The 57,671-nt window shown below is 70.6% G+C and carries 36 protein-coding genes (2 of these 36 running past the window's edge); 10 read left to right on the top strand and 26 right to left on the bottom strand.

Translation table 11 applies throughout. The features are described from left to right. The 9 genes from AB0F17_RS22540 to AB0F17_RS22500 form a co-directional block, all read right to left on the bottom strand. Positions 1 to 26: the start of an SDR family NAD(P)-dependent oxidoreductase gene (locus AB0F17_RS22540; RefSeq protein WP_358025864.1), read on the bottom strand. Its footprint begins 6,421 nt before the window's first position; only the first 26 of its 6,447 coding nucleotides appear in the window; its start codon is at positions 24 to 26; its stop codon lies beyond the left edge, outside the window. Beyond that, entirely contained in the window at positions 13 to 6,417 is a 6,405-nt protein-coding gene (locus tag AB0F17_RS22535; RefSeq protein WP_358025862.1) for a type I polyketide synthase, read from the bottom strand. Before AB0F17_RS22535 ends, AB0F17_RS22540 begins: the two co-directional genes overlap by 14 nt. Before the next feature lie 3 nt (positions 6,418 to 6,420). Beyond that, a complete protein-coding gene (locus tag AB0F17_RS22530; protein ID WP_358025860.1) occupies positions 6,421 to 7,713 on the bottom strand; it encodes an activator-dependent family glycosyltransferase in 1,293 nt (430 codons plus the stop codon). A 42-nt stretch (positions 7,714 to 7,755) separates the two neighbouring features. Beyond that, positions 7,756 to 10,329, bottom strand: a complete 2,574-nt coding sequence (locus tag AB0F17_RS22525) for an ABC transporter permease (protein WP_358025858.1) — start codon at positions 10,327 to 10,329, stop codon at positions 7,756 to 7,758. After that, positions 10,329 to 11,048 (bottom strand): ABC transporter ATP-binding protein, encoded by a 720-nt coding sequence (locus AB0F17_RS22520; protein ID WP_358025856.1) that lies wholly within the window; start codon positions 11,046 to 11,048, stop codon positions 10,329 to 10,331. The genes AB0F17_RS22525 and AB0F17_RS22520 overlap by 1 nt, the downstream gene beginning before the upstream one ends. 202 nt (positions 11,049 to 11,250) lie before the next feature. Then, entirely contained in the window at positions 11,251 to 24,147 is a 12,897-nt protein-coding gene (locus tag AB0F17_RS22515; RefSeq protein WP_358025854.1) for an SDR family NAD(P)-dependent oxidoreductase, read from the bottom strand. A 12-nt stretch (positions 24,148 to 24,159) separates the two neighbouring features. Then, positions 24,160 to 25,377 carry a type III PLP-dependent enzyme gene (locus tag AB0F17_RS22510; RefSeq protein ID WP_358025852.1) on the bottom strand — a complete coding sequence of 406 codons (1,218 nt, stop codon included), beginning with the start codon at positions 25,375 to 25,377 and terminating at the stop codon, positions 24,160 to 24,162. Next, entirely contained in the window at positions 25,374 to 26,882 is a 1,509-nt protein-coding gene (locus AB0F17_RS22505) for an AMP-binding protein (protein ID WP_358025850.1), read from the bottom strand. The genes AB0F17_RS22510 and AB0F17_RS22505 overlap by 4 nt, the downstream gene beginning before the upstream one ends. Before the next feature lie 100 nt (positions 26,883 to 26,982). Further along, a complete protein-coding gene (locus AB0F17_RS22500) occupies positions 26,983 to 28,533 on the bottom strand; it encodes an AMP-binding protein (protein ID WP_358025848.1) in 1,551 nt (516 codons plus the stop codon). 93 nt (positions 28,534 to 28,626) lie between these two features. On the opposite strand from AB0F17_RS22500, the gene AB0F17_RS22495 reads away from it, so the two are divergent. Then, entirely contained in the window at positions 28,627 to 28,869 is a 243-nt protein-coding gene (locus tag AB0F17_RS22495; protein WP_214638897.1) for a phosphopantetheine-binding protein, read from the top strand. Between the two features lie 33 nt (positions 28,870 to 28,902). On the opposite strand, the gene AB0F17_RS22490 is transcribed toward AB0F17_RS22495, so the two are convergent. Genes AB0F17_RS22490 through rfbC form a run of 4 tightly spaced genes read right to left on the bottom strand, consistent with a single transcriptional unit; the run spans position 28,903 to position 32,477 of the window. After that, positions 28,903 to 29,847, bottom strand: a complete 945-nt coding sequence (locus tag AB0F17_RS22490; protein ID WP_358025846.1) for an ACP S-malonyltransferase — start codon at positions 29,845 to 29,847, stop codon at positions 28,903 to 28,905. Next, a complete protein-coding gene (locus AB0F17_RS22485) occupies positions 29,840 to 30,748 on the bottom strand; it encodes a proline iminopeptidase-family hydrolase (RefSeq protein WP_358025844.1) in 909 nt (302 codons plus the stop codon). The genes AB0F17_RS22490 and AB0F17_RS22485 overlap by 8 nt, the downstream gene beginning before the upstream one ends. After that, positions 30,745 to 31,860, bottom strand: coding sequence for a DegT/DnrJ/EryC1/StrS family aminotransferase (locus tag AB0F17_RS22480; RefSeq protein WP_358025842.1), 1,116 nt, complete (start codon positions 31,858 to 31,860; stop codon positions 30,745 to 30,747). The genes AB0F17_RS22485 and AB0F17_RS22480 overlap by 4 nt, the downstream gene beginning before the upstream one ends. Before the next feature lie 5 nt (positions 31,861 to 31,865). Continuing rightward, positions 31,866 to 32,477, bottom strand: coding sequence for a dTDP-4-dehydrorhamnose 3,5-epimerase (gene rfbC / locus AB0F17_RS22475; RefSeq protein WP_358025840.1), 612 nt, complete (start codon positions 32,475 to 32,477; stop codon positions 31,866 to 31,868). Positions 32,478 to 32,976: 499 nt separating this feature from the next. On the opposite strand from rfbC, the gene AB0F17_RS22470 reads away from it, so the two are divergent. Genes AB0F17_RS22470 through AB0F17_RS22455 form a run of 4 tightly spaced genes read left to right on the top strand, consistent with a single transcriptional unit; the run spans position 32,977 to position 37,682 of the window. Then, positions 32,977 to 34,380, top strand: coding sequence for a carboxyl transferase domain-containing protein (locus tag AB0F17_RS22470; protein ID WP_358026204.1), 1,404 nt, complete (start codon positions 32,977 to 32,979; stop codon positions 34,378 to 34,380). Between the two features lie 23 nt (positions 34,381 to 34,403). After that, positions 34,404 to 35,768, top strand: coding sequence for a crotonyl-CoA carboxylase/reductase (ccrA, locus tag AB0F17_RS22465; protein ID WP_358025838.1), 1,365 nt, complete (start codon positions 34,404 to 34,406; stop codon positions 35,766 to 35,768). Positions 35,769 to 35,799: 31 nt separating this feature from the next. Next, the gene (locus AB0F17_RS22460; RefSeq protein WP_358025836.1) at positions 35,800 to 36,825 is read left to right on the top strand and encodes a ketoacyl-ACP synthase III; all 1,026 of its coding nucleotides are present in this window, start codon (positions 35,800 to 35,802) and stop codon (positions 36,823 to 36,825) included. Then, positions 36,822 to 37,682, top strand: a complete 861-nt coding sequence (locus tag AB0F17_RS22455) for a 3-hydroxybutyryl-CoA dehydrogenase (protein ID WP_358025834.1) — start codon at positions 36,822 to 36,824, stop codon at positions 37,680 to 37,682. Before AB0F17_RS22460 ends, AB0F17_RS22455 begins: the two co-directional genes overlap by 4 nt. Here the strand turns inward: AB0F17_RS22455 and AB0F17_RS22450 are convergent. Beyond that, positions 37,679 to 38,455: an alpha/beta fold hydrolase gene (locus AB0F17_RS22450; protein WP_358025832.1), complete on the bottom strand. Its 777-nt coding sequence runs from the start codon at positions 38,453 to 38,455 to the stop codon at positions 37,679 to 37,681. The genes AB0F17_RS22455 and AB0F17_RS22450 overlap by 4 nt on opposite strands. 448 nt (positions 38,456 to 38,903) lie before the next feature. Here AB0F17_RS22450 and AB0F17_RS22445 point away from each other — a divergent pair, with 448 nt between their 5' ends. Then, positions 38,904 to 41,654, top strand: a complete 2,751-nt coding sequence (locus AB0F17_RS22445; protein ID WP_358025830.1) for an AAA family ATPase — start codon at positions 38,904 to 38,906, stop codon at positions 41,652 to 41,654. 18 nt (positions 41,655 to 41,672) lie between these two features. On the opposite strand, the gene AB0F17_RS22440 is transcribed toward AB0F17_RS22445, so the two are convergent. Further along, complete coding sequence (locus AB0F17_RS22440) at positions 41,673 to 43,202, bottom strand: MFS transporter (protein WP_358025828.1); 1,530 nt, start codon at positions 43,200 to 43,202, stop codon at positions 41,673 to 41,675. A 483-nt stretch (positions 43,203 to 43,685) separates the two neighbouring features. Between AB0F17_RS22440 and AB0F17_RS22435 the strand changes: the two genes are divergently transcribed. After that, complete coding sequence (locus AB0F17_RS22435) at positions 43,686 to 44,411, top strand: TetR/AcrR family transcriptional regulator (RefSeq protein ID WP_358025826.1); 726 nt, start codon at positions 43,686 to 43,688, stop codon at positions 44,409 to 44,411. Between the two features lie 14 nt (positions 44,412 to 44,425). Here the strand turns inward: AB0F17_RS22435 and AB0F17_RS22430 are convergent, their stop codons facing one another. Beyond that, on the bottom strand, positions 44,426 to 44,683 hold the full coding sequence (locus tag AB0F17_RS22430; protein WP_358025824.1) for a DUF5988 family protein: 258 nt from the start codon (positions 44,681 to 44,683) through the stop codon (positions 44,426 to 44,428). 81 nt (positions 44,684 to 44,764) lie between these two features. Continuing rightward, positions 44,765 to 45,667, bottom strand: coding sequence for a glucose-1-phosphate thymidylyltransferase RfbA (gene rfbA / locus AB0F17_RS22425; RefSeq protein ID WP_358026202.1), 903 nt, complete (start codon positions 45,665 to 45,667; stop codon positions 44,765 to 44,767). Between the two features lie 249 nt (positions 45,668 to 45,916). Here rfbA and rfbB point away from each other — a divergent pair, with 249 nt between their 5' ends. Next, on the top strand, positions 45,917 to 46,891 hold the full coding sequence (rfbB, locus tag AB0F17_RS22420) for a dTDP-glucose 4,6-dehydratase (protein WP_358025822.1): 975 nt from the start codon (positions 45,917 to 45,919) through the stop codon (positions 46,889 to 46,891). A gap of 96 nt (positions 46,892 to 46,987) precedes the next feature. Here the strand turns inward: rfbB and AB0F17_RS22415 are convergent, their stop codons facing one another. From AB0F17_RS22415 to AB0F17_RS22395, 5 genes are read right to left on the bottom strand one after another with little or no spacing between them, the layout of a single operon-like run. Next, on the bottom strand, positions 46,988 to 47,182 hold the full coding sequence (locus AB0F17_RS22415; RefSeq protein WP_358025820.1) for a ferredoxin: 195 nt from the start codon (positions 47,180 to 47,182) through the stop codon (positions 46,988 to 46,990). Between the two features lie 31 nt (positions 47,183 to 47,213). Beyond that, positions 47,214 to 48,416: a cytochrome P450 gene (locus AB0F17_RS22410; RefSeq protein WP_358025818.1), complete on the bottom strand. Its 1,203-nt coding sequence runs from the start codon at positions 48,414 to 48,416 to the stop codon at positions 47,214 to 47,216. Positions 48,417 to 48,429: 13 nt separating this feature from the next. Further along, positions 48,430 to 49,617 carry an FAD-dependent oxidoreductase gene (locus AB0F17_RS22405; protein WP_358025816.1) on the bottom strand — a complete coding sequence of 396 codons (1,188 nt, stop codon included), beginning with the start codon at positions 49,615 to 49,617 and terminating at the stop codon, positions 48,430 to 48,432. Positions 49,618 to 49,668: 51 nt separating this feature from the next. After that, complete coding sequence (locus AB0F17_RS22400) at positions 49,669 to 50,322, bottom strand: TetR family transcriptional regulator (RefSeq protein WP_358025814.1); 654 nt, start codon at positions 50,320 to 50,322, stop codon at positions 49,669 to 49,671. Then, positions 50,316 to 51,536, bottom strand: coding sequence for a cytochrome P450 (locus tag AB0F17_RS22395; protein WP_358025812.1), 1,221 nt, complete (start codon positions 51,534 to 51,536; stop codon positions 50,316 to 50,318). The genes AB0F17_RS22400 and AB0F17_RS22395 overlap by 7 nt, the downstream gene beginning before the upstream one ends. 122 nt (positions 51,537 to 51,658) lie before the next feature. Here AB0F17_RS22395 and AB0F17_RS22390 point away from each other — a divergent pair, with 122 nt between their 5' ends. After that, on the top strand, positions 51,659 to 53,110 hold the full coding sequence (locus AB0F17_RS22390; protein WP_358025810.1) for an MFS transporter: 1,452 nt from the start codon (positions 51,659 to 51,661) through the stop codon (positions 53,108 to 53,110). A 1-nt stretch (position 53,111) separates the two neighbouring features. On the opposite strand, the gene AB0F17_RS22385 is transcribed toward AB0F17_RS22390, so the two are convergent. The 4 genes from AB0F17_RS22385 to AB0F17_RS22370 are packed head-to-tail and all read right to left on the bottom strand — an operon-like array spanning position 53,112 to position 57,528. Continuing rightward, on the bottom strand, positions 53,112 to 53,927 hold the full coding sequence (locus AB0F17_RS22385; protein ID WP_358026200.1) for a carbohydrate ABC transporter permease: 816 nt from the start codon (positions 53,925 to 53,927) through the stop codon (positions 53,112 to 53,114). 2 nt (positions 53,928 to 53,929) lie between these two features. Next, complete coding sequence (locus AB0F17_RS22380; protein ID WP_358025808.1) at positions 53,930 to 54,886, bottom strand: sugar ABC transporter permease; 957 nt, start codon at positions 54,884 to 54,886, stop codon at positions 53,930 to 53,932. Next, positions 54,876 to 56,204, bottom strand: a complete 1,329-nt coding sequence (locus AB0F17_RS22375; protein ID WP_358025806.1) for an extracellular solute-binding protein — start codon at positions 56,202 to 56,204, stop codon at positions 54,876 to 54,878. The genes AB0F17_RS22380 and AB0F17_RS22375 overlap by 11 nt, the downstream gene beginning before the upstream one ends. Positions 56,205 to 56,259: 55 nt before the next feature. Beyond that, positions 56,260 to 57,528 (bottom strand): ROK family transcriptional regulator, encoded by a 1,269-nt coding sequence (locus AB0F17_RS22370; RefSeq protein WP_358025804.1) that lies wholly within the window; start codon positions 57,526 to 57,528, stop codon positions 56,260 to 56,262. Between the two features lie 88 nt (positions 57,529 to 57,616). Between AB0F17_RS22370 and AB0F17_RS22365 the strand changes: the two genes are divergently transcribed. Next, positions 57,617 to 57,671, top strand: partial view of an alpha-N-acetylglucosaminidase TIM-barrel domain-containing protein gene (locus AB0F17_RS22365; protein WP_358025802.1) — the start only. Its footprint extends 2,117 nt past the window's final position; the window shows 55 of its 2,172 coding nt (coding positions 1-55); its start codon is at positions 57,617 to 57,619; its stop codon lies beyond the right edge, outside the window.

Genomic DNA, 57,671 nt, shown 5'->3' with positions numbered 1-57,671 from the left:
TCGCGGAGCTTGTCATCGTTCGCCATCAGTCTCAGACCTCCGTCGCGAGGAGCCGAGCTCGTTGTCGAGCATCGTGAAGAGCTCGTCGTCCGTGGCCGCCTCGTACTGCTCGGCCTCGGTCGCCTCGCCCTGCGGGTCGTTCCATTTGCGGACCAGTGACCGCAGCCGGGCGGTGATCCCGGCCCGGTCGCCGGTCACCGTGGCGAGTGCCGCCTCCAGCCGGTCGACCTCCGCGTACACGGCGGCGGAGGCGTCCTGGGCGGCCGGGAGGAAGGCGGCTCGCACCCGGTCGGCGAGGGCGTTCGGCGTGGGGTGGTCGAAGACGAGCGTGCTGGGCAGGCGCAGACCGGTGGCGGCGCTGAGCCGGTTGCGCAGCTCGACCCCGGTCAACGAGTCGAAGCCCAGCTCCTTGAAGGCCCGGTCCGGTGGTACCGAGTCGGGGCTGGGGTGCCCGAGGACGCCTGCCGCCTCGGCGCGGACGAGCTGTACGAGCAGGGCCTTCCGTTCGTCGTCCGGCAGGCCGTCGAGACGGTCTTTCAGCGTGGTGACGCCGGGCTGGGCGGCCCGCCGTACGTGGGTGCGGGCCTGATCGCGGACCAGGCCGCGGAGCAGCGCCGGAAGCGGGGTGGCGCTCGACCGCAGGGCGGCGAGGTTCAGCCGGATCGGCAGCAGGACGGGTTCGTCCACGGTCTGGGCGGCGTCGAACAACGCCAGCCCGTCGGCGGAGGAGATCGCGGCCAGACCGGAGCGCGCCATGCCGGCCAGGGCGGTGTCGTCCAGGTGCGCGGTCATGCTGCTGCGTTGTTCCCAGAAGCCCCAGGCCAGCGACACCGCGGCGAGGCCGTGCGCGCGCCGGTGCGTCGCCAGGGCGTCTAGGAACGCGTTCGCCGCCGCGTAGTTACCCTGTCCCGCCTCTCCCAGGACGCCCGCCGCCGAGGAGAACAGCACGAACGCCGACAGATCCAGGCCCTCGGTCAGCTCGTGCAGGTGCCAGGCCGCCTCCGCCTTGGCCCCCATCACCGCGTCGACCTGCTCAGTCGTAAGCGACTCCACCATGCCGTCGTCCAGTGCCCCCGCCGCGTGCACCACCGCGGACAGCCGGCGATCGGCACGTACGCGGTCCAGCAGCCCGGCCAGCGCCACGCGGTCGGCGACGTCACACGCCACGATCTCGGCCCGCGCCCCCGCTGCCGCGAGCTCGGCGCGCAGTTCTTCCGCGCCGGGGGCCTCGGCGCCTCTGCGCCCCACCAGCACCAGATCCCGGACGCCGTACGCGGCCACCAGATGCCGGGCCACCAACCCGCCCAGCATCCCCGTCCCGCCTGTCACCAGTACGGTGCCGTCCCCGTCGAACGCGACCGGCATCGTCAGGACGACCTTCCCGACATGCCGCGCCTGCGACATGAACCGGAACGCCTCCCGCGCCCGCCGCACGTCCCACGCGCGCACGGGCAGCGCCTCGAACACGCCCTCCTCGAACAGCGCCAGAACCTCGGCCAGCAGCTCGCCCAGCCGGTCCGGACCCACGTCGATCAGGTCGAAGGCGGTGTAGTGGACCCCGGGAGCGATCGTGTCCGCGGAACGAATGTCCGTCTTGCCCATCTCCACGAACCGGCCACCCGCCGACAACATCCCCAGCGAGGCGTCCACGAACTCCCCGGCCAGCGAGTTGAGCACCACATCGACCGAGCCGAACTTCTCCGCGAACTCCAGCGTCCGCGACGAGGCCACATGCTCCTCGTCCAGCGCCAGCGCTCCCCACTTGCCCGCGCTAGCCGTCCCGAACACTTCGGCACCTAGCCAGCGAGCCACCTGCACCGCCGCCATCCCCACCCCACCGGCAGCCGCGTGGATGAGCACCCGGTCTCCCGACTGGACTCCAGCCACATCCACCAGGCCGTAATAAGCGGTCAGGAACACGCCCGGAACCGAAGCCGCCTCCGCGAACGACCACCCGGCAGGCATACGAGCCAGCAACCGCCGATCCGTCACCCCCACCGGACCGAACGCGCCATCCAGCAACCCCAGCACCCGATCACCGGGCCCCAGATCGGCAACCTCCGCCCCCACCTCCAGCACCACACCAGCGACCTCGCCGCCGATCGGGACATCGCGCTCCGGGACCATCCCCAGCGCCACCACGACGTCGCGGAAGTTCATCCCCGCCGCCCGTATCGACACCCGCACCTCGCCCGGTCCCAGCGGGCGGCTCGCCTCGGGACACGGCACCAGCGCCAGCCCGTCCAACGTGCCGTCGCCGGTGGAGTCGAGCCGCCACGTCTCGCCGCCCCAGGGCGGCAGCAGCGCCTCGCCGGTCGTCGCCCGCGCCAGCCTGGGCACCCATACCGCTCCCGCGCGCACGGCCAGTTGCGGCTCGGTGAGCGCCGCGAGCACGGCGGGCACCGGCACCTCGGAGTCGTCGAGATCCAGCAGCACGAAGCGGCCGGGGTGCTCCGACTGCGCGGACCGCATGAGGCCGAGCACCGCGGCGGCGGCCAGGTCGGTCACGTCCTCGCCGGCCACGGCGACCGCTCCCCTGGTGACCAGGGCGAACGTGGAATCGTCGAACCGGTCGTCGGCCAGCCAGGACCGTACCGCCGCCAGGGCCCGATGGATCGCCCCCCGCACATTGCCGCCGCCCGCGAAGGTCACGAACACGAGCTCGGGAGCCGACGGCACGGAGGCCAGGTCGGGACAGGCGGTGGCGCCCAGGGCGGCGGCGAGCCCGGTCTCGTCCGCACCCACCACGGCGCAGCGGCTCGGCGGAGCCGCGTCGGCGGCGTACGGCGAGGGGATCCAGCCGATCCGGAACATCGACTCGCGGCGCGGGTCCGGCGCCGACGTCGAGAGCGGCCGGGACAGGAGCGACTCCACCGCGGCCACCGGGGCTCCGGAGGGGTCCGCCAGCCGCAGCGACAGCTCGTCGGAGCCGGACCGGGTCAGGCGGACCCGCAAGGTGGACGCGCCTTCGGCGTACAGCGAGAGGCCGGACCAGGTGAAGGGCAGGCTCACTTCCTGGGCGGTGGGGTCCAGCAGGGACTCCGCGTGCAGCGCCGCGTCCAGGAGGGCCGGATGCAGACCGAAGCTCCCCGCGTCCCGGTGCGGCACGGCGACCTCGGCGAACACCTCGTCGGCCAGCCGCCAGGCGGCCTTGAGCCCGCGGAACGGCCCGTCGTAGGCGAGACCACGCTCGCCGAGGCGGTCGTAGAGATCGGTCACGTCGACGGGCTCGGCGCCGGGTGGTGGCCAGGCGGACAGGTCGAAGTCCGCGGCGGGACGCGCGGCGGCCAGCGCACCGGTCGCGTGCCGTGTCCAGTCCGGTTCGCCCTCGGGGCACGCGTGCATGGTGAGCGACCGCCGCCCGCTCTCGTCCGGCGCGTCGATCCGCACCTGCACCAGCACGCCGCCCTGCTCGGGCAGCGCCAGCGGCGCCTCAAGGATCAGCTCCTCGAGCTGGGCGCAGCCGACCTGGCGGCCCGCGCTGACGGCCAGCTCGGCGAACGCCGCACCGGGGAACAGCACCGTGCCGGACACGACGTGACCGGCGAGCCATGGGTGCGACCGCAGCGACAACCGGCCGGTGAAGACGATCTCGTCGGAGTCCGCCAGCGGCAGCGCGCCGCCGAGGAAGGGGTGGTCGGCTGCGGTCAGGCCCGCGTGGGCGACGTCGGTCGAGTCGGTGGCCTCCAGCCAGTAGCGTTCGCGCTGGAAGGCGTACGTGGGGAGGTCCACCTTCCGGGCCTGGGTCGGCGCGAAGATCGGAGTCCAGTCGACCGGCGCGCCGTGCGCGTGGGCCTCCGCGAGTGAGGTGACGAATCTGGCCGTCTCCTCCTCGTCGCGGCGCAGCGAGCCGACGGCCACCACCGCGCCGCCCGCGGCCTCGGCCGTGTCCTGAACCGCGCCGGTCAGCGTCGGATGCGGGCTGACCTCGACGAACATTCCGTAGCCCTGCTGGATCAAGGTCCGGACCGCCTGGTCGAAGCGCACCGGCCGGCGCAGGTTGGTGTACCAGTAACCGGCGTCGAGCTCCGCGGTGTCGATCAGCTCGCCGGTCACCGTGGAGCAGAACCCCACCTCGGCCGTCCAGGGGTCGATCCCGGCCAGGTCGGCCAGCAGCCGGTCACGCAGCGGCTCGGCGTAGGCCGTGTGCGAGGGATAGTCGACCGGGACCATCTTGGCCCGGACGCCCTCGGCCTTCAGTTGGTCGAACAGTTCGTTCAGGGCTGCCGAGGCGCCGGCGACGACCACCGCGTTCGGGCTGTTCACCGCCGCTATCGACAAGTGGTCCGCCCAGGGGGCGAGCCGGTCGAGCGCCTGGTCGGCCGGGAGCGAAACGGCCAGCATGCCGCCGTGGCCGGACAGGTCCTCGGTGATGGCCTGGCTGCGCAGGGCGACGACCTTGGCCGCGTCTTCGAGCGACAGCCCCCCGGCCACGCAGGCGGCGGCGATCTCGCCCTGCGAATGCCCCACGACGGCCTCGGGCTCCACGCCGTGGGAGCGCCACAGCCGCGCCAGCGAGACCATGACCGCCCACGCCACGGGCTGGCTGACGTCCATCCGATCGAGTGACCACGCGCCCGACTCGCCGCGCAGCACGTCCATCAGCTTCCAGTCCACGAACTTCTCCAGCGCGTCCGCGCACTCCGCCAGGCGGGCGGCGAACGCCGGCGAGGTGTCGAGCAGTCCGAGGGTCATGTCCTTGGACAGGACGGCCTGGCCGGGGAAGACGAAGGCCACTCGGGGGTCGCCGGTCGCCGTGCCGTGCACGACGTTCGGCGCGGGGACCGCGTCCGCGACGGCGCGCAGGCCCCCGAGGAGGGCGGCACGATCGTCGCCGATCACCACCGCGCGATGGGGGAAGGCGGTCCGCGAGCTGATCAGGGAATGGCCGACGTCGACCGGCGACAGCCGGGGGTCCTGCTCCACGCGGGCGACCAGTCGCCCGGCCTGGGCCCGCAGTGCCTGCTCGCTCTTGGCCGAGACCACCCACGGCACGACGGGCCGGGCCGTCTCCACGTCGGTGGGGTCGGGTCGCGGATGTTCCTCGAGGATGACGTGCGCGTTGGTGCCGCTGACTCCGAACGAGGAGATGCCCGCCCGTCGCGGCGTGTCCGCCGCCGTGTCCCAGGCCACGTTCTCGGTGAGCAGGGCGATGCTGCCCGACGACCAGTCCACGTTCGGCGAGGGCTCGTCGGCGTACAGGGTCTTCGGCAGCGTGCCGTGCCGCATCGCGAGCACCATCTTGATCACCCCGGCCACGCCGGCGGCGGCCTGGGTGTGCCCGATGTTCGACTTGATCGACCCCAGGTAGAGGGGCCTGCCCTCTGGACGCCCCGGCCCGTACGCGGCGAACAGGGCCCGCGCCTCGATCGGGTCGCCCAGCGTCGTGCCGGTGCCGTGCGCCTCCACCACATCGACCTCGGCGGGCGTCAGGCCCGCCGCCGCCAGCGCCTGGCCGATCACCCGCTGCTGGGACGGGCCGTTGGGCACGGTCAGTCCGCTGCTGGCGCCGTCCTGGTTGATCGCGCTGCCGCGGACGACGGCCAGCACCGGGTGACCGTGGCGTTCGGCGTCCGAGAGGCGCTCCAGGAGCAGCATGCCCGCGCCCTCACCCCAGCCCGTCCCGTCGGCGTCCGCCGAGAACGCCTTGCACCGGCCGTCCGGGGACAGCCCGCGCTGTCTGCTGAACTCCACGAACGTGCTCGGCGTGGACATCACCGTGACCCCGCCGGCCAGCGCCATGGCGCACTCGTCCTGGCGCAGCGCCTGGACCGCGAGGTGCAGCGCCACCAGGGAGGACGAGCACGCCGTGTCCACCGTGATGGCGGGGCCCTCCAGCCCCAGCAGGTAGGAGACCCGGCCGGACGCGATGGCGCCGTCGCTGCCGTTGCCGATGTAGCCGCCGAGGTCCGGCGGCACGGTGCGGACCCTGGATCCGTAGTCGTGGTAGATGACGCCGGCGAAGACGCCGGTGGCGCTACCCCGGGCGGAGGCCGGATCGAGGCCCGCGCCTTCGAACGCCTCCCACGCGGTCTCCAGCAGCAGGCGCTGCTGCGGATCCATCGCCAGGGCCTCCCGCGGACTGATCCCGAAGAAGTGCGGGTCGAACTGCGCGGCGTCGTGCAGGAATCCCCCGGACCGCGTAGAGCTCTTGCCGGGACTGTCCGGGTTCGGGTCATAGAGGTCGACGTCCCAGCCCCTGTCGGAGGGGAACGGCGAGATCGCGTCGGTGCCGACGGCCAGCAGCCGCCACAGCTCCTCCGGTGTGCCGACCTCGCCGGGGAACCGGCAGCTCATCCCGATGATCGCGATGGGCTCGGCGTTCCGGTCCTCGGCCTGCCGCAACCGGCGGCGGGTCTCCCGCAGGTCGGCGGTCGCCCTCCTGAGGTATTCGAGCAGCCTGGTCTCGTTGTCCACGGCTTACCTCCGGGTCGGGGAAGCCGCCCGCGCCGCCTTGTGGCGGGCGACCAGCTCTTCGAGATCACGTACGCCGTCGTGCGGGGTCGGCGTCTCCGCCATGTCCCGCTGAATCCGAGCCGCGTTCTCCCGGAATGTCCCGTCTTCCAGCAGCCGCAGCAGCCCGGCGCGCAGTGTCGCCGCCGAGAGCTCATCGGGCTCGATGAGCAGACCCACGCCCTGCAGGGCCAGTTGCCGGGCCATGCCCCCCTCGTCGTAGAGCTGGGCGGGGATGATGAGCTGCGGCACACCGTGGACGAGGGCCGTGCCGGTGGTCCCGGTGCCGCCGTGGTGGACGACGGCCGAGCAGCCGGGCAGCAGGGAGTTCAGCGGGACGAAGTCCACGATCCGCACGTTGTCCGGAACCTTCGTATCGTCGAGCTGGTTCGCGTTCAGGGTGGCGACCACCTCGATGTCCAGGTCGGCCACGGCCTCGAACAGCTCGCTGGGCGTGACGCTGCCACGTCCACCCCAGACCTCCCTTCCGGACACCCCTAGGGTGAAGCAGATCCGTCGCCGCGCCGGCGCGTCCTTGAGCCACGCCGGGAAGGTCGCGGGACCGTTGTGGGGGACGAATCGGATGGGCAGGTAGTCGTGCTCGACGGGGAAGCGCAGCCAGGCCGGCATGGAGTCGATCGTGGCCTGGCCGAGGAGCAGCTCCTCGTCGAAGTCGCAGCCGTACTTCGCCAGCTTCGGTGTGATCCAGTCGGCCACCGGGTCCTCGCGCGGATCGCCCGGCCGCTGTGCGCGCAGCCTCAGGAACAGCGAGCGCATCCGCGCCCAGTGATCTCTGCCGAAGGTCGTCCGGACCTGCGCCGCGCCGCAGGCCCGGGCGGCCACGGGGCCCGGGAAGGTGATGGCGTCCCAGACCACCAGGTCGGGCTGCCAACTGCGGCAGAACGCGACCAGGTCGTCGTACATGGCGTCGTCGGTGATGAAGTCCAGTGCGAGCGGCGAGCAGAAGGCGGCCAGGCAGTCTCTGACGTACTCATACGTGAGCACCTCGGGCCGTTCCTCCGCGATGTCGAATCCGGAGCCGTAGATCTGCCGATCCATCGGCGTTTCCGCCAGCCGCTCGGCCATATCGGCCGTTCTGCCGACCGATAAAGCGGTCAAGCCGGTCTGGGTAATCGCGTCGACGATGTCCGGCTGGCCGGCGACGATTACTTCATGGCCGGCCGCTTTCATCGCCCAGGCGATGGGGACCATGAGAAAAAGGTGCGCGTTTGCCGCGTGTTGAGTGAACAGAACACGCATGACAATTCCTCCAAATGATTTATCGTGTCAATTGGACGCTACCTATGCGCGCATGACCGCCCGACCCCTAGGGGACCCCTCACGCTCCCCTGTGCGGGGCCGGATCATCGCCCACACCGGAGAGAGGGTCGCCACGAGGGCGGAGAGCGTCGTGGAGCAGATCACGGCGAGATAGACCCAGGCCGGCCCGTAAGGCATCGGCGAGCCGTTCACCGCTATGGCGAACGGAATCAGGATGGGAGCGACCGCCGCCGTGCCGAGGACGACGCCGACCGCGGCGACCACCATGGCCTCGATCCCCACCATCCGCAGGATCTGTCCGCGGGTGAAGCCGATCAGGCGTTGAAGGCGGAACTCCCGGCGCCGCGAGGCGGCCCCCATCGCCTGGGCGCTGATCACCGAGATGCCGGCGAAGATGATGACCACTCCGGTGAACAGGTAGTTGATCCAGGCCCGGGTCCGCTGCTGCTCGGCCGAGGTCGTGGACAGCCCGCCGGCGTCGCTCACCCGCACCGTGGGCAGGCGGCCCACCGCTTCGGCCAGGTCGGATCTCAGCCTCCACTGGTCGCCGCCCGGGGCGGCACGGACGAGGATCTGGGTCGGCAGCCCGGCGGTCGTGTGGGCGGCGAGCAGCGTGGCGGGCAGCAGGATCACCTCGCCGCCGGGTCTGTCCGCGAGCAGTGCGACGACCCTGAGCTCCGCCTCGGCGCCGTCGCCCAGCCGCATGGTGATCGCGTCGCCGAGCCCCCGGCCGAGGTGCCGGGCGTGCTCCCGGGTGAGTGCGACCGAGTCGCCCCGCAGGGCGGTGAGCGTGCCCGCGGTGAGGGGGAGGTCCGTGACCCCGGCCGCGCCGTCGGCCGTGAGGCCCAGGAGCGGCCAGCCGTGCTCGCCCTGCCAGCCGTCGTACGGGCTCTCGACGAACCCGCTGCTGCTCGCCAGCTCCGAAGCGGCCATGACCCCCGGGACGGAGCGGACCCGGCCGAGCAGGCCGGGGACGAGCCCGCCCGGCCCGGCGGTGATCACGGCATCGGCCCGCAGGTCGTCCATGCGGACCTGCCGCGCCTGGTCGGCCTGCGTCATCTGGAGATAGATGTTCGCCGTGCTGATCCCGGTCGCGAGCATGATGGGCAGGACCGCGGCGGCCATGCCGAACGGCCGTGCGCAGCTGTTGAGCAGGGCCAGGCGGCCGATCGTCCTGGGCCGCGCCCGCACGGCCCTGCCGACCAGCCCGGTCATCGCCTTCGTCATCCTGGAGGCCACCACGGCCACGCCGAGGATCACCACGATCGCGGCGAGGCAGGTGATGCTCACGGCGGACGACCGGATCAGCAGCATGCCCGAACAGATCGTCGTGCCCACCACGCCGAGGCAGATCAGGGCGAGCGCCGAACGCGCCCGGTCGAGCCCGTGGTCCTGCGGCGGGGAGCTGAGAACCGTGGCGGGCCGGGGCCGCGCGGCCCGCCAGACCGGGAAGAACGCGGCCGCCAGCCCGGCGCACAGGCACACCGCGGCCGCGCCCACGGCGGGGAGCCAACCTGGGTCGAAACGCATGGCCGCGGGCACGACCCCGTCGCGCACCAGGTGCCAGAACAACCAGCCGCCGAGATGGAAGCCGAGCACGGAGCCCGCCGCCGTCGCGGCCACCGAGACCGTCGTCACCTCGCCGAACATCATCAGGCGGATGCGCCGTGCGGACGTGCCCATCGCGTGCAGCAGCGTCATCTCCGGCGCCCGGTGCTCGACCAGGAGCCTCATGGTGCTGACCAGGACGAGCATGCCGACCAGGAGCGTCGTGCCACCGATCAGGCCGGCGACGGTGACCAGGTTGTCCCGGCCGGCGCGCGCCTGCGGGAACTCGGCGAGTCCGCGGTCGTCCCCGGTGAGCGTCACCGCGGACTGGCCGCGCAGGGCGGCGCGTACCCGGTCCGCGAGCGTCTTCTCGCCCGTCCCGGCGACGGGGATCACCGCTATCGCGTCCACCGAGTCGGGATGGCCGGACAGCCGCCGCGCGTCGGCCGGCGCGAAGAACAGCGCGGCCGCCGTGGCCGTACGTCCCGCCGCCGGGGCGACGACGCCGGTCACCCGGAAGACCACGACGGTGCCGTGGACCACGAGCTGGACCTGCCGGCCCACCTGGCTGCCCGACCGCGCGGCGAATGCCGCGTCCAGCACGACGTCTCCGTCCGCCACCGGCGCGGTGCCGGCCTGGAGCTCGTACGGCAGCAGCCCCGCGGACGTCCATTCGTGCCCCGCGCCCCGGGGCGCGTCCCCGCCGAGCAGGGTGACGGGGAAGGAGACGTCACCGATGGTGTCGGCGACGCCGGGCACCGTCCGCAGGGTCGCGACAAGGGAGCGTTTCAGCCGTACCGTCTCGGACAGGCTCGCCCATTCGGCGTCGTCGCCGCCGGGCTCGGCGTCCGGCAGCCGGTACGACGGGTCGCCCGCGACCACCACCGTGGCGCCGGCCAGCCGCTCGGGCGGGAACGCGGCCCGGATCCCCGCCGCCATCAGTCCCGCGCACGCCGCCACGATGGTGGCGGCGGCGAAGACCGTGGCGAGCACGGCCGAGTACGCGCCCCTGCGACGGGTCAGGGTGCGCAGGGTCAGGCGCCACATCAGGACGGCTCTCCCCTGTCCCACATCGCCAGGTGGGCCATCCGCTCGGCCACCGCCTTGCTGGGCGGGAGCGTCAGCTCGTCCACGACCCGGCCGCGGGAGACGAAGTAGACGTGGTCGGCGTAGGCCGCGATCCGCGGATCGTGTGTGGCCACCACCACGGTCTGTCCCGCCGCCCGCACCGACTCGCGCAGCAGGCCGAGCACCCGGTCGATGTCGTGGGAGTCCTGCGCGCCGGTCGGTTCGTCGGCGAAGATCACGGGCGCCCGGCCGACCACGGCGCGGGCGACCGCCACCCGCTGCTGCTCGCCGAAGGACAGCTTGTCCGGCAGGTCGTGCAGGCGGTCCGCCAGACCGATGTGCGCGATCACGCTGTCGAACAGCGCGGTGTCCATGCTCCGGCCCGACAGGTGGAGGGGCAGCGCGATGTTCTCCGCCACGTCCAGGGCGGGCAGCAGATTGGGCCCTTGGAAGACGAAGCCGAGCCGGTCTCGCCGCAGCCTGGTCAGCGACGCGTCGTCGAGGTCCGTGAGCTCCTCGCCGTCGAGGAACACCGATCCCGAGGTCGGCCGTTCCAGCCCCGACGCGCATCGCAGCAGCGTGCTCTTACCGGATCTCGACGGCCCGATGATCGCGGTGAGCGCGCTTTTTCCGCAGCCGATGGTGACGCCTTCCAGCGCCGCGAGACTACCCGTCCGGGTGTTGTAGGTTTTTCGCACGGAGGTTAACCGTACGATGTCGTCTTGGCCGCTCCTCTGATTGTCTCCCGGTCTGCTCATGGAACGGATGGTAATCTCCAGTCCATATTCGGCGCATCGGCCTGAAGGGCCATTCAGGCCCTCCTCTTCAGGGATGGTTCGGTGGCATGAACGGTACTCGGGACGGAAAATCTCGCGTTTTGTCGGTGCCCGTGACATGTCCTCAGAATTCTTTGTCGAGAATGTTGAAAAGTTCTTCCGCGCTGGCCGATTCAAGTCTCGGCTCCGCCGGGTCAGCCAGCGTCCGGCCGTGCGCCTCGGTCCATTTCGCCGTGAGGGCCTTGAGCCGGGCGGTGATCCTCGCGTGCCCGTCGGGGTCCGGTACGAGGTTGTCCAGCGCGTGCTCGAGCTCCGCCAGTTCGGCCTCCAAGGGTTCGGCCGCCGCCTCGTCGTCGCCGAGCAGTTCGGTCTTGATGTAGTCGGCCACCGCGGCCGGTGTCGGGTAGTCGAAGACGAGCGTGGCGGGCAGGCGCACGTCCGCCGCCGCGCTCAGCCGGTTGCGCAGCTCGACGGCGGTCAGCGAGTCGAAGCCCAGCTCCTTGAACCCCCGCACCGGATCGACGGGGTCCCCGGTGGCGTGGCCGAGCACCGCGGCGACGTGGGTCCGTACCAGGGTCAGCAGCAGACGGTCACGGGCCGCCCTGGACAGCGGGGTCAGCTGATCCGCCAGCGAAGCCGGGGCACTGACCTGGGCGGTGGCGGGCGCCCGGCTGATCGGCGCGGTGACCAGGCCACGGAGCATCGCCGGCGGCCCCTCCTCCCGCGACCGCGTGGCCGCGAGATCCAGCCGGATCGGCACCAGCGTGGCCTCGTCGCGCGCGAGCGACTCATCGAACAGGGCCAGCCCCGCCTCGGCCGACAGCGGCAGCAGGCCCGAGCGGCGCAACCGCCGCAGATCGGCCTCGCCGAGCTGGGCGGTCATGCCGCCGACCTCCGGCGCCCACATGCCCCAGGCCAGCGAGACCGCCGGCAGACCGGCCGCCCTGCGGTGCGCGGCCAGCGCGTCGAGGAAGGCGTTGGCCGCCGCGTAGTTGCCCTGCCCGGCGGCGTCGAGCGTGCCGGCCGAGGAGGAGAAGAGCACGAAGGCCGACAGATCGCCATCTTTGGTGAGCTCGTGCAGGTGCCAGGCGGCCTCGGCTTTGGGCTGCCAGACCGTGTCCACCTGCGCGGGCGTGAGCGAGTCGATGACGCCGTCGGCCACGACGCCCGCCGTGTGCACGACCGCGGTCAGCGGCCGGTCCGGCGCCATCCGGCCGAGCAGTGCGGCCAGAGCGTCCCGGTCGGCGACATCGCAGGCCGCGACCTCGACACGGGCGCCCTGCTCGGTGAGCTCCGCGCGCAGCCGATCGGCGCCCGGGGCGTCCAGACCTCTGCGGCCGACGAGCAGCAGGTCGCGCACGCCGTGCTCGGCGACCAGATGCCGGGCCACCAGCGCGCCGAGTCCGCCCGTGCCGCCGGTGACGAGCACGGTGCCGGGCCGGTCGAGCGGCGTCGGGACGGTCAGCACGATCTTGCCGATGTGCCGGGCCTGCGCCATGTACCGGAACGCCTCCGGCGCGCGGCGCAGGTCCCAGACCCGGGTCGGCAGCGGTTCGAGCACGCCGTCCTCGAACAGCGTCACCAGCTCGGTCAGAATCTCCCTGGTCCGGTCAGGTCCGGCGTCCGAGAGGTCGAAGGGCGTGTAACGGACCCCGGGCGTGATCGTGTCCGGGGAGCGGAGGTCGGTCTTGCCCATCTCCACGAACCGGCCGCCCTCAGCCAGCAGTCCCAGCGAGGCGTCGATGAACTCCCCGGCCAGCGAGTTGAGCACCACATCCACCCGGCCGAACTTCTCCGCGAAGTCCAATGTCCGCGAGGAGGCCACATGCTCCTCATCCAGGGTCAACGCTCCCCACTTGCCCGCACTCGCCGTACCGAACACCTCCGCGCCCAGCCAGCGAGCGAGCTGCACCGCCGCCATCCCCACCCCACCGGCAGCTGCGTGAATCAGCACCCGATCCCCCGACCGCACTCCGCCCAGATCGACCAGGCCGTAGTAGGCGGTCGCGAACACGGCCGGCATCGCGGCCGCGGTCACGAAGGACCAGCCGGCCGGCATGTGCGCGATCATCCGGTGGTCGGTCGTCGTGTAGGGCCCGAAGCCCTCCTCGAACAGCCCGAGCACCCTGTCGCCCGGGGCGAACCCGGTCACACCGGAGCCGACCTCGACGATCACGCCGGCGCCCTCGGTCCCGAGGGACGCCGGGCCGGGGTACATGCCGAGGGCCATCAGGACGTCGCGGAAGTTCAGTCCACCGGCCCGCACCGACACCCGTACCTCGAACTCGCCCAGGGGCCGTCGGGCCGCGTCGCAGACGGCCGCTTCCAGGCCGTCGATCGTGCCCGGCCTGGTGATCTCCAGACGCCAGGACTCCGCACCGGCCGGCGGCTTCAGCAGGCCGTCGTCGTCGGTCCTGGTCAGCCGCGGCGCGCGGGCCTCGCCCTCGCGCAGGGCCAGCTCAGGTTCCTGACCGGCCAGTACGGTGGGCAACGCCCGGTAGGAGGCCTCCGTGCCGTCCACGTCGATGAGCAGGAACCGGCCGGGGTTCTCGGCCTGCGCGGCGCGTACCAGACCCCAGACGGGCGCGTGGACGAGATCGGGGGCGTCGTCATCGGCGGTGGCGCGCACCGAGCCGCCGGTCACGATCGCCAGCCTGGCGCCGGCGAAGCGCTCGTCGGCCAGCCAGTCCTGCAGCAGGGCGAGCGTACGGCCGGTCACGTCGCGGGCGGCCGCCGAGAGGTCGGCCGACGCGGACTCGAACCCGGCGGAGACCAGCACCACCGCCGGCGTGACGCCCAGCGCGGCCAGCCCCACGGCGGTGCGCACGGGCAGTCCCGCGGAACGCAGGGCCTCGGGCAGCTCGTCATCCTCGGCGCCGAGGACCGCCCAGTCGTCCCAGGGGGCGCCGGTGGGCACCGGTGTCCACGTCACCTGGTACGGCGAGGCGCCGGCCCCGTTCCGGCCGGCGCGGAGCCCGGCGCCGGAGACCGGCCGCATGGCCAGCGAGCCCACCGTGGCCAGTGGCGCGCCTGTGGCGTCCGCCACGCTCAGCAGGGGGGAGCCATCGGCGGACACCCGTACGCGGGCGGCAGCGGCGCCGGTCGCGTACAGGCTGACCTCGCTCCAGGTGAAGGGCAGCTCCACCTGCTGGTCCCCGGCCACCTCGGCCAGCCCGATGGCGTGCAGCACGGCGTCGAACAGCGCCGGATGCAGACCGAAGCGGCCGGCGTCCGCGGCCACGGCGTCGGGCAGCTCGACGTCGGCGAACACCTCGCCGTCGCGCTGCCAGGCCGCGCGCAGTCCCCGGAAGGCGGGTCCGTATGCCACGCCTTCGCCGGCCAGCCGCTCGTAGAGTCCGCCGACGTCGATGGGCTCGGCGCCGGGTGGCGGCCATTCGGCCAGGTCGAAGGCGGGCTGTTGCGCCCCGGCGGAGAGCGTCCCGGTCGCGTGCCGGATCCAGGGCCGCTCGCCCGCGGCGGCCCGCGAGTACACGGTCAGCGTACGGCGGCCCGAGTCATCCGCGCCGGAGACGATCACTTCGATCGTGACGGCGTCCCGCTCCCCCAGCACGAGGGGGGTCTCCAGGGTCAGCTCTTCCACGAGATCGCAACCCGCCTGGTGGCCGGCCGCGACGGCGAGCTCGACGAAGGCCGTGCCCGGCACCAACACGGTGTCGAGGATCCGGTGATCGGCCAGCCAGGGGTGAGTGCCGAGCGAGAGCCTGCCGGTGAACAGCGATCCACCGGTGTCGGGCAGCTCGACGGCGGCGCCCAGCAGCGGGTGATCCGCGGCCTCCAGCCCGAGCGAGGCGGGATCGCCGCCGTGGTGGGCAGACCGCAGCCAGTAATGGCGGCGCTGGAAGGCATAGGTGGGAAGGTCCACCGCCCGCCCGGCGCCGTCGAAGAACGCGTCCCAATCCACGTCCGCCCCCCGCGCGTACGCCCGGCCGAGTGCGGCCACCAGTTGCCCGGCCTCGTCCCGATCGCGCCGCAGCACCGGCACCGCCACCGGCGCGGGCCCCTGCTCCTGCACCAGCCCCGACAGCACGCCGTCGGGACCCAGCTCCAGAAGGGTCCGCACGCCCCGCTCGCGCAGGAAGGCGACACTGTCGGCGAACCGCACCGGCTCTCGCAGGTGCCGCACCCAGTACTCGGCCGAGAACTCCCGTACCGGCTCGCCGGTCAGATTCGACACCACCGGAATCTGCGGGACACCGTACGCCAGCCCGGCGGCCACCTCACCGAAGGCGCTGAGGATCGGCTCCATGCGATGGGAGTGGAACCCGTCGCTGACCCGCAGCCGCCGGCACCGCACCCCGCGCCGGGCGAACTCCGCCGCCACCCGCTCCACGGCGGGCTCGTCGCCCGAGACCACGACCGAGGCCGGCCCGTTCACCGAGGCGATCGCCACCTCGGACGGTTCGAACATTTCAGACAGCACGTCGGACACGGTCCGTTCTCCCGCCCCGACCGCGACCATCGCCCCACCCGCGGGCAGGCTCCCCATCAACCGGCCCCGGGCCGCCACCAGCGCGCACGCGTCCTCCAGGGACAGCACCCCGGCCACGTGCGCCGCCGTCAGCTCACCCACCGAGTGACCCAGCAGGTAGTCGGGGACCACGCCCCATGACTCCAGCAGCCGGTAGAGGGCCACCTCTACCGCGAACAGCCCCGTCTGGGCGTACAGCGTCCGATCCAGGAGCTCCGGCCGCCCCCACATCACCTCGGTCAGCGGCACGTCCAGGTAGCGGTCCAAGCCCGCGGCCACCGCCTCCAGGTGCCCCTTGAACGCGGGGAACGCCCTGGTCAGCTCCAGGCCCATCTCCGTCCGCTGACTTCCCTGGCCGGTGAACATGAACCCCAGCCCACCGAGTCCTTCAGGACCGGTCACGACGTCGACCGGCTCAGCCCCCGCGGCCACCCGCGCCAGGCCCGCCACCAGTTGCTCCCGATCGGCCGCCACGACCACGGCGCGATGGCTCAGCAGGGGACGCGTTCTCACCAGCGAATGACCCACCTCCGCCGGCCCGGCCACCGTGGACCCCGCGACGAAGTCCCGCAGTCGCTCCGCCTGCGCCCGTACGCCGTCCGCACCGCGACCGGAGACCACCACGGGCACCGGCACGTCAGCAGGAGCCGGCGCGTCATCCGGAACCGGCTCCTCGGCGGGAACGCCCTCGACCACCACATGCGCGTTGGTCCCGCTGATCCCGAACGACGACACTCCCGCCCGGCGCGGACGGTCGCCGCCGGGCCAGGGGGTCGGCTCGGTCACCAGCGACACCGCGCCCGCCGACCAGTCCACGTGCGAGGACGGGGAGTCGACGTGCAGCGTCTTCGGCAGGACGCCGTGCCGCATCGCCATGACCATCTTGATCACCCCGGCGACACCCGCCGCGCACTGGGTGTGGCCGATGTTGGATTTGACCGTGCCCAGCCACAGCGGCCGATCGTGTGGACGGTCCTGTCCGTAGGTGGCCAGCAGCGCCTGCGCCTCGATCGGGTCCCCGAGCGTCGTGCCCGTGCCGTGGCCCTCGACCGCGTCGATGTCGGACAGGCCGAGACCGGCGTTGGCCACCGCCTGGCGGATCACCCGCTGCTGGGAGGGCCCGTTCGGCGCGGTCAGCCCGTTGCTGGCCCCGTCCTGATTGATCGCACTGCCCCGTACCACCGCCAGCACCCGATGACCAAGGCGCCGCGCATCCGACAACCGCTCAAGCAGCAGCAGACCCACACCCTCGGCGAACGCCGTGCCATCCGCCGCATCGGCGAACGCCTTACAGCGCCCATCCCGCGCCAACCCCCGCTGCCTGCTGAACTCCACGAAGATCTCGGGCGTGGACAGCACGGTCACACCGCCGGCGAGCGCGAGCGTGCTTTCGCCGCGACGCAGCGACTCGCAGGCCAGGTGCATGGCGACCAGGGACGACGAGCACGCCGTGTCCAAGGTCATGGCGGGCCCCTCAAGGCCGAGCGCGTAGGCGACGCGGCCGGACATCACCGAGCTGGAGTTGCCGGTGATCAGGTATCCCTCCACCTCCTCGGGCAGGGGCCCGGTGCCGTAGCCGGTGGCGGAAGCACCGATGAACACGCCCGTCTGACTGCCCCGGAGGTCGCCGGGGTCGATACCCGCGCGTTCGAGGGTCTCCCAGGAGGCTTCGAGCAGCAGCCGCTGCTGCGGATCCGTGGCCAGGGCCTCGCGGGGCGAGATCCCGAAGAAGGCCGCGTCGAACTCTCCCGCCTCGTACACGAACCCGCCCACCCGCACATAACTGCTGCCGGCACTCTCGGTGTCAGGGTCGTAGAGCCGCTCCAGGTCCCAGCCCCGGTCGGCGGGGAAGTCCGACATCGCGTCCCGGCCCTCGACCAGCATGCGCCACAGGGCCTCCGGCGAGTCGACGCCACCGGGATACCGGCAGCTCATCCCGACGATGGCGATCGGATCGTCGTCGAGCGGCGCGGCGGGCGCGGCGACCGGCGCGGCCGGCGACTCCGCGCCGAGCAGCTTGCCCTTGATGTGCTGGGCGAGTACGGCGGGCGTCGGATAGTCGAAGACCAGCGTGGCCGACAACCGCAACCCGGTGGCGGCGTTGAGCCGGTTGCGCAGCTCGATGGCGGTCAGCGAGTCGAAGCCCAACTCCTTGAACGCCCGGCCGGCGTCCACCGAGGCGGCGTCGGCGTGGCCGAGCACGGTGGCGGCCTGCGCGCGGATCAGGGAGACGAGCACCTGGTCGCGGTCGGTCTCGGGCAGCCCGGCCAGTTGCCGCTCCAGAGCGGAGCCGGCACCGCCGGGTACGGCGCTCGCGGCGACGTTCCGCTGCGCGGGCGTGTGGACCAGGCCGCGCAGCAACGGCTGCACCGGGGCGGACTCGCGGCGCATCGCGGTGAGGTCGAGGCGGATCGGCGCCAGCAGGGCCTCGTCCACCGTCAGGGCAGCGTCGAAGAGCGCCAGCCCCTCCTCGGACGAGAGGCCACGGGCGCCCGACCGCTCCATCCGCGCTATGTCAGCGTCGCGCAGGTGGGCGCTCATGTTGCTGCGTTGTTCCCAGAAGCCCCAGGCCAGCGACACCGCGGCGAGGCCGTGCGCGCGCCGGTGCGCCGCCAGGGCGTCCAGGAACACGTTCGCCGCCGCGTAATTGCCCTGCCCGGCGTCGCCCAGGACACCGGCCGCCGAGGAGAACAGCACGAACGCCGACACATCCAGGTCCCGGGTCAGCTCGTGCAGGTTCCACGCTCCGGCGACCTTCGGCCGCAGCACGGCGTCCACGCGCTCCGGCGTCAGCGAGTCCAGTACCCCGTCGTCGAGCGCTCCGGCGGCATGCACCACCCCGCGCAGCGGCGCCTGCGCCGAGACCTCCGCCAGCACCTCGGCCAGCGCGCCCCGGTCCGCCACGTCGCAGGCCGCGACGCGTACCCGCGCGCCCAGTCCGGACAGCTCCTCCATCAGGTCCGCCGCACCCGTGGCCGACATCCCCGACCGGCTCACCAGCAGCAGGTCCCGCACCCCGTGCACCGTCACCAGATGGCGCGCCACCAGCGCGCCCAGGCCGCCCGTGCCGCCGGTGACGAGCACCGTCCCGCCGCCGCCGAACGTGGGCGGCATCGACAGCACGATCTTCCCGGTGTGCCGGGCGAGCGACATGAACCGTAGCGCCTCCCCGGCCCGCCGCACATCCCAGACCCGGACGGGCGGCAACTCCAGCACGCCCCTCTCGAACAGCGCCAGCACCTCGGCGAGCTGGTCGCGCAGGCGGTCGGGGCCGGCCTCCATCAGGGAGTAAGGGAGGTACCGCACGCCCCCGGCGACCTGTCCGGGTTCGCGAACGTCGGTCTTGCCGATCTCCAGGAACCGGCCGCCCTCGGACAGCAGTCCCAGTGAGGCGTCCAAGAACTCGCCGACCAGTGAGTTGAGCACCACATCCACGGAGCCGAACTTCTCCGCGAAGTCCACTGTCCGGGAGGAGGCCACGTGGTCCTCGTCCAGGGTCAGCGCTCCCCACTTGCTCGGGCTCGCTGTGCCGAACACCTCGGCGCCCAGCCAGCGGGCGAGCTGCACCGCCGCCATGCCGACCCCGCCGGTGGCAGCGTGGATGAGTACCCGGTCCCCCTCGCGGACTTCGGCGAGATCGACCAGGCCGTAGTAGGCGGTCAGGAACGCCACTGGGACCGACGCCGCCTCCGCGAACGACCACCCAGCGGGCATGGGAGCCAGCAACCGCCGATCCGTCACCCCCACCGGACCGAACGCGCCGTCCAGCAACCCCAGCACCAGATCACCGGGCACCAGATCGGCTACCCCGGCTCCCACCTCCAGCACCACACCAGCTATCTCGCCGCCGATGGGCTCGCCGTGTTCGGGCACCATGCCGAGGGTGACGACCAGGTCCCGGAAGTTGAGACCGGCCGCGCGTACCGACACCCGCACCTCATCCGGCCCGAGCGGGCGGCCCGCCTCCGGGCACGGGACGAGTGACAGGCCGTCCAGGCTGCCCTTGATCGCCGCGTCCAGGCGCCATTCCGGGGCGCCCGCAGGGGGTGCCAGCGTGTCGTTGGTGGCCGCGCGGGCCAGCCTGGGCACCAGCAGTTCGCCGGCTCGCAGGGCGAGCTGCGGCTCGGTGAGCGCCGCGAGCATGGCGGGCACGGGCACGTCGGAGTCGTCGAGATCCAGCAGCATGAAGCGGCCGGGGTGCTCCGACTGCGCGGACCGCAGCAGGCCCCACACCGGCGCGTTCGCCAGATCCCGTACCTCCGCGTCGGTCCCCGCCGCCACCGCGCCGCAGGTCACCACGACGAGCCGCACCGAGGCCAGCCGCTCGTCGGCCAGCCAGGCCTGTACGAGCCCCAGCGCCCTGTGCGTCGCCGCCCGCGCGCCGCCCGGAACGTCGCCGCCCATGAAGCCGCCCGCCCCGGAGCCCTGCGACCCGAAGCTTATGAACACCGTGTCGGGGAGCCGATCCGATGAGATCAGCGCGGTCAGGTCCGCGAACTCGGCGCTCGCGACGCCGGCCCGGCGCAAACTGTGCGGGTCCGGCCCGAGTACCGCAGCACCCCCGGCCGCCGTCACCGACGGCAACGCGGGCACCGCAGAGGAGGCGGGCGCCACGGAAGACGCGGGCACCACCGAAGACGCGGGCACCACCAAAGACGCGGGCACCGCGGTCCACGTGACGCGGAACAGCGAGTCGCCATGGGCGACCGAAGCGGCGGAGAGCTGCTGTGCCGAGGCCGGACGTGAGACCAGCGAGCGCACGGTGGCGACGGGCACGCCCGAGGTGTCGGCCAGCCACAGCGACAGGGCGTCGGGCCCCGCCGGAGACAGCCGGACCCGCACGGCCGAGGCGCCCGTGGCCCGGAGGGACACGCCGGTCCAGGCGAAGGGCAGGCTCAGGCGCTCATCGGCGGCGTCCAGCAGCGACCCCGCGTGCAGCGCCGCGTCGAGCAGCGCCGGATGCAGGCCGAACAGCTCGGCGTCACGCCGCGCCTGCTCGGGCAGCGCGACCTCGGCGAAAAGCTCCTCACCACGCCGCCACGCCGCCTTCAGCCCCTGGAACAACGGACCGTAGCCGTAACCGGCCTTGGCGAGCCGTTCGTACAGGCCGTCGAGGTTCACGGAGGTGGCTCCGTCCGGCGGCCACTGGGCGAGGTCGAAGACCTCGGGCGCGTCGTCGGCGGCCACGTACCCGCTCGCGTGACGGGTCCACGGCGCGTCGGCCGGCGCGTCCTCCATCCGCGAGTGCACGCCGATCCGGCGGCGCCCCGCGTCCTCCGGCGCTCCGACGGACACCTGCAGCCATACGCCGCCCCGCTCGGGGACGACGAGCGGGGCCTCCAGCGTCAGCTCCTCCAGCAGGCCGCAGCCGACCTGGTCGCCCGCCCGGATGGCGAGCTCGACGAAGGCGGTGCCGGGCAGGAGCAGCGTGCCGGCGGCGGCGTGGTCGGCCAGCCAGGGGTGGAGCTGGACCGAGAGCCGTCCGGTGAGGAGCGCCCCACCGGACTCGGCGAGTGTCACGGCCGCACCCAGCAGCGGATGGCCGGGGGCGGTCAGTCCCGCCGAGGCGACGTCCCCGGCCGAGGTCCGGTTCTCCAGCCAGTAGTGCCGGCGCTGGAAGGCGTACGTCGGCAGATCGACCTGGTTCGCGCCGGTGAGCAGGCTGTCCCAGTCGACGGGCACGCCGCGTACGTGCGCCGCCGCGACCGAGGCCAGCACCCGCCGCAGATCGCCTTCGCCACGGCGCAGGGTGCCGGAGGCGAACGCGTCGGCCCCGGCCTCGTCGATCGTGTCCTGCACGCTCATCACGAGCACCGGATGCGCGCTCATCTCCAGGAACGCGTCGTGTCCCCGCGCGAGCAGCCCCTCGATCACGGCCTGGAACTCGATCGGCTGACGGGCGTTGTGGAACCAGTAGTCGGCGGTCAGCTCCTCGGTGTCCAGCACCCCACCCGTCACGGTGGAGTAGAACGGCACGTCTCCCACGGTCGGCGACACGCTCGCGAGCATCTGCGTCAGCTGCTCGCGTAGCGGGTCGACCTGATCGCAGTGGGAGGCGACGGTGCTGGCCAGCAGGCGCGCCCGTAGGCCGTCCGCCTCGCACTCGGCGACGAGTTCGGCCAGGGCGGCTTCGTCGCCCACCACGGTGCACGACGACGGGCCGTTCTTCGCCCCGATGGACAGCAGTCCCGCCCAGCGGGCCAGCCGCTCCTCCACCGCACCGGCCGCAGCGCCTATCGCGGCGATTCCGCCCCGGCCCACCAGGCGCTCGGCGAACAGGCGGCTGCGCAGCACGATCACGCGTACGGCGTCGGCCAGCGACAGGCCGCCGGCCACGTAGGCGGCGGCGACCTCGCCCTGCGAGTGGCCCACGACGGCGGCCGGCCGCACGCCCAGCGACTCCCAGAGGGCGGCCAGCGACACCATCACCGCGAACAGCGCCGGCTGGACGACGTCGAGCCGCTCCAGCGAAGGGGCGCCCGGCTCGCCACGCAGCACATCGAGCAGCCGCCAGTCGACATAGGACTCGATCTCCGCCGCGCACTCGTCCATGCGCCGCGCGAAGACGGGGGACGAGTCCAGGAGCTCCACCGCCATGCCCGCCCACTGCGAGCCCTGGCCGGGGAAGATGAAGACCGCGCGGCGCTCCGCGGTGGCCTCGCCCTCGATCACGTCGGCGGCGGGCTCGCCTTCGGACAGAGCGGTCAGCCCGGCGAGCAGTTCCGCCCGGTCTCCGGCGACGACCACCGCGCGGTGTTCCCAGCTCGAGCGCGAGGTCACCAGCGAGTGGGCGACGTCGGCCAGTTCAAGGTCCTCGTGTTCCGCCAGATGGGTGGCCAGCCGGGCGGCCTGCGCGCGCAGCGCCTCCGGCGCCTTCGCCGACAGCACCATGGGGACGACGGCCGGGGGCGGACCGCCGTCCCCGTCCAGGGTGGCTTCTGGCGGCGGCTCCTCGAGGATCAGGTGCGCGTTGGTGCCGCTCACGCCGAAGGACGAGACGCCGGCTCGCCGCGGCCTACCGTTGGCGACCCAGGGCCGGCTCTCGGTGAGCAGTTCGACCGCGCCGAGCGACCAGTTGACGTACGGCGACGGCTCGTCCACGTGCAGGGTGCGGGGCAGCGTCTCGTGGCGCATGGCCATGGCCATCTTGATCACACCGGCCACGCCGGCGGCCGCCTGGGTGTGGCCGATGTTCGACTTGATCGAGCCCAGTCTCAGCGGCCCGCGTTCGCCCCGGTCCTTTCCGTACGTGGCCATCAGCGCGTGCGCCTCGATCGGGTCACCCAGCTTGGTGCCGGTGCCGTGCGCCTCGACCACGTCGACCTCGGCCGGTGACAGGCCCGCGTTGGCCAGCGCCCGGCGGATCACCCGTTCCTGGGAGGGACCGTTCGGGGCGGTCAGGCCGCTGCTCGCGCCGTCCTGGTTGATCGCCGACCCCCGGATGACCGCGAGCACGGGGTGGCCCCGGCGGCGCGCGTCCGACAGCCGCTCGATCGCGAGGATCCCGACGCCCTCGGAGAAGCCGGTGCCGTCGGCGGAGGCGGCGAACGCCTTGCAGCGGCCGTCCGCGGCGAGCACCCGCTGCCGGCTGAACGCGGTGTAGGTGCCGGGGGTGGACATCACGGTCACGCCACCGGCCAGCGCGAGGTCGGTCTCGCCGTTCCGCAGCGCCTGGCAGGCCAGGTGCAGGGCCACCAGGGAGGCGGAGCAGGCGGTGTCGACGGTGAGCGTGGGCCCTTCGAGGCCGAGGGCGTAGGCGATCCGGCCGGACACCACGCTCGGGGCGTTCCCCGTCACGAGGTAGCCCTCGATCTCCTCCGGCGCCTTGTCGAGCCGGGGACCGTAGTCCTGCGGCTCGGCGCCGATGAACACGCCGGACTGGCTGCCCCGCAGCGAGCGCGGATCGATGCCCGCCCGCTCGAACGCCTCCCAGGAAGCCTCGAGCACCAGGCGCTGCTGGGGGTCCATGGCGACGGCCTCACGCGGGTTGATGCCGAAGAAGTCGGCGTCGAACTCACCGGCGTCGTGCAGCCAGTGCCCCGACCGGACGTAGGTGGCGTTGGGCGCGTCCGGATCGTCGTCGAACAGCCGGTCAAGGTCCCAGCCCCGATCCACGGGGAACCCGGTGAGGGTCTCCCCGCTCTCGGCGACGAGCCGCCACAGCTCCTCCGGGGAGGTGATCCCGCCCGGATAGCGGCAGCCGATGCCGACGACGGCGATCGGCTCATCCCGGCGGGCGGCCGGGTGGACCTCCGCGGCCGCCGCGTCGCCCAGCCCGAGCACCTCGGTGAACAGGTAGTCGACCACCGCGTCGGGGGTGGGATGGTCGAAGGCGATGGTGATCGGCAGTTCGGCGCCGACCGCCTGGGCCAGACGGTCGTGCAGCTCGACGGCGGCCAGCGAGTCGAGTCCCAGTTCCCTGAAGCCGCGCTGGGGGTCCACCGCGTCGGGGGCATCGGGGAACACGGTCCGCAGGACCTCGACCGTCAGGTCGTTCACCAGGTCTGCGAGGAAGCGACGCTGCTCGCTCAAGACACACTCCGCTCACTCGTACTTGCGGTTGAATTCGATCCGGGAGACGGACACCACCTGGTGACCGCGTGCGACGACCTCGATGGGCGCGGGGTGGCCCAGGAACATCACCAGGCTCGCGGTCATCCCGTAGGCCCCCGCGTTGGGGATGGACACGACGTCGCCGGGTTCGAGCGGCGGCAGGGACACGTTCCTGGCCAGGATGTCGCCGGGGGTGCAGAGCGGGCCGACCAAGGTCGCGGGCCGCCGCTCGCCGTCGAAGGCGGCGTCGTCGAGCTCCACCGAGACCGGCAGCAGCCTGCCCAGGCCCGACATGCCGCCGAGCGTGTTGATGCCGGCGTCCAGGATGACGAATCTGCGGCCGCGGCTCTCCTTGACGTTGACCACGGTGCAGACCAGCCGGCCGCAGTCGCCGGCCAGGTAACGGCCGGACTCGCAGGCGATCTCGGGCGTGCCCGCCCGCCAGTCAGGGAAGTGCGCGTCGAGGACGGTCTCCAGCCCGGCGCGGAGCCCGCCGTACACGGGCCGCTCTCCCGAGGCGAGGTACGGCGCGGCGAATCCGCCGCCGATGTCCAGCAACCGGATCGGCAGGCCCGTCTCCCGCCGCAGGCGGGCGGCCACCGAGATGGTGTGGGCGAACTCGGCGACGAGGCTCTCCTCGTCCTTGGAGTTGCTCAGCGAGAACAGGTGGGCTCCGGCCAGCCGCGTGCCGGGCACCGCCCGGAGCTCCGGCATCAGGCCGGGGAGCGTCTCGTCGTCGAAGCCGAACTGGGAGGGCGCGCCGGTCATCCGGATGCTGGTGGCGGCGCCGGGCTCGGCGCTGTTGACGCGCAGCAGGCAGTCCGCGATCACGCCGCGCTTGACCGCGACCTCGCCGACGTGCCACAGGTCGGTGAGCGACTCGACGGAGAAGGTGCGCACGCCGCCGTCGACGGCGATCGCCAGCTCTTCGGTGGTCTTGCCCGGTCCGGTGCAGAGCACCTCGGATCCGTCGAAGCCGGCGGCGAACGCCGCGTTCAGCTCACCGGTCGAGCTGATCTCGGCGCGCGCTCCGCCGTCGCGCAGCGCTCGCGCGATCTCCGGATGCGGGTTGGCCTTGAAGGAGTAGAACAGCGAGAACCCGTCGGGCAGGGCGCGGCGCAGGTCCGCCTGCGCGGCGGTGACGCGGTCCAGGTCGTAGACGTACAGCGGGGATCCGTAGCGGGCGACGAGCTCGGTGTACCAGTTCACGCGTCGCCTCCAAGGAGCAGCATGGCCATCTGTTTCCGCTCGTTCTTGCCGTTGAGGGTCAGCGGGAAGCGCGGCAGGACGCGGCAGGCGGCGGGCACCTTCGCGGGTTCGAGCCGCTGTTTCAGCGCGTGCAGCACGGAATGGGGCGTCAGGTCGGCCTCGACGAACACGACGAGGTCGTGTCCTTCGGCCGGGGGCAGCACGACGGCCGCGCGCACACCCGGGATGTCCATGGCGGCCGCCTCGATCTCGACCGTGCTCATCCGGGTGCCCTTGCGTTTGAACATGTCGTCCCGCCGGCCCTCGAAGTACAGGTAGCCGTCCTGGTCGAGCCGGCCGTAGTCGCCGGTGTGCAGGCGGATCTCACCGGTGGCCCCGTCGGGGCGGTAGGCGCGCGCGGTGAGCTCGGGGTCGCGCCAGTAGCCGGCCATCACGTGGGGACCGGCCACCACGATCTCCCCGGTCTCCCCGGCCGGCAGCGACCGGCCCGCGGCGTCCGCGATCACGACCCGGGTGCCGGGCAGCGGGCGGCCGACCGCGCCGGGGCGTTCCTGGTCCAGCTCCGGTTCCATGATCGTGACGCGCTTGCACTCGGTGATGCCGTACATGCGCACCACCTGAGCCCCGGGGAAGCAGGCGCGGAGGCTTCGGATGGTCGCCTCCGGCAGCGCGGCCCCGGTGTTGGTGAACATCCGCACCTTCGGCGTGGCCTCGCTCGCCCGCCGGGCCAGAGTCGCGATCATGCCGCCCAGTGACGGGACGACGGGCACGACGGTCGCGCCGGACTCGCGGAGCTGACCGAGCAGGGTCAGGTCGGCTCCTTCCTCGGCCAGGACCAGTTCGGCGCCGCCGAGCGCGGCGAGGAAGATCTGGTAGAGGCCGTAGTCGAAGGACATGGGCAGCCGGCAGAAGACCACGTCGTCCTGCCCGTATCCGAGCACCGCGTTGATGGCCGAGGCGGCGAAGGTGACCCGCGCGTGCGGGCACATCACGCCCTTGGGGGCGGCGGTGCTGCCCGAGGTGTAGATGAGGATGGCGACGTCCGCGGGCAGGATCTTGCCCGGCTCGTACGCGTCCGGCCACCCCGCCATCTCCTCGACCTCTGTCCAGAAGTCGCCGAGGTCGTACACCGGCACCGTGGCGATGTCGTGCATGACCTCGCCGCCGCCGATGATCAGCTTGGGCTCCGCGTCCTCCAGCACGGAGCGGAGGTGGAAGGCCTTCATGTCGGGGTGCAGCGGCACGAAGACGGCGCCGAGCCGGGAGACGCCGTAGACGATGGGCACCGTCTCGCGCCGGTTGGGCAGCTGAACGATGACCCGATCGCCCGGGCCGACGCCGTTGGCCGCCAGCCAGCCGGCGACGGCGCGGCTGAGCTCGCCGACCCGCCGGTAGCTCCACGCACCGTGCGCGTCGCGGACCGCGCCGCCTTCCGGTCTCGCGTCGGCAGCCTCGTCGAGCAGATCGTGGATGAGGCCTGATCGAAGGAACCGCGTCCCGTCCAATATCGTCCTCCCGCCCATGTGGGAAAGGAATCTCCAGCGAATATCGAATCACCGGAAATTTATCTCGAACCCATATTTCGAATAGACCCCTACCGCCCCCCTAAAGCGCCCCTCCCCCTTCCGGGGAGCGCCCGCGTTTCTGTACCAGACCCGCGGCGAGCTCGCGCAGACCGGCCCTGTCGACTTTTCTGTTGGGATTAAGCGGCAGCTCGTCCAGATGGCGATAGTGCCGTGGAATGATGCCGGCCGGCAGCGTCTCGACGAGCCGGGTGGTGAAATCGGTGGGCGCCAGCCGATTCCCGGTGTAGAACACGACGGGTACGGCGGTGCCGTCGTTCTCGGCGCTCACCGTCACCGCGTCCGCCACTCCGGCGACGCCGCGCACGGCATGATCGATCTCGGCCAGTTCCACCCGCCAGCCGTGCACCTGCACCTGGGCGTCGGCGCGGCCGAGGTAGACGAGTTCGCCGTTGTCCGCGGTCCGGACGCGGTCGCCGGTGTTGTACCAGGTATGGCCGTCCCTTTCGACGAACCGGCCCTTGTCGTCTTCCGGGTCGAGGTATCCCGGTGTCAGCTGCGGCCCGGTGATCCACAGCTCGCCCTCGTCGTGGACGGGCCGCCCGGCGTCGTCGACCAAGAGGTGGCCGTGGCCGGGATGCACCCTGCCGATCGGGGACAGGCCGTTGACGCAGCGGCCGGGCGAGGTCTCCGGTGACCAGCGGTGACCGGTGATCGTGATCGTCAGCTCGGTCGGACCGTAGAGGTTCTCCACGACGGAGTCGCTCGCGGCGCGCTGCCAGTCGACGGCGTCCGCGCACTTCAGCGCCTCTCCGGCGAAGAAGCTCCAGCGCAGGGTCGGCAGTGACCCCGGCGTCAGCCCGCCGGCCCTGCGCACCAGCGGGATCGCGCTGGGGGTGGAGAACCACACGGTGATGCCCTGTTCGGCGAGAAACTCCGGCAGGTGCCCGTACGCGTGCGACGGCACGCCCACGGCGGTCGCACCGGCGGCCCAGGCGCAGAACAGGTCGAACATCGCGCAGTCGAAGGTCAGGTCGAAGGTCTGCGAGAACACGTCATCGGGGGTGAAGTCGTACCGTCCGGCCAGCAGCCGGAAGTAGTGCGCGGTGTTGCCGTGAGTGATGGGCACGCCCTTGGGCCGGCCCGTCGACCCCGAGGTGAACAGCACGTAGGCGACGTCGGCGGCGTCGACCGGCCGGGGCGCGGCGAGGGCCCGCCCGCCACCGAGCGTGCCGGGCGACAGGACGGGCACGTCCACTCCCTGGGCGCGGAGTTCCTCCGCCCGCTTCTGGCCGCGGTCGTCGACGATCAGCGCCGACACCCCGGCGGCCTCGATCATCTGGCGCGTCCGGGAGGCCGGGAAGTCCGGCTGGAGCGGCACGACCGCCGCTCCGGCGTAGAGACCGGCCAGGATGCCGGCGTACGCCGTGCCGCCCTTGTCCGCGAGGACCCCCACGGCGCCGAGCCGGCCCGGCGCCGACCGCAGCAGGACGCCGGCCCAGCGCAGGGCCGCCCGGTGGAGCTCCGCGTAGGTCGCCGTGTCCGGGCCGACCCGGAAGGCGGGCCGGTCGGGGGCCATGGCCAGGCCGCGCAGGAAATACGCATAGAGGGGTCGCGGATAATCTGCATTCATCTGATCCACCATTATGGACATTCACATTGTCGCCGGATAACGTCAGCGCCGTAGGCTTTTTCTCGGTAAACTGGAGAAAGGAAATCAACTGTCATGTGGGATGCACGCTTCGAAGAACTCCTGCGGCCGCACCTGCCGTTTCTGCCCGCCACCGAGAAGCTTCTCGAAAATGCGGATCTGCCGGGCCTCGGCCTCGATTCGCTGGGCATCGTCGAACTCCTGGCCACCCTTGAGGAGGCGTACGGGGTGCGATTCAAGGACGACGCGCTGACGAAGGAGACGTTCGAGACTCCGGGCACGCTCTGGACGGTCCTTTCGGGGATTTCCGCGGCCTGACCGGCCGCGCCTGACGAGGCCCGCGTGGCCTCGTCAGGATGAGGGGACCGATGGCCGCGGCAGCACCGCCGTCCTCGGGTTCACCGGGACCACGGTGAAGTTCCGCGTGGTGATCGGCACCCGGCCGAACATGGCGTCCTGGCCGCTGACGCAGAGCTTCTCGACGCCGAGCCGCCGCAGCGTGGCCACCACCTCGGGCCAGCGCAGCGGCCGGACGAAGCCGTCGAGCACCATGGCCCGCACCCCCGCCGCGCCGGTCAGCAGCGTCCCGTCGTGATCGTCGACGACCGGCAGCCGCGGGTCGGTGAAGCGCAGCTCGCCGAACACCTCCTCCTCGGCCCTCTTGCGCAGCGGCTCGAAGGCGGCCGAGTGCATGGGCGGCCGCATCGTGTACAGCGGCAGCCCGCCGATCGCCCGGATCCGCCCTTGCAGCCACTCCACCCGCCGCTCCCGCAGCGAGACCATGAAGAAGTCGTGATCTATGTGGCAGGAGACGTCGTGCCATTCGCCTCGCTCGCGCAGCTCCGCCAGCAGGTCCGCCAGCCGGGCCTCGGGAACGCGGACGAAGGAGCAGGTGACGATGTCCCGATGCTCGTGCGCGAAGTAGTCGTCCGCGCAGCGCGCCAGGCCCGCGGTCATGCGCACGGCGTCGGAGAACGACAGCGCGCCCGAGTAGGCGGCGGCCGCCTTGCCGCCGAAGCTCGGGCCCGCGACCAGATGCGGGCTGATGTCCAGCGTCTGCTCGGCCCACTCCGCCAGGGCCAGGCAGTTCACCAGGAACGCCACCTGTGCCGCCTCGGAGTAGTCGGCGCCGGAGTCGCGGAAGCGGCCGGCCAGCGAGTAGCCGAGCACGTCGTCGGCTTGCGCGACCAGCCGCCGCGCGGCGGGGTCGCCGAGCATGAACGAGGCGACATCGGAGAAGCGGGTGGGTCCCATGCCGGGGAAGACGATCGCGGTCCGCATGTCCACTTCACTCACCCAGACCTTTCAGGAACTCGATCAGCACCTGCCGGAACCGCTCGGGCTCCTCCAGGTGCGGCGTGTGGCTGGACTCCTCGAAGACCTCCCACCGCACGTCGGGGATGAGGTCGAAGTACGGTCGCACGGTGGCGGGCGTGGCCTCGTCGTGCCGCCCGGAGATCAGCAGGGTGGGCACCTCGATGTCCGCGACACGGTCCTCCACGCCCCAGTCACGCAGCGAGCCGATCACGTGGAACTCGCTCGGCCCGTTCATCGCGTAGTAGACCGTCGGGTCGTTGTAGATCTCCATGAACGTGGCGACGAACTCGCGCGGCCACGGGTCCAGCGTGCAGACGTGCCTGTTGTAGAAGACCATCATCGCGTCGAAGTACTCCTGCGAATCGGTCGTGCCCGCGGCTTCGTGGCGGCGCAGCGTCTCGTCGACGCCGTCGGGCAGCCGGCCGCGCAGCACCCGCATCTCCCGCAGCCACAGCCGGTAGGAGGCGGGGGCGTCGGCGACCACCAGGCCGCGCAGGCCGTCCGGTCTCGCCGAGGTGTGCAGGGCGGCCAGCATGCCGCCCCACGACTGCCCGACCAGCACGTAGTCGTCGCGGAGGTCGAGCCTGAGCAGCAGATTGTCCAGTTCGTCGAGGAACAGCTGCGGGGTCCAGAACTCGGCCCCCTTGCCGGGCAGGTGCGTGGAGCCGCCGTTGCCGAGCTGGTCGTAGTGCACGACGGGCCAGCCGTGCTGGGCGAGCGCGGCGAGGCCGACCAGGTAGTCGTGCGTGCTGCCGGGCCCGCCGTGCAGGACGACGACGGCCGGCCGGCCCGCGCCCGGCCTGCCGGTGACCCGGTACCAGGTCCTGTGCTCCCCGAACGGCACCGTGCCCTTGGTATGGAGAGCGGCGGGCGAGGTCACCAGCCCCGCCTGATGGTATCCGCGATGTGCGCGCGCTGCTCCTCGGTGACCCACCAGCCGACCGGTACGCACACGACGCGCGGGGCGACCCGGTCGAGGCCGGGCAGCAGGGCGGAGTACGGGCGCACGGCCGTGTGCAGGTCGTTGCGCTCGTGCACGTTGCTGGTCATGATCCCGGCCTCGTCCATGCGCTTGATGAAGCCGTCGCGGTCCTCCACCTTCATCGGATAGACCCAGAAGGAGGACCGGCGATCGGCGGCCCGCTCGGTCAGCTCCAGGCCAGGGACGCCGGCGAGCTCCCTGTCGTAGAAGGCGGCGTTGTCCCGGTGCCGGGCCAGCACGTCGTCCGCCCACGCCAGGTTGGCCAGGCCGATGGAGGCGTTGATGTCGTTCATGTGGAACTTGAAGCCCCACTCCGTGACGTCCGGCGGGTTGCGGAGCCGGTCGGCCGTCCGGTCGATGCCGAACCAGCGCAGCCGCGTGGCGCGCCGCCGGAGCTCCTCGGTCGGCAGGACGAGGGCGCCCCCGTCGCCGCAGGTCAGGTGTTTGATGGCCTGGAAGCTGAACACGCACAGATTGCCGTGACTGCCGATGGGCGCGCCGCCGTAGGTCGCGCCCCACGCGTGCGCGCAGTCCTCGATCACCGGTGGCCGGAACCCGAATCTGGCCTCGGCCTGGTCGATGATCGCGCGGAGACGTTCGAGGTCGACCGGATAACCGGCGAAATGCACGATCATGATGGCCCGCGTCTTCGGCGAGATCTTGCGTGCGAGGTCGTCCAGATCGACGTTGAGGGTGGCCGGGTCGACGTCCACCCACTTGATGCGCAGCCGGTTGGCCAGGATCGCCCAGTTGGTGGCCTCCATGGTCAACGGCGTGGACAGCACCTCGCCGTCGTCGTCGTCATCCTGGCGGGCGACCATGTGCAGGGCGAGGTGCAGGCCCGCCGTGGCGCTGTTGACCGTGACCACCTCGTCCCGGCCGACCCGGCTAGCGAGGGCCCGTTCGAACTCCTCGACCTTGGCTCCCTGACCGATGCTGCCGCTGCCGAGGACCTCGGCGGCCCTGGCCGGCGCCTCAGGAGACATCGCCACCCGGAACAGTGGGATCATCACCGTCACCTCGTCAGCGTGAGATCGGCGAGTTCGGCGTACCGCGCCTGGCACTCGGCGAGAGTGGGCAGCAGCCCGAGCTCCCTGGCCTCCCGCAGGGAGGGCGCCGCCGCGTCCTTGTCCGACTGCACCGGGCCGAGCTCCGTGGGCCAGGGCAGGCCCAGCTCCGGGTCCAGCGCGTTGATGATGACCTCCGCGCCCGGCGACCAGGTGCTCGAACACAGGTAGACCACGGTGGCGTCGTCGGTCAGCGGCGCGAACCCGTGCGCGAGCCCCTCCGCCAGATACAGGGCCCGCCGGTTCGCGGCGGTCAGCTCGACCGCGACGTGAGCGCCGTACGTCGGCGAGCCGACCCGGATGTCGAGCACGATGTCGACGATGCCCCCCTGCGCGCAGGTGACATAGCGGGCCTGGCCCGGCAGCGCGATGGCGTGCATGCCGCGGATGGTCCCGCGCCGGGACACCGAGCAGTTCAGCTGGGCGACAGACAGCCGATGACCCACCGCCCGCTCGAACACCGGCTGGCTGAACACTTCGAGGAAAAGCCCCCGGTGGTCGGAGTGAACGTCCGGCGTGATCAGAAAAGCACTCTCGACTCCAAGCTCGGCTATCTCCATGTGCTGACCTTTCAGGCATAGGAAATGGTGCCGTACGTCGAAATGACGGCACCATGATTGGCCGCTGGAGACGCGCGAAACAACCCCTACCGGCCCCCCTAGCGGCAACTATGGCGCAATATGCGATAAAGCCATTCTTTTCCGGATCGCTCCCCCGGAGCAGGACCGGCACCTTCCGGCGGAACGACCCGCATACGGAGCGGCACGGGGTTTGACGTGCGGACGCGAGCGCGGCGATGGCGGCTCCGCCCGCCGGCGCGGCGATCGGGAACGGCACCGGGAGGCCAGCGTTCTGCCTCCCTCGGCAAGGCTATAGGGCACATAGGGGGACTCGTAAGGGTTGTGTGGAGATAGGGCATGGATAAGCCTATTTTCCAGCAGTCTGCTGGAATCCATACGATAAGTCCTCAGCGTTGGCGCTGGAGGTAGGAAACATGCGGGAAACAATCTTTTCCACCCTGAATGCGAACGGAAGACAGCGTTGACCGCCACCCCGCCGATCACCCAGGAACACTTCCCGCTCGACCAGCGCGCGCCGGCCGTACGGCTGGCCCGGCTGCTCGACGCCGACTCGGTGACGCCGCTGCACGACCCCGACACCAGCGGCGTGTCCGCGGTCATGGGCCGCATCGCGGGCCACCAGGTGATCACCTACTGCACCGACCCGGCCATCATGGGCGGCGCGCTGGGCACCTCTGGCTGCGAGAAGATCGTGTCCGCCATCGACACGGCGGTGCGCGAAGGCTGCCCGGTGATCGGCCTGTGGCATTCCGGCGGCGCCCGGCTGGCGGACGGCGTCGAGTCGATGGACGGCGTCGGGCGGATGTTCGCCGCGATGACCCGCGCCTCCGGGCGGGTGCCGCAGATCTCGGTCATCCTCGGCCCCGCCGCGGGAGCCGCGGCCTACGGTCCGGCGCTCACCGACGTGGTGATCATGGCCAAGGCCGGCCGGATGTTCGTGACCGGCCCCGACGTCGTGCGGTCCGTCACCGGTGAGCAGATCGACATGGAGTCGCTGGGCGGAGCCGAGACGCACAGCCGCAAGTCGGGCGTGGCGCACATCGTGGTCGACTCCGAGAGCGACGCCTACGAGTCCGCCCGGCAGGTGACCCTGCTGCTGGCCCACCGCGCCCGCGTCGAACCCCGCGTCGCGCTGGGCGGAAAGGACCTGCGATCGCTGCTGCCGGATCGGGCGCGGCGGGCCTACGACGTGCGCCCGCTGGTCCGCGAGATCCTCGACGGCGGCACTCCCTTCGTGGAGTTGCAGCCACGCTGGGCCGCCAACATCGTCGTCGGCCTCGGCCGCCTGGGCGGCGGGAGCGTCGGCGTGATCGCCAACAACCCGCTGCGCATGGGCGGCTGCCTCGACTCGCTGAGCGCCGAGAAGGCCTCGCGATTCGTCCGGATGTGTAATGCGTTCGGCATTCCGCTGATCGTGATCGTCGACGTTCCCGGTTACCTGCCCGGCGTCACCCAGGAATGGGGTGGCGTGGTCCGGCGGGGCGCCAAGTTGCTGCACGCCTTCGCCGAGGCGGCGGTCCCCCGCGTCACGCTGGTCACGCGCCAGTCGTACGGCGGGGCCTACATCGCCATGAACTCCCGCTCGCTCGGCGCGTCCGCGGTGTTCGCCTGGCCGGAGGCGAAGATCGCGGTGATGAGCGCGGAGGCGGCGGTGGGCATCCTGCACCGCAAGCGGCTCGCCGCCGCGCACGACGACGAGCGCGCGGAACTGCGGCGGCAACTCGTCGCCGAGCACACCCGCGTGGCAGGAGGCGTCGCCCGCGCCGTGGACCTGGGCGTCGTCGACGAAGTGATCGACCCCGCGCAGACCCGGCCCAAGCTCGCCATGGCGCTCGCCGCGGCGTCGGCGACGCGTGGCCGACACGGGAACATCCCGCTGTGATCGGCTTACGACTAAGGAGTGACATGGATCCCATGGCCGACGCCTTGCTGGGCGGAGCCACACCCGGCGAGCTGACGAAGATCCCGCTGCCCAAGGAGTATCCGGCCTCCTACCTCCGGGTGGAGGACACCGAGATGTTCACCGGCATGGACGACAAGGACGTCCGCAAATCGCTGCGCGTCGGCATGGTGCCCATGCCCGAACTCGCGCCGGACGAGGTCGTGGTGGCGGTCATGGCCAGCTCGATCAACTACAACACCGTGTGGTCGGCGACGTTCGAGCCGTTGCCGACGTTCGGCTTCCTCAAGCGGTTCGGCCGGACGAGCGCGTTCGCGGCGCGCCACGACCAGCCGTTCCACGTGCTGGGCTCCGACGGGGCCGGGGTCGTCGTCGCGGCCGGCGCGGGCGTGCGACGCTGGCGCGTCGGCGATCACGTCGTGATCAGCCCGATCCAGGTCGACGACCAGGAACCGGCGACGCACGCCGACGGCATGCTCGGCGCCGAGCAGCGGGTCTGGGGCTTCGAGACCAACTTCGGCGGCCTGGCGCACTACACCCTGGCCCGGGCCAGCCAGTTGGCGGCCAAGCCGGCCCACCTGACCTGGGAGGAGGCCGCCTGCATCCCCCTGTGTGCGGCGACGGCCTACCGCATGCTGGTCAGCCCCCGAGGCGCCCGCATGAAACAGGGCGACGTCGTCCTCATCTGGGGCGCGGCCGGCGGTCTCGGCGCGTACGCCGTGCAGATGGTCAAGAACGGCGGCGGCATCCCCGTCGGAGTCGTCGGCTCGGAGTCGAAGGCCGAGGTCCTGAGAAGTCTCGGCTGTGACGTCGTCATCAACCGCAACGAGATAGGGATGACCGACGACGTCGAGATGACCCCCGAGCAGACGATCACGCTGGGAAAGCGGCTGGGAAAGGCCATCCGCTCGGCGGTCGGGGAGGATCCGCACATCGTCATGGACTACGTGGGCAAGGCGACGTTCGGTATCTCGGTGTTCGTGGCCCGTCGCGGCGGCGTGGTCGTCACCTGCGGCTCCAGCACCGGCTACCAGCACTACTACGACAACCGGTACCTCTGGATGCACCTCAAGCGCATCATCGGCAGCCACGGGGCGAACCTGCAGGAGGTGCGGGAGTGCGTGCGGCTGTTCGACCTCGGGCAGGTGGTGCCGACCCTGTCCACCGTCTACCCGCTGGACGAGGTCGCGGAAGCCACCCGGCTGGTGCAGACCAACGGCCACATCGGCAAGGTCGGCGTGCTCTGCATGGCGCCCGAGCCCGGAATGGGCGTCACCGACCCCGCGCGGCGCGCCGAGCTCGGCGCGGACCGCCTCAACCCGCTGCGCGACCTGGTGGACGCCACCCCCACCCCCTCGACGCCGGCATAGGCGTGGCTTCCCGGAAAAGGCGGATCTGACCGTGGCTCAGAAAGTGGCCGCACACTCGACCGGAATCCTGGCGACCGGTTCGTACCTCCCCGCGGAAGAGATCGCCAACGAGGACCTGGCGAGCCAGGCGGGCGTCGACGCGGAGTGGATCCTGCGCAAGACGCAGATCGAGTCCCGCCGTCGCGCCGCGCCGCACGAGGCGACCTCGGACCTGGCCGTACAGGCCTGCCTGGACGCGTTGCGGCGGAGCGGCATCGACATCGGCCGGATCGGCTACATCATCGTGGCGACGTCCACCGGCGACTCCCCCCAGCCGCCCACGTCCTACCTCGTGCAGGACGCGCTGGGCGCGCACTCCGCCGCCTGTTTCGACATCAACGTCGTCTGCAGCGGATTCGTGTACGGCCTCGCCATCGCCGACGCTCTCATCGCGCGCCGCCCGGACACCTACGCCCTGGTCGTCGGCGCCGATCTGTACTCCAGGCAGCTCGACTACGCGGACCGCCGCACCTCCGTCCTGTTCGGGGACGGATCCGGCGTCGCCATCGTCGGCGCGGTACCCAGGCCGTCGGGGTTCATCGACTTCGAGCTGTCGAGCCACGGCGCCGCCCACCGGCTCATCGGCATCAAGGCGGGCGGCAGCCGGCATCCGGCCTCCCACAAGACCGTCGCGGACGGCGAGCACTACTTCAGAATGGACGGCCGCGGCGTCACGGAGTTCGTGCTGGAGCACGTGCCGCCCGCGATGAAGAGCCTGGTGGACCGCACCGGGTTCGGGCTGGACGAGATCGATGCGTTCTTCCCGCATCAGGCGAACGGTCGCCTGATGACGGAGCTGGTCGAGCGCTGCGGCCTCACCGGCACGCACACCCCACGCATAGTCGAGCGGTACGGCAACTTGGGCAGCGCCTCGGTGGCCGTGGCGCTCGACGTGGCCAATCGGTCGGGCATCCTCAAACAGGACGATCTCGTCTTGCTCGCCGGGTTCGGCGGCGGCATGTCGGTCGGCGCCTGCCTGCTCCGCTGGACGGCCAGAGCGCCACAGGAGGCGAGATGACCCAGTTCGACAGGATCGGCATCGTAGGCTGCGGGGTGATGGGCTCCGGCCTCGCCGACGTGTGCGCCCGCGCGGGCCTCGACGTGCGGGTCGCGGTCTCCACGGAGGCGTCCGTACCCCAGGGACGGCGTCGCCTGCTCAGATCGCTCGACCGCGGCCTGCGCAAAGGGACGATCACCGAGGAGGAGCGGGACGCGGCGATGGGACGCGTCGTCTTCACCGCGAACCTCAATGATCTCGGCGATCGGCAGCTCGTCTTCGAGGCCGTCCCCGAGCAGGAGTCGACCAAGCTCGACCTGTTCGGCGCGCTGGACAAGATCGTGGAACTCCCCGACGCCATCCTGGCGTCCAACACGTCGTCCATTCCGATCATCAGGCTCGCGCGCGCGACCGGCCGTCCCGGCCAGGTCATCGGTGTCCATTTCTTCAACCCCGTGCCCGTGCTCTCGCTGGTGGAGCTGACCGGGTCGCTGCTGACGACGGATCAGACGAAGGTCCAGACCGAGTCGTTCGTCACCGCGACGCTCGGCAAGCAGGTGATCCGATCAGCCGACCGCGCGGGGTTCGTGGTGAACGCCCTGCTGATCCCCTATCTCCTGGCGGCCATGAGAATGGTGGAGTCCGGGTTCGCCTCCGCGGAGGTCGTCGACCGCGGCATGGTGCTGGGCTGCTCCCATCCCATGGGCCCGCTGAGCCTGGCCGATCTGATCGGACTCGACACGGTGGCCTCCATCGCCGACGCGTTGTACGAGGAGTTCAAGGAGCCGAGCTACTCACCGCCACCGGTCCTCCTGCGCATGGTGGAGGGCGGTCTGCTGGGCAGGAAGTCCGGCCGCGGGTTCTACGACTACTCCTAGACCCGCTGGTCGAAGGCTTCCAGCGCCCCGCGCATCCGGTCGACGACGAGGGCGATGACCTCCGTCGCGTGATCCACGAGATAGAAGTGATCGCCGGGGAAGGTACGCAGCTCGAATCCCGCCGCGGTGTGCTCGCGCCATGCCCGGGCCTCGTCGAGGCTGACCTTGGGATCCTCCTCGCCTCTGAGAGCGAAGATGGGACAGGACAGTCTCGGCCCGGGCAGGTAGCGATAGGTGTCCAGCGCCCGGTAGTCGCTCCTCAGCGCGGGCAGTATCGCGCGGACGAACTCGTCGTCGCCGAGCACCTGCGCGTGGGTGCCGCCCAACTCGCGCACCTCGGCCAGCAGCCACGCGTCCGTCCGCCGCTGAGAACCGGCGGGGCGGAGCACCGACGGCGCGGGCCGCCCCGACGCGAACAGCCCCAGCAGCGCCGTGTCACTCCGGTCAAGCCTGCGGGCCACCTCGAAGGCGACGGTCGCGCCCATGCTGTGCCCGAACAGCGCCACGGGCAGACCGGTCCACGGCCGCAGCGTCTCCACGACGCGATCGGCCAGTTCCCCGATGCTCTCGACGCCGGGCTCACCGCGCCTGTCCTGCCTGCCGGGGAGCTGGATCGCCAGCACCTCCACCGACGGCGGCGTCATCCCCGAGACCGGGAAATAGAAGCTGGCCGCGCCGCCGGCGTGCGGCAGGCAGACGAGTACGGACGACGCCTCGGGCGAAGGATGGTAACGCCGGATCCAGGCCTCATCGGTGTTTACCACGTCACTCACGGCAATCCCTTTCTCGCTCATTTCGGACCGGATTAAACCAAGAAAAGCTGTGGGCTATATCAGCGGCAACTCTTGATTCACCTCGACCGATCCCGGCTCGTGAAATCTCTTACCCACCACCGACCGCCGCGCACATTCCACCCTGCTATCTTTACGATGAACAGGAGAATAACTCATTCAGTCCGGACACGCAGGCGAGGCCACCCCTAGGTTTTGCCCGTCGAGTAAGGGGCACTAAGGGGGGCTTCGATACCGAAGCGCATCCGTGACGAAGTGATGAAATAGCGGAGCCTCGACGTGATGAAATCCGCGAACACTTCCGAGTGTTGTCCGAATGTATTGACAGGCGGCGTGGCGGCAGTACGAGAATGACAAGAAAGGGTTCGGGCCAGGACCAGGGACGGGCACGGCCCCTCATACTGGTGTAAGGGGGCGAACGAGAAAGACGATGACCCTCATCGAGCGTGACCACGAAATCACGGATCTGGACGATCTGCTCAGGGACTGCATTCACGGCAAAGGCCGGGTCATGGTGATCACGGGACCCACCGGGGTCGGCAAGACCGAACTGGCCTACACCTTCAGCCAGCGCGCGGCCGCGGCCGGCGTCACCTGGTTGAGCGCCACCTGCTCACGGACCGACCGCACTCTTCCGCTCGGGATGGCCAGCCAGTGCTTCCACAGCGCGGCGCTGCCGATCGAGCACGCCTCGGAGGCGGCCCGGCTGATCGAGGAGGCCGCCTTCAGCGCGAAGTCGATCGGCGAGTCGCCGCACAATCCCGATTGGCTGCACACCATTCAGGGGCTGTGGGCGATAGTGCTGGAGCTCTCCACCAGCTCGCCGGTGCTCATCACCGTCGACGACGTCGAATATTCGGACGCATTGTCATGGCAACTCCTGCTTAATTTCGTGCAGCGGCTCAACAATGCCAATGTATTCGTCGTGGTGACGGCGACCGAGAATCCACAGGGGATGGATCCGCTTATTGAGATAGACCTGATGCGCCATCCGCACTGCCAGCACATGAGACTGGGCACGCTGTCCCAGGAGGGCGTCACCAAGATGCTCTGCAAATCCATGGACCAGGAGAAGGCGGAAGAACTCGGCCCGGACTTCCACGCGGCCGGCGGCGGCAATCCGCTGCTCGTCGAGGCTCTGGTCGAGGACTACATGCACGAGTCGGGCGAATCGCATTCGCTGGTCATCGGAGATGCCTTCTCCCGGTCGGTGCGCGCCCTCCTGCATCGCACCGACCCGACCTCGTTGCGCACCGCTCGCGGCCTCGCCGTACTCGGCGATCTCGCCTTTCCGAACCTGCTGGCCGAATTGCTGGAACTTCCGGCGGCGACCGTTCAGCAGACTCTCAACTATCTCGCCGCCGTCGGCATCGTCGACGGAGAGAGCTTCTGCCATCCGGAAACCCGGTCGGCCGTTCTCGACGACCTCGACCCCGAGCAGCGCAAGGACATGCACCGGCGGGCCGCCCAGCTCCTCCACACGGAGGGAGCGGCGAGCACCGCGGTCGCCGAGCACCTCATCCACGCCGCCGACGGCCTGGAGCCGTGGGCGATGGTGGAGCTGCGCGAAGCCGCCGACCAGACGCTGCTCAACGACGAGCACGAGTTCGCCGTCCAATGCCTGAGGCTGGCGATCGACCTGTGTCACGATGACACGCGGCGCGCGGCCCTGCGGGCCTCGCTCGCGCGGACGGAGTGGCTGGTCAATCCGGCGGCCACCGCCCAGCACCTCGACCCGCTCATGGCGATGGCGCGAGAGGGCCACCTCGGGTTCGAAGACGTCCGCATGCTGCTGAGGTTCTTCCTGTGGCACGGGCGGCTCGAGGAGGCCGCGGAGGCGCTGCGGCGGCTGAACGCCATGGCCGCCGAATCCGCCGAGAAAGAGACACTCTTCCGGCTCGGCGTCACTCATCAGTGGCTGGCTTCCGCCTTTCCCCCGCTTCTGCTCGATGCGGCGGACACCTCTATGGACACCGCCAAACCGGCAGCCGGCGTATGGCAGCTGCAAGGTGCCGCCCTTTTGTCCGGTTTTCTGAGAACGGAGGAGGACGAGCACAAGATCGCGACCGCGGAACGCGTCCTCCAGTCCGCGACGCTGGACGATGCGAATCTTGAAGCCGTGGAATCCTCCCTTTTCACACTGCTCTACTCCGATCAGGCGGATCGAGCGGCCCCACTCTGTGATGTCTTGTTCGAAGAGGCCGTCCAACGACGCTCCCCCACCTGGCGGGCCTTGCTGGCGGGCTTCCGAGCGCACATCGCCATTCGCCAAGGGGATCTGGCGATTGCCCATAAATATGCCTCTATCGCATTAGATGTATTACCAAGTCGAAGTATGGGGATTCATATCGGCTTGCCGCTGGCCGCCCTGATCCGCACCAACACCGAAATGGGGAAGTTCGATGTCGCGACCCAACTGCTCAGGCATCCCGTCCCCGCGGCGATCTATCAGAGCCGGTTCGGGCTGCACTATCTCCAGGCACGGGCCTGTTTCCACCTGGCGACGGGCCTGTCGCACGCGGCTCTCAACGACTTCCTGAGCTGCGGGAGGCTCATGCGCGCCTGGAACCTCGACACACCCGTGCTGGTGCCCTGGCGCCAGGGCGCGGCCGCCGCGCTCATGCAGATGGGCCAGCCGAACCAGGCGCGCGCCCTCCTCGAGGAACCGTACGACCTGCCCGGCGGCGACTCGCTCAAAGCCAAAGGGGCCACGCTCCGGCTGCTGGCCGCGACCGGCGACCTCAAGAAGCGGCCGGCTCTGCTCAGGGAGGCCGTCGACATGCTCCAGAGCGCCGGAGACCGGCTGGAGATGGCCTACGCGCTCGTCGATCTGACCCATGCCTTCAACGAGATCGGCGAGCTCCACAAGGCCCGGATGATCGGCTACTGGGCCGACAGGGTGGCCGACGAGTGCCAGGCGGAGCCGCTGCGCTGGGCGGTACGACAGGACGATCCAGCCGAGCAGGAGACGGAGGACACCGAGAGCATGGGCCTGCTGAGCGACGCCGAGCAGCGCGTGGCCTCCCTCGCGGCACTGGGCTACACCAACCGGGAGATCTCCCGGAAGATCTACATCACGGTCAGCACCGTCGAGCAGCATCTGACCCGGATCTACCGCAAACTCAACGTCCGTGGCCGAAGGGACCTGCCCGCGCAGTTCTCCTATGTGGAACTCCGCTGACTGTGGAACTCCGCCGACTCACCTCGCCTGGTCGGCGTTCTCCTCGATGGTCACCTGCCGGAGCTGGATCGCGGCCATGACGGCCGTGGCCACCAGGACGACCGCACCTGAGATCGCGGCCACCCGCATGCCCCCGGTGAATGCCGTACGCGCCGCGGCGAGCAAGGCCGCCCGCGCCTGATCCGGAAGCCGGGCGGCCACCTGGACCGCCCCGCCGAGCGTTTCGCGCGCCGTCTGGGCGGCCTCAGGGGGCAGCCCGGCCGGAGCAGCGAACGACCAGCGGTAGATCGCCAGCCCGAGGCTGCCCAGGACCGCGACACCGAGCGCGGCACCGAACTCGGTACCGGCCTCGAGCACCGCCGACGCCGAGCCGGCCCGCTCCTCCGGCGCCACCGTGACGACCAGATCGGAGGCCACCGCCTGAACGGCACCGAGTCCGGCGCCCAGCAGCGCCAGGCCGATCACCAGTGTCTGAACGCCCGGCTCCCCTTCGAGCTGCGAGAGCACCGCGAACCCCGCACCCGCGAGCAGCATGCCACCGCCGATGACGAACCCGGGGCGCGCCCATCGCACCACCACCACGGCCAGCATCGATCCGACGAGGGCCATGCCCGCGGCGGGCAGCGTCAGTATCCCCGCGACGAACGGGCGCAGCCCCAGCACCAGTTGCAGGTATTGCGCGATGAAGTAGAACAGCCCCATGAGGGCGAAGATGGCGAGCGTGCTGGTGATCAGCGAGATGCCGAACCCCCGATCCGCGAACAGGCGCAGATCGAGCATCGGGTCGGTCAGCGTGCGCTGCCTCCAGATGAACGAGGCGCCGGCGGCCAGGCCCACGGCGATGCCGAGCACGGCGGTCGAGCTCAGGCCCTGTTCGGCGATGTCCTTCACTCCGTAGACGACCGGGAGCACGGCCACCAGCGTCAGTGCGGCGCTCACCATGTCGAGCCGGCCGGCCTGCTGATCGCGATATTCCGGCAGCAGGATCGGGCCGAGGACCAGCAGCAGGATCATGATCGGCACGTTGATCAGGAACACCGAGCCCCACCAGAATCTCTCGAGCATCCACCCGCCCACGATCGGGCCGAGCACGCTGCCTCCGGAGAAGCCGGCGGCCCAGATCGCGATGGCCAGCCGGCGCTGCCGAGGCTGGTGGAACATGTTGCGGATCAACGCCAGGGTGGACGGCATGAGGGTCGCGGCCGCCGCCCCTTGCAGGGCACGCAGGACGATGAGCATCTCGGCGCTGGGCGCGTAGGCGGCCGCGGCGGACGTGATCCCGAAGACGGCGGCGCCGACGAGCAACAGGCGCCGGCGGCCGATCCTGTCGCCGAGCGTGCCCATGACGATCAGCAGCCCCGCCAGCCAGAAGGCGTAGATGTCGACGATCCAGAGCTGCTCGGGCCCGCTCGGCTGGAGATCCGCGCTGAGGAACGGCAGCGCGAAATAGAGGACCGTGACGGTGATGGAGATCAGCAGGACGGGCAGGACGAGAACCGACAGTCCTATCCATTCTCGTCGTCCGGCGATCTTTGGCTCCGTTTCCATCCCACACTCCTCAGATACCGTGTACGAGTGCATACGCCGTACTCATCTCGGCCTCCGGCCGGACTTACGACACGAACCGGGGAATAAATTCCGACAAAGCGGCATTTGCGGATATATATCACGCCTTTTCGGCGGGGCCTCCGCGTATTCCATCACGCTTGGCGATCAATTTCGTCACGAACTCATATGATAGAATTTCTACACATATCAAGATGCGCGTGACAAAATCTGTGAGGCCAGATGCTCACCTGCGCAGAATGCGGCAGCCCTTTGTGTGCCGCACCTCGGGGGCGACGACCGCGATATTGTTCGCGGTCGTGCCAGGCTCGGGCATACAGAGCGCGTGTGGCTGCGCGCGCACGGCCCTGTTCCGAAGCGCCTCTCCCCGAGCCCGTCAGAGAAGACAGCCGGCCACCCAAATCCGAACCCGAACCCAAGCCCGAACCCGTTCCAGCTCCGCGAGCACCTCGCGAAGGGCTCACGTTGGAACGGATCGTGGGCACCGGCATCGAGATCGCCGACACCGAGGGGCTGGAGACGCTGTCCATGCGCCGGGTGGCGACCGAGCTCGGCGTGGGCACGATGTCGCTGTACCGATACGTGACCAGCAAGGACGCCCTGATCGAATTGATGGTCGATCGCGTCCACGGCGAAGACAAGAATCTGACGCCCGTCCCGGCCGACTGGCGCTCCCGGCTCGAACTGTCCGCGCTGCGGGAGTGGCGGCTCTATTCCCGGCATCCGTGGGTGCTGCAGGTCATCGCGACCCCTCAGCCGCCGCTCGGGCCGAACGTTCTGGCCGACCTCGAACGGGCCATGGGCGCCCTGGACGGTCTCGGTCTCGATCCGGTGATGATGCACTGGGTGACCATCGCGGTAAGCGCTCAGGTACAAGGGGCCGCCCTGCTTCGCGTCAGCGAATGGGAGGCCGAGCGGCGTACCGGTGTCACCACGCGGCAGTGGCGCGCGGCCAAGATGCCGATGCTGTCGGAGATTCTCGAATCCGGCCATTTCCCCATGCTGTCGAGCCTGCTGGAGAGGCAGGAGGAAGTGGCCCACATCGACGAATGGCTCTGGTTCAGTATCCGCCGCCTGCTCGACGGGGTCGCCGTCTTCATCGAGGAGCGGGACGCTGAGGAGAGAGACGTTGAGAAGGGGGAGAAGGCCGGCTCGGCCGGACACGAGCCGGATCTGCGAAAGGCGCTGTGAGACACGGGCCTTACTCATTCGGCCACTTTGGTGCGGGTGGTCCACCGGAAGAGCGGCGGGCCGGCGGAATCCGCGGATACGCCGACCCGCTCGAAATGCTCATATCCGCCATGGCGCGGAATCTTTATCTTTCCCGCTGAGACCACGTCGCGCATGACGTGCAGAGTGCGCGGAACATCGGCGGGACCACCCTCGAGCGCGACCTCCACGGGTTCGCGCCCGGAGCGGGGCGGCGCGGCGGACGAGGAGCCGTCGAAGGAGGGAACGGTCATGTCGGGTACCTCCGATGATCGTGGCCGGCGGCCGGCCGGCCGTCGCCGATCTCTAGGGGACGATCTCCAGGGGACAGATCTCTAGGAGAATGCGCCGGCCGGTTGCGGCGCGTGGCCGAATTCGGTGGCGAGGGCGCAGACGTACCGGCCGTAGCTGGACGGGAGAAGCTGCTCGCCGAGGCGGTGACAGGCCTCGGCGTCGATGTAGTTCATCCGCAGCGCGATCTCCTCGATGCAGGCGATGCGTACGCCCTGTCGGCCCTCCAGCATGTGCACGTACTGGCTGGCCTGCAGGATGGAGTCGGGCGTGCCCGCGTCGAGCCAGGCGAACCCTCGCCCGAGTTCGACGAATTTCACCTTGCCCCGGTCGAGATAGACCCGGTTGACGTCGGTGATCTCGAGTTCCCCACGCGCGGACGGCTGGATATTCTTCGCGATGTCGATCACGTCGTTGTCGTAGAGATAAAGGCCGACGACGGCGCGGTTGGAGCGCGGATGCGTGGGTTTCTCCTCGATGGAGACGAGCCTGCCGAGCGCGTCCATCTCGGCGATGGCGTAGCGCTCGGGATCGCTGACCGGATGGCCGAACAACACGCAGCCGTCCACGTTGGCGGTGTTCTCCTGGAGGATGTCGTAGAACGAATATCCGTGGAAGATGTTGTCGCCGAGCACCAGCGCCACGGAATCGTCGCCGATATGGTCGGCGCCGAGTATGAAGGCGTCGGCCAGGCCGACGGGCTCGTCCTGGCGGGCGTAGGTGATGTCGAGTCCGAGGTGTGAGCCGTCGCGCAGCAGGCGCGCCAGATTCGGCAGGTCCTCCGGGGTGGAGATCACGAGGATCTCTCTGATATTCGCGAGCATGAGCACCGACAAGGGATAATAGATCATCGGCTTGTCGTTCACGGGGAGCAACTGTTTCGAGACCGCGAGGGTAATGGGGTACAGCCGCGTGCCGTGCCCGCCGGCCAGAATTATGCCTTTCACGAAATACCCTTCCTCAGGGGAAAACCGGGTAGCCAGAATCGATATTCGTTCCCTGAGCATCACACCGGATCACATCCGAATGGACTCCAAGACAACCCTCATTTGCCCCCTACCCCGCCCCCGGTGCCCCCCTATATCGGCCGCTAAAGGGTTGCGCACGGTTTACCGGCGATATGATTTCCACGGCGAAAGGCAGATCATGACGCGACGCACGGCGACTCCGCTCGGGAGCACGTAGGAGATCTTGCGATGAAGATTCTGGTCACGGGGGGCGCCGGATTCATCGGCTCCCACTACGTGCGCACCCTGCTCGAAACCGACGGCGACACGCGGATCACCGTCGTCGACAAACTCACCTACGCGGGCAACCCCGCGAATCTGGACCAGGTACGCACGAGCGACCGATTCGCCTTCGTCCAGGGCGACATATGCGACGCGCGACTGGTCGACCCGCTCGTCGCCGAACACGACCAAGTGATCCACTTCGCCGCCGAATCCCATGTCGACCGGTCCATCATGGGGGCGACCGAGTTCGTGCGGACCAATGTGGCCGGCACCCAGACCCTGCTCGACGCGGCGGTCCGCAGCGGGCTGAGGACCTTCGTGCACGTCTCCACCGACGAGGTCTACGGCTCGATCCCGGAGGGCTCGTCGCTGGAGTCCGATCCGCTACGGCCCAGCTCTCCGTACTCCGCCTCGAAGGCGGCCTCCGACCTGCTCGCCCTCGCCTATCACCGCACCCACGAGCTCGACGTACGCGTCACCCGCTGCTCCAACAACTACGGCCACCATCACTTCCCGGAAAAGATCATCCCCCTGTTCGTCACCAACCTGCTCGACGGCCGGCCGGTTCCCCTGTACGGCGACGGCGGCAACAGCCGCGACTGGCTGCACATCGACGATCACGTGCGGGGCATCGAACTGGTCCGTGCCGGCGGCCGTCCCGGAGAGATCTACAACATCGGCGGCGGCACCGAGCTCACCAACCGGGAACTCACCGATCTGCTCCTCAAAGCCTGTGGCGCCGGCTGGGACCTGGTCTCGTACGTCGAGGACCGCAAGGGCCACGATCTCCGCTACTCGGTCGACTGCACCAAGATCCGCGCCGAGCTGGGCTACCGGCCCCGCAAGGATTTCGAGACCGGCCTGGCCGAGACCGTCGCCTGGTACCACGACAACCGCGCCTGGTGGCAGCCGCTCAAGACCGGAAGCCCGACCGCGTAGTCCGGTCGCGCGCGGTCAATGGTCGCGGTGCGGCCAGGGCGCCCGACCGGACGACGTGAGGCCACCTCGGTCGGTCGAGGTGGCCTCAGGTGGACGTCAGTCCTCGATGTGGATGGCCAGCGCCGGGCAGACCACCGCGGCGTGCCGGACGTCGGCGGCCTGCTCGGCCGGCGGGTCGGGGTTCAGCAGCACCACGATGCCGTCCTCGTCGCGCTGGTCGAACACGTCCGCGGCGGCGACCACACACTGTCCCGAAGCGACACACTTGTCCTGGTCGATGATCACCTTCATGAGATCCTCTTGGTGCTAGTAGTGGGGAAAGTCACCAGGTCACGGGGAGCGAGTAGACCCCGTACACGGACCCGTCGTGCTTGAACGGGATCTCTTCCAGATCCGCGGCCAGCCGCAGGGTGGGGATGCGCTTGTAGAGCCTGCTGTAGACGACCTGCAGTTCCATCCGGGCCAGCGGCTGGCCGAGGCACTGGTGCACGCCGAAGCCGAACGCCACGTGGTGGCGGGCGTCGCGCTGGATGTCCAGCCGGTCGGGGTCGGGGAAGGCGTCGGGGTCGCGGTTGCCGATGTCGTTGGCCATGATCATCCCGTCGCCGGCGCGGATGATCTGCCCGTCGAGCTCGATGTCCTCCAGCGCCAGCCGGCGCCGCCCGTTGTGCGTGATGTGCAGGTAGCGCAGCAGTTCCTCGACCGCCGAGGAGACCAGTTTCGGATCGGCCGTGTCACGCAGGAGGGCCAGCTGATCGGGGTTCTCCAGCAGGGCGAGGGTGCCGAGCGCGATCATGTTCGCGGTGGTCTCGTGCCCGGCGATCAGCAGCAGCACCCCGATCCCGGCCGCGTCGTGCTGGGACAGCTCCCCGGTCCTGATCACCTCGGTCAGCCCGGACAGCAGGTCGTCACCGGGGTTGGCGAGCTTCTCGCCCAGTAGGTCGTTCAGGTAGACGTTCAGGCGGCCGACGGCGGCCATCCGCTGCTCAGGGGCCGCGTCCCGGTTGATGAGGACCTTGCTGTTGTCCTGGAAGAAGTCGTGGTCGGCGTACGGCACACCGAGCAGCTCGCAGATCACCAGCGAGGGCACCGGCAGGGCGAACGCCGTCACCAGGTCGACCGGCTTCGGGCCGGCCAGCATCTCGTCGATCAGGTCGTCCACGATCTTCTGGACGGCCGGCCGCATCGCCTCCACCCGCTTGATGGTGAACGGCGCCGTCACCATCCGCCGCAGCCGGGCATGCTCGGGATCGTCCATCAAGATGAAGCTGATGGGCGCCGCGCCGTTGAGGGGGGTCGGGCTCGGATAGCCGGGGCGGGTGATGTCGGAACTGACCCGCGGGTCTGCCAGCAGCGCCCGCTGCTCGGCATAACGGGTCACCATCCACGGTGTGCTGCCGTCCCACAGGCGGACCTTGGTGAGCGGGCCCTCTGCCTGCTTGGCCTGCAGCGCCGGGGGCGGATCGAAGGGGCAACCCTTCGCCCTGGCCATCGGGTACTCCGGAATCTCAGCCGTGCTTGTCATGAATTCTCCAATGTCAGGGAGTCGGTACGAGGTCGGAGAGCCCGTCGACGACGTCCTGCCGGCGCAGGCGGGTCTGTTTGGGCATGTTCCAGCCCAGTACGCCGGTGACCCTGTCGTCACGGCGGTAGAGCGCGACGAAGCGGCGGTTCGCCTGGTCGCCCTCCACGACGGTCACCTCGGCGTCGACGGTCAGCACTCCATGTACCTGGAGCTTGGCGTCGAACTGGTCGGTCCAGAAGTAGGGCACGGGACAGTAGGGCTGGTCCTCGCCGAGGACGTTCGCCGCGACGGTCATGGCCTGTTCGGTGGCGTTGGTCCGGTTCTCCAGCCGCAGCAGGGTGCCGAGCTTGTCGTGGTGCCAGCGGGCCACGTCGCCGACCGCGTAGATTCCCTCGGCCGCGCGGCATCGGGAGTCGCACACCAGCCCGTTGTCCAGCCGCAGGCCGCTGCCGGTGAGCCAGGCGGTCGCCGGGTCGGCGCCGATCGCCACCACGACCACGTCGGCCGGCAGCACTTCGCCGGTGTCCAGGCGCACGCCTGTGACGCGCCCCTGGTGGCCGGTCAGCCCGCTGACCCCGGCACCGAGCCGCAGGCCGACCCCGCGCTCGGTGTGCAGCTCGGCGAGCATCCCCGCGACCAACGGCCCCACCTGACCGGCCAGCGGTGCCGGCAGCGGACCGGCCATGGTGACCTCCAGGCCCATGCCGCGCGCGGTGGCGGCGATCTCGGCGCCGAGCACGCCCTCCCCCACGACCACGAGCCGCGAGGAGGCCAGCAGATCCGCCCGCAGCGCCAGCGCGTCGTCGAGCGTACGCAGCACGTGGACCCCGGCCAGCTCCGCCTGCCCGGGGAGCGTCCGGGGCCGCAGTCCGGTGGCCACCACGACCCCGTCGGCCCGCAGGGCGCGCCCGGACGCGGTGTGGACGGTGCGTCCGGCCGCCTCCAGGCCGACGGCCGGGTCTCCGAGGACGAACTCGGCGTCCAGGGTGGACAGAGCCGTCTGCGGCCGTAGCCGAGTCCGTTCGGGGTCCCAGGCGCCGGAGAGGACCTGTTTGGACAGCGGTGGCCGATCGTAGGGCAGGTGCGGCTCGGCACCGAGTACGGTCAGGCCGCCCTGGTAACCCTTGCGCCGCAACGCCTCCGCGGTGGCCAGCCCGGCGGCGGACGCGCCGACCACCAGGACGCTGGAGGGAGCGTTCACGCGGTCTCGCCCGGCTCGAGTGCGCGGTTGACCTTCATGGAAAAGTCCTCCTTAGGACGTGACCGGTGCCAGCCACAGCCCGACGATGGCGTCGATCAACCCGGTCGCGGCGTCGTGCCAGCTCGATCGGGGTGTGGGGGTGCCCTCGGCCAGGGCGCGCTCGCGCTCGGCGCACACGTGCACCATGAGCTGACGGGCCATGTCATGGCGCTCGGCCCGCACTTCGAGCGGCAGATCGGGCAGGCACCGGTTGAGCCCGTCGAGGATCTGGAGCAGCGCGCGCGAGGTGAGAGCCTCCTCGATCATGATCTCGCGGAAGGCGGGGTCGGTCATCACCTGGGCGCCGAACCGGGCGAACCAGGTGGGGGTGCCCAGGGCGGCCAGATGCTCGGCGCTCGGGCGGACCAGGCAGGCCACCCAGTCCCGTACGTCCGAGCTGTCGCCGATCTCGGCCAGCATCCGCAGGCGCACGCGTTCGATCCGCTCGGCGTGTTTGCGCACGATGGCGCGGACGAGATCGGTCTTCGTGCCGAAGTGGTAGCCGACCGCGGTGTTGTTGCCCTGCCCCGCGGCCTCGCTGACCTGACGGTTGGACACCGCCATCACCCCGTGCTCGGCGAACAGCCGCTCCGCCGCCGTCAGGATCGACTCCCGGGTCACGCCGGCCCGATCGGCCCGTACGGTCCGGCCGGCCACGGTCACCACCGCACCGGGACTTCGCGCAACCCGCCGACGGCGAGCCCTTCGACCCGGTGCAGGTCTTCCACCGGGACGGCGAGTTCCAGGGAGGGGAGCCGGCGCAGCAGCACCTCGAGCACCGCCTGCAGCTCGGTGCGGGCCAGCGCCTGTCCCAGACACGAGTGCGCCCCGGCGCCGAAGGCCAGGTGGAGGTTCGGGCTGCGGCCGAGGTCCATGTCGCCGGCGCCCTCGAACGCGCTCTCGTCGCGGTTGGCCGCGGCCATGCTGCACACCACGGTCGTCCCGCCCGGCAGCACGGTCCCGGCGACCTCCATGTCCTCACCCAGGTAGCGCGGCATGCCGAACCCCGCGTTGGCGTCGAACCGCAGCGCCTCTTCCACCGCGGTGCGCACGAGCGAGCGGTCCGCCAGTAGCAGCTCCCAGCGGCGCCGGTCGGCCAGCAGCATCGCCACCATCTTGCCGATCATGTTCGCCGTGGTCTCGTGCCCGGCGACCAGCAGGCCCATGCCGGTGGCCACCAGGGTCATGTCGGACAGCCGCCCGCCGTCGGCGTCGGTGTTCGTGATGAGCTCGCTGAGCAGGTCCTCGCCCGGTTCGGCGCGCTTGGCGGTGATGTGGGCGGCCATATACTGGACGAACTCGGCCTGCGCCGTGTCGATCTGCGCCTGCGTGTAGCGGGTCAGGTTGAGCAGCGTGTCAGACCAGTACGCGAACTGGTCGCGGTCCGAGTCCGGGACCCCGAGCAGATCGCAGATCACCCACACCGGCAGCGGGAAGCCCAGGCTCGCCTTGAGATCCGCCGGCTGCCCCCGCTCCAGCATGTCGTCGATGAGCCGCTCGGCCATCGCCTCCATGCCCGGCCGCAGCGCGGCCATGCGCTTGACGGTGAACCACTTGCTGATCATCCGCCGCCAGCGCTGGTGCGCCTCACCGGACTGCGGGATCGCCGTCGCCATCTCGCTGTTGAACACGCCGCCCGACTCGTTGTCCGCGATCCGGGCCGCGTCGTCCAGGTGCGTCGGCCGGGTGAAGCGCGGGTCGGACAGCACCTGTTTGACGTCCTCGTAGCGCGTCACCAGCGACGCCTCGTCGCCGCTGGGCAGCGTCACCCGCGCCACGGGGCACTTCTGCTGGAGTCGCGCCCATTCCGCCGGCGGCTCCAGCGCCGCGTCACTGGGAATCGGGTAGATCAGGACTTGCTCGCCGCCACCTTGGCTCACCACGACCTCCTCCGAACCGACGGTCAGTTCGTGGTCAGTAAACCCGTACTGTTAGATTAAGTCAAGCGACTGATTTAAGTCCTGTCGGGTCGTCCCCAACTCTTCTGACGGAGGCTTCACCCATGCCCGCTGTCCCCGCTCACGCCCGGGCATCCGGCCCGCCGCCGGCGAATACCGTCGTGGTGGTGCTCGCCCTCGCCGGGATCGTGGTCTCGCTGATGCAGACCCTGGTGATCCCGCTGATCCCCCAGCTCCCGCGGCTCCTGAGCGCCCCGGCCGCCGACACGACCTGGGCGATCACCGCCACGCTGCTCGCCGGCGCCGTCGCGACGCCGACGGTGGGACGGCTGGGAGACATGTACGGCAAGCGACGGATGCTGCTGATCAGCCTGGTTCTGCTGGTGACCGGCTCGGCCGTCTGCGCTCTCGCCGACACGTTGACGCCGATGGTCGTCGGACGGACGCTGCAGGGCCTGGCCGCCGGTGTCATTCCGCTCGGCATCAGCATCATGCGCGACGAACTACCCGCCGAGCGCCTCGGCTCGGCGACCGCGCTGATGAGCGCCTCGCTGGGCGTGGGCGGCGCGCTCGGCCTGCCCGCGGCCGCCTTCCTGGCCGAACGCACCGACTGGCACGTGCTGTTCTGGACGGCGGCGGCCCTCGGCGTCGTCGCCACCGTGCTCGTGCTGACCCTCGTGCCCGAATCCAGCGTGCGTACCGGAGGCCGCTTCGACCTGGTGGGCGCGGCGGGGCTGTCGATCGCGCTGGTGTGCCTGCTGCTGGCGATCTCCCAGGGCGCCGGCTGGGGCTGGACCAGCGCCCTGACCATCGGCCTGTTCGGCGCGTCGGTCGTCGTGCTGGCGCTGTGGGGCTGGTGGGAACTCCGTACCGGGCAGCCGCTGGTGGACCTGCGCACCACCGCCCGCCGTCAGGTGCTGCTCACCAACCTCGCCTCCGCCGTGTTCGGCTTCGCGATGTTCGCGATGTCCCTGGTGCTCCCGCAACTGCTGCAGATCCCCAAGGCCACCGGCTACGGGCTGGGAGAGTCGATGCTGACCGTGGGCCTGGTGATGGGCCCCTCCGGCCTGGTGATGATGGCCATGGCCCCGCTGTCCGCGCGGATCTCGAAGGCCAGGGGCCCCAAGGTGACCTTGATGTGCGGCGCGCTCGTGGTCGCCGCCGGCTATGGCCTGAGCATCGCGCTGATGTCCGCCATCTGGCACCTGGTGCTCGTCTCCGCGGTGATCGGGGCCGGGATCGGGCTCGCGTACGGCGCCATGCCCGCGCTCGTCATGGCGGCCGTGCCCGTGTCGGAGACGGCCGCCGCCAACAGCCTCAACACGCTGATGCGGGCCATCGGCACCTCGATGTCCAGCGCGGTCTCAGGCGTGGTCCTGGCCCAGATGACCATCACGCTCGGCTCCGCCACCCTCCCGTCCCAGAACGGCTTCCGCCTGGTCATGGCCATCGGCGCGGGCGCCGCGCTGGTCGCCCTCGCCTTCGCGGCCTTCCTGCCCGGCCGGCGCCCGGCTTCCGCCACACCTGCCACGCGGCCCGCCGCCGCGCGGGTCTGATCTAGCCCTTGATCGCGCCCTGGGTGATGCCGTTGACGAAGCTGCGCTGGAAGATGAGGTAGACGACCACGATCGGGGTGATGACGATCAGGCCGGCCGCCGACAGCAACGGGATGTCGGTCGAGTACTGGCCGACGAAGAGTCCCAGACCGCCCGGGGCGGTGCGCCGCTCCGGGTCCTGCATCATGACCAGCACCAGCAGGAACTGGTTCCACGACCACATGAAGTACAGGACCGACAGGGTGGTGATCGCCGGCCACGAGATCGGCAGCAGCACCCGCGCCAGCACGACGATGTCCCTGGCGCCGTCGATGCGCGCCGCCTCGACGAGCTCCTCGGGGATGTTGGAGAAGTGCGAGCGCATCCAGTACACGCCGAACGGCATGAACAGCGCCACCTCGGCCAGGATGATGCCGAGGTAGGAGTTGGTGAGGCCGACCTCGCGCAGGTTGAAGTAGAGCGCCACGACGATGAGCTCGATCGGCAGCGTGAGTCCCAGCACGAAGCCGGCCGTCACCGTCTTGTGGCCCCAGACCTTGAGGATCGTCAGCCCGTATCCGGCCAGCGTGGCCAGCACGAGCGCGAGCGGCACCACGCACACCGAGATCAGCACGCTGGATCGCATGAGGGCGGTGAAGTTGCCGCGCTCCCAGGCCAGCGCCAAGGTCTGCCATGACCAGTGCTCAGGGATGCTCAGCCCGTTGAGCTGCGCGCCCGGCGGATGCAGGGCGGCCAGGATGACGCCGGCGAACGGCAGCAGCACCATGACCGCCAACAGGACGAGTACCCCGTACCGGATGCTGACCCCGCCGCGCATGCTCAACCCTCATCCCTGGTGAAGTATCGGATGGCGCTGACGACGGCGATCACCAGCACGGTCAGCACGACCGCCAGCGCGCTCGCGCCGCCGATGTCGCCCTCGTTGAAGGCCAGCCGGTAGACCAGCAGGGCGGGCACGTTGGTCTGACCCGCCGGGCCGCCGTTCGTCGTGGTGAAGACGAGGTCGAAGCTGGCCAGCGCCGCGATCGTGGTGATGACGCCGGCGATCGTGATCTCCTTGCGCACCCCGGGCAGGGTGACGTGGAGGAACTGCCGCCACGACCCCGCGCCGTCGAGCGTGGCCGCTTCGTACAGGGACGGGTCGATCTTCTGCGCGCCGGCCAGGAAGAGCATCATGCACAGCCCGCTCATCGCCCAGGTCCCGATGAACCCGAGCGCGACCAGCGCCAGTTGGTAGTCGCCCAGCCAGGCCCGGGTGATCCCGCCCAGCCCCACCAGGTCGAGGAGCTGGTTGACGACGCCGGTGTCGCTGTAGAGCCAGCGCCAGGTGATGCCGACGGCCACCAGCGGCAGCACCTGGGGAAGGAAGAAGACGATCCGGAAGAACGTCATCCCGCGCCGCACCTTGCCCATCAGCAGGGCCGTCATGAACAGCCCGACGCAGATGGGGATGAACGAGAAGAAGACGATCAGCACGAGGCTGTGCAGAATGGCCTCGTACAGCGCCGAATCACGGAAGATCTTGAGGTAGTTGTCCAGGCCCGCCGAGGTCGCCGGCAGGATGCCGTCCCAGTTCAGGAAGGACAGGCGCAGCGTGTTCAGCGCCGGCCAGATGGCGAACCCCAGATACACGGCGAGCGCGGGAAACACGTAGAGCCAGCCGCGCGCCCGTCCGCCGCGCCCCTGCGGTCCACGCTTTCTGCCCGCCACCCGCTCCCCGCCGCGGGCCGAGGTGGCCCGCGGCGGGGAGATGGACGTGGTCAGATCACGACCCATGGTGTCCGTCCCACGACTCCTGCAAAGAGCGCAGGAATTCGTCAGCGGTCATCTTCTTGCTGATCAGGCCCTGGACACCAGGGGTCAGCTTGTCGATCATGCCGGGGGAGGCGTAGTCGGGGAACGGGACGATCCCGTTGTTCTGCGCCACCGGCGTGAAGGCCTTGGCGATGTCGCCGCGCAGGCCCGTGGCGCCCAGCTCGGCCTTGGTGTCGACCGGCATGAACCCGCCGTCGAACTCGATCTTCGCCGCCTCCGGCGAGCTCAGGAAGTCCAGGAACGCCGCGGCGACGTTGGGGTACTTCGACTTGGCCGAGATGGCGTACGCCACGCTCGCCCCCGAGGCGACGTTCAACGGCGTGGCCGACTCCGAGGGCATGAGGAAGAAGCCCACGTTGTCCTTCATCTCGGTCTCCAGCGTCGTGGCGGCCCAGTTGCCGGTCACCAGGAACGCGCTCTTGCCCTTGGAGAAGTTCGCCAGCGCGTCGGCGTCGGCCGTGGCGTTCGCCGAGGCGGGGAAGTAGCCCTTGTCCGCCCAGTCCATCAGCGTCTTGGTGGCCTTCTGCGCGCCCGGGTGCTCGATCGTCCCGCCCGGCTCGCCGTACACCCAGGATCGGTAGGCCTTCACGTCACCGGTGACGTTGAGCAGCGCGTTCCACAGGTGGAACCCGCCGACCTGGAGCGCGCCGAGGCTCAGCGGGGTCTGCCCGGCGCCCTTCACCTTCGCCAGCGCGGCCTCGAACTCGCCGAGCGTCTTCGGCACGTCCGCGACACCCGCCTTGGACAGGATCTCCTTGTTGTAGTAGACGCCCACCACCGACAGCGCGCCGGGCGCGGCGTACAGGCCGCCGGTGCCGAACCGCTTGGCCGCCTTGTCCGAGCTGAGCACCTCCAGGCTGGACGGCGGGAACTTGCCGTCCCAGCCGTACGCCTTGGCCCACGGACCCAGGTCCAGGATCAGCCCGGCCGGGACCAGGGAGTTCATCGCGCCGGGGTTGTACTGCGCGATGTCCGGCGCCGAGTCCGACGACATCGACAGCTTGATCGACTTGACGTAGTCGTTGAACGGCGTCATCTGAGGCTTGATGGTGACGTTCGGATGGAGCTTGGTGAAGGCGTCCACCAGCGTCTTGGTGGGCGGATCGTTGCTGTAGGCCAGGGTCAGCGTGACCGGGTCGCCGGGAACGGTCGTCGATACGTCGACCTTCTTCGCGGTGGCCGGGGCGCTCGTGCCGCCGGTGCCCGCGCAGGCCGTCAGGGTGAGTGTCGCCGCGGTGCCGAGCGCCACGAGCGCCTGCCACCGACCTGGTGCTGTCATGTGCGTGACCTTTCGCCTGTCTCTGATATCCGCGTCGCCGATATCCGGGGGGTCTTCAACGGGCCTCCTGACGGCCGCTTCGCACCGGGTCGAACCTGGTGCGCTCGAGCTCGTCCAGCGAGTGGCGCAGGGCCCCGTGGACGACGGCGTCGTCCTGGAGCGTCGAGACCTCCAGGGCCGGTTGGTCCAGAGGCTGTTCGGACAGGTGCCGCCGGACCGCGGCGAGCAGCGTCTCGCCGCATCTGGCCAGGGGCCCGCCGATGACCACGAGCCGTGGATCGAGGATCGCCCGGATCGCGGCGACGCCTTTGGCGAAGCGGCCGGCGACCACGTCGATCGCGTCCAGGGCAGAGGGTGTGCCGTCGACGACGGCGTCCAACACGGCGTCGAACGCCCGCTCCCCCGCTGCTTCGAGCCGGGCCCGAAAGGCGTCGTCGCCGGCGCGGTCGGCCGCCGCCCTGGCCAGGCGGACGATCTCCGCGCCGCCCACCCAGTCCTCGAACGGGCCGAGGCCGTGCGGATGACGGGGCTCGGGCGGGGTGGCCGCGAACAGGTCCAGGAAACCGACGTCGCCGGCGTCGTTGGAGGCGCCTCGGTAGAGCTCGCCGTTCAGCACGATCCCGGCGCCGACGCGTTCGCCCCAGTGGACCATCACCAGCGAGTCCTCGCGCCGCTCCGCTCCTCTCCAGCGCTCGCCCTGGGTGGCCAGCTTGACGTCGTTGTCCAGGTAGACCGGGCAGTCGAGGGCGTCCTTCATCCGGCGCCGGAGGATGTCGCCGGCCAGGCCGGGCATGCTCGGGATGAGCCTGATGATCCCGGTCGCCGGGTCAACGATGCCAGGGGTGCCCACCGAGGCGAACCAGAGGTCGCCGGTCGTGATGCCCGCCGAGTCGAGCGTGCGTGCCACCGTGGACAGGAGTGTCTCCACCACCTGCTCACCGCTCGAACCCACCGGCTCGCCGCCCGAACCGCCGCCGAGCTGCACCGCGTCGGTCGCGACGACCGTACCGGCGAGGTCCGACACCGCCATCCGCAGATCCTGCGGGCTGATCGAGAGGCCGAGCACGTAGCCGGCCTCCGCCCGGAACCGGACCAGCTGCGCGGGCCGTCCCGCCCTGCTGGAGTCGCGATCAAGGGAGCCGAACTCGACGAGGCCCTCCGCGACCAGCGCGTTGAGCGAGCGGGTGACCGCCTGCCGGGACAGCCCCACCGCCTTGGCCAGCGCGGACACGCTCATGCTGGTCTCGGTCCGCAGCCGCCGCAGGATGGCGCCGGCGTTGACCTCCCGCATGAACTGCGTGCCGACCGCGACCACCTGCTCCATGACCACTCCCCTGGTGTCGACTTGCCGGTACGCTAGCATAATAATTATGGACCGTACGGAACTAATTCGTCGAGGGGCGTGACCTGCGATGTCATCCGGTGATCCCGAGCAGGCACCACCGTGGGCGGACACCGTTCGCGGCC

It is taken from the genome of Nonomuraea sp. NPDC026600 (assembly GCF_040638335.1).
Lineage (GTDB): Bacteria > Actinomycetota > Actinomycetes > Streptosporangiales > Streptosporangiaceae > Nonomuraea.
The sequence above is the reverse complement of the archived record's forward strand: the minus strand, read 5'-3'. Positions and strand labels throughout refer to the sequence as shown.

Coding starts and splice junctions, on each gene's coding strand:
- AB0F17_RS22380 (WP_358025808.1), bottom strand. CDS start 54,886: ATGGGTCGTGATCTGACCACGTCCATCTCCCCGCCGCGGGCCACCTCG.
- AB0F17_RS22375 (WP_358025806.1), bottom strand. CDS start 56,204: ATGACAGCACCAGGTCGGTGGCAGGCGCTCGTGGCGCTCGGCACCGCG.
- AB0F17_RS22480 (WP_358025842.1), bottom strand. CDS start 31,860: ATGATCCCACTGTTCCGGGTGGCGATGTCTCCTGAGGCGCCGGCCAGG.
- rfbB (WP_358025822.1), top strand. CDS start 45,917: ATGAAGATTCTGGTCACGGGGGGCGCCGGATTCATCGGCTCCCACTAC.
- AB0F17_RS22525 (WP_358025858.1), bottom strand. CDS start 10,329: ATGTGGCGCCTGACCCTGCGCACCCTGACCCGTCGCAGGGGCGCGTAC.
- AB0F17_RS22500 (WP_358025848.1), bottom strand. CDS start 28,533: ATGAATGCAGATTATCCGCGACCCCTCTATGCGTATTTCCTGCGCGGC.
- AB0F17_RS22455 (WP_358025834.1), top strand. CDS start 36,822: ATGACCCAGTTCGACAGGATCGGCATCGTAGGCTGCGGGGTGATGGGC.
- AB0F17_RS22415 (WP_358025820.1), bottom strand. CDS start 47,182: ATGAAGGTGATCATCGACCAGGACAAGTGTGTCGCTTCGGGACAGTGT.
- AB0F17_RS22385 (WP_358026200.1), bottom strand. CDS start 53,927: ATGCGCGGCGGGGTCAGCATCCGGTACGGGGTACTCGTCCTGTTGGCG.
- ccrA (WP_358025838.1), top strand. CDS start 34,404: ATGGATCCCATGGCCGACGCCTTGCTGGGCGGAGCCACACCCGGCGAG.
- AB0F17_RS22370 (WP_358025804.1), bottom strand. CDS start 57,528: ATGGAGCAGGTGGTCGCGGTCGGCACGCAGTTCATGCGGGAGGTCAAC.
- AB0F17_RS22530 (WP_358025860.1), bottom strand. CDS start 7,713: ATGCGTGTTCTGTTCACTCAACACGCGGCAAACGCGCACCTTTTTCTC.
- rfbC (WP_358025840.1), bottom strand. CDS start 32,477: ATGGAGATAGCCGAGCTTGGAGTCGAGAGTGCTTTTCTGATCACGCCG.
- AB0F17_RS22445 (WP_358025830.1), top strand. CDS start 38,904: ATGACCCTCATCGAGCGTGACCACGAAATCACGGATCTGGACGATCTG.
- AB0F17_RS22495 (WP_214638897.1), top strand. CDS start 28,627: ATGTGGGATGCACGCTTCGAAGAACTCCTGCGGCCGCACCTGCCGTTT.
- AB0F17_RS22440 (WP_358025828.1), bottom strand. CDS start 43,202: ATGGAAACGGAGCCAAAGATCGCCGGACGACGAGAATGGATAGGACTG.
- AB0F17_RS22410 (WP_358025818.1), bottom strand. CDS start 48,416: ATGACAAGCACGGCTGAGATTCCGGAGTACCCGATGGCCAGGGCGAAG.
- AB0F17_RS22430 (WP_358025824.1), bottom strand. CDS start 44,683: ATGACCGTTCCCTCCTTCGACGGCTCCTCGTCCGCCGCGCCGCCCCGC.
- AB0F17_RS22390 (WP_358025810.1), top strand. CDS start 51,659: ATGCCCGCTGTCCCCGCTCACGCCCGGGCATCCGGCCCGCCGCCGGCG.